47 protein-coding genes, 1 tRNA gene and 1 other RNA gene (1 of these 49 only partly in view) are annotated in these 56988 nt (G+C 71.7%); 27 read left to right on the forward strand and 22 right to left on the reverse strand.

The features are described 5' to 3' along the window. The first annotated feature begins 725 nt into the window (after window positions 1-725). Window positions 726-1487 (forward strand): LuxR C-terminal-related transcriptional regulator, encoded by a 762-nt coding sequence (locus tag AB0J76_RS04725; RefSeq protein ID WP_352318420.1) that lies wholly within the window; start codon window positions 726-728, stop codon window positions 1485-1487. Between the two features lie 74 nt (window positions 1488-1561). On the opposite strand, the gene AB0J76_RS04730 is transcribed toward AB0J76_RS04725, so the two are convergent. Next, window positions 1562-1649 (reverse strand) — tRNA-Ser (locus AB0J76_RS04730). A 106-nt stretch (window positions 1650-1755) separates the two neighbouring features. Between AB0J76_RS04730 and ffs the strand changes: the two genes are divergently transcribed. Both ffs and AB0J76_RS04740 read left to right on the forward strand, forming a co-directional pair. Then, window positions 1756-1851, forward strand: an RNA gene (ffs, locus tag AB0J76_RS04735) — signal recognition particle sRNA small type. 31 nt (window positions 1852-1882) lie between these two features. Next, on the forward strand, window positions 1883-4234 hold the full coding sequence (locus tag AB0J76_RS04740) for a DNA polymerase III subunit gamma and tau (RefSeq protein ID WP_352318419.1): 2352 nt from the start codon (window positions 1883-1885) through the stop codon (window positions 4232-4234). A gap of 25 nt (window positions 4235-4259) precedes the next feature. On the opposite strand, the gene AB0J76_RS04745 is transcribed toward AB0J76_RS04740, so the two are convergent. Beyond that, window positions 4260-5678, reverse strand: a complete 1419-nt coding sequence (locus tag AB0J76_RS04745; protein ID WP_352318417.1) for a GAF domain-containing protein — start codon at window positions 5676-5678, stop codon at window positions 4260-4262. A 332-nt stretch (window positions 5679-6010) separates the two neighbouring features. Between AB0J76_RS04745 and AB0J76_RS04750 the strand changes: the two genes are divergently transcribed. From AB0J76_RS04750 to AB0J76_RS04770, 5 genes are all read left to right on the forward strand, one after another. Further along, window positions 6011-6361, forward strand: a complete 351-nt coding sequence (locus tag AB0J76_RS04750) for a YbaB/EbfC family nucleoid-associated protein (protein WP_125640519.1) — start codon at window positions 6011-6013, stop codon at window positions 6359-6361. Between the two features lie 2 nt (window positions 6362-6363). Beyond that, window positions 6364-6963, forward strand: a complete 600-nt coding sequence (recR, locus tag AB0J76_RS04755; RefSeq protein WP_352318415.1) for a recombination mediator RecR — start codon at window positions 6364-6366, stop codon at window positions 6961-6963. Continuing rightward, complete coding sequence (locus AB0J76_RS04760) at window positions 6956-7486, forward strand: DUF5063 domain-containing protein (RefSeq protein WP_352318413.1); 531 nt, start codon at window positions 6956-6958, stop codon at window positions 7484-7486. Before recR ends, AB0J76_RS04760 begins: the two co-directional genes overlap by 8 nt. Window positions 7487-7573: 87 nt before the next feature. Next, window positions 7574-8848 carry an aspartate kinase gene (locus tag AB0J76_RS04765; RefSeq protein WP_352318411.1) on the forward strand — a complete coding sequence of 425 codons (1275 nt, stop codon included), beginning with the start codon at window positions 7574-7576 and terminating at the stop codon, window positions 8846-8848. Beyond that, window positions 8845-9906 carry an aspartate-semialdehyde dehydrogenase gene (locus tag AB0J76_RS04770; protein WP_352318409.1) on the forward strand — a complete coding sequence of 354 codons (1062 nt, stop codon included), beginning with the start codon at window positions 8845-8847 and terminating at the stop codon, window positions 9904-9906. The genes AB0J76_RS04765 and AB0J76_RS04770 overlap by 4 nt, the downstream gene beginning before the upstream one ends. Window positions 9907-10051: 145 nt before the next feature. Here the strand turns inward: AB0J76_RS04770 and AB0J76_RS04775 are convergent, their stop codons facing one another. Then, window positions 10052-10801 (reverse strand): hypothetical protein, encoded by a 750-nt coding sequence (locus AB0J76_RS04775; protein ID WP_352318407.1) that lies wholly within the window; start codon window positions 10799-10801, stop codon window positions 10052-10054. A gap of 319 nt (window positions 10802-11120) precedes the next feature. Between AB0J76_RS04775 and AB0J76_RS04780 the strand changes: the two genes are divergently transcribed. From AB0J76_RS04780 to AB0J76_RS04795, 4 genes are all read left to right on the forward strand, one after another. Then, on the forward strand, window positions 11121-11789 hold the full coding sequence (locus AB0J76_RS04780) for a TetR family transcriptional regulator (protein WP_352318405.1): 669 nt from the start codon (window positions 11121-11123) through the stop codon (window positions 11787-11789). 79 nt (window positions 11790-11868) lie between these two features. Beyond that, the gene (locus tag AB0J76_RS04785; protein ID WP_352318403.1) at window positions 11869-12834 is read left to right on the forward strand and encodes an LLM class F420-dependent oxidoreductase; all 966 of its coding nucleotides are present in this window, start codon (window positions 11869-11871) and stop codon (window positions 12832-12834) included. After that, window positions 12834-14252 carry an amidase gene (locus AB0J76_RS04790; protein ID WP_352318401.1) on the forward strand — a complete coding sequence of 473 codons (1419 nt, stop codon included), beginning with the start codon at window positions 12834-12836 and terminating at the stop codon, window positions 14250-14252. Before AB0J76_RS04785 ends, AB0J76_RS04790 begins: the two co-directional genes overlap by 1 nt. A gap of 65 nt (window positions 14253-14317) precedes the next feature. Then, window positions 14318-14671: a YkvA family protein gene (locus AB0J76_RS04795; RefSeq protein ID WP_352318399.1), complete on the forward strand. Its 354-nt coding sequence runs from the start codon at window positions 14318-14320 to the stop codon at window positions 14669-14671. On the opposite strand, the gene AB0J76_RS04800 is transcribed toward AB0J76_RS04795, so the two are convergent. From AB0J76_RS04800 to AB0J76_RS04815, 4 genes are all read right to left on the reverse strand, one after another. Further along, window positions 14668-15864, reverse strand: coding sequence for an amidohydrolase family protein (locus tag AB0J76_RS04800; RefSeq protein ID WP_352318397.1), 1197 nt, complete (start codon window positions 15862-15864; stop codon window positions 14668-14670). The two genes, AB0J76_RS04795 and AB0J76_RS04800, sit on opposite strands and share 4 nt — an antisense overlap. 158 nt (window positions 15865-16022) lie before the next feature. Beyond that, on the reverse strand, window positions 16023-16766 hold the full coding sequence (locus tag AB0J76_RS04805) for a tyrosine-protein phosphatase (RefSeq protein ID WP_352318395.1): 744 nt from the start codon (window positions 16764-16766) through the stop codon (window positions 16023-16025). Window positions 16767-16776: 10 nt separating this feature from the next. Next, complete coding sequence (locus tag AB0J76_RS04810; protein ID WP_352318393.1) at window positions 16777-17598, reverse strand: SURF1 family protein; 822 nt, start codon at window positions 17596-17598, stop codon at window positions 16777-16779. Between the two features lie 69 nt (window positions 17599-17667). Further along, complete coding sequence (locus tag AB0J76_RS04815; RefSeq protein ID WP_352318391.1) at window positions 17668-18147, reverse strand: helix-turn-helix domain-containing protein; 480 nt, start codon at window positions 18145-18147, stop codon at window positions 17668-17670. 58 nt (window positions 18148-18205) lie between these two features. On the opposite strand from AB0J76_RS04815, the gene AB0J76_RS04820 reads away from it, so the two are divergent. Genes AB0J76_RS04820 through AB0J76_RS04830 form a run of 3 tightly spaced genes read left to right on the forward strand, consistent with a single transcriptional unit; the run spans window position 18206 to window position 20325 of the window. Continuing rightward, entirely contained in the window at window positions 18206-18718 is a 513-nt protein-coding gene (locus AB0J76_RS04820; protein ID WP_352318389.1) for a GNAT family N-acetyltransferase, read from the forward strand. Then, window positions 18715-19314 (forward strand): TetR/AcrR family transcriptional regulator, encoded by a 600-nt coding sequence (locus AB0J76_RS04825; RefSeq protein ID WP_352318387.1) that lies wholly within the window; start codon window positions 18715-18717, stop codon window positions 19312-19314. Before AB0J76_RS04820 ends, AB0J76_RS04825 begins: the two co-directional genes overlap by 4 nt. A 33-nt stretch (window positions 19315-19347) precedes the next feature. Further along, window positions 19348-20325: an NAD(P)-dependent oxidoreductase gene (locus AB0J76_RS04830; RefSeq protein WP_352318385.1), complete on the forward strand. Its 978-nt coding sequence runs from the start codon at window positions 19348-19350 to the stop codon at window positions 20323-20325. Here the strand turns inward: AB0J76_RS04830 and AB0J76_RS04835 are convergent. Further along, the gene (locus tag AB0J76_RS04835) at window positions 20297-20599 is read right to left on the reverse strand and encodes a hypothetical protein (protein ID WP_352318383.1); all 303 of its coding nucleotides are present in this window, start codon (window positions 20597-20599) and stop codon (window positions 20297-20299) included. The genes AB0J76_RS04830 and AB0J76_RS04835 overlap by 29 nt on opposite strands. 124 nt (window positions 20600-20723) lie before the next feature. On the opposite strand from AB0J76_RS04835, the gene AB0J76_RS04840 reads away from it, so the two are divergent. Further along, window positions 20724-22136 (forward strand): methyltransferase, encoded by a 1413-nt coding sequence (locus AB0J76_RS04840; protein WP_352318381.1) that lies wholly within the window; start codon window positions 20724-20726, stop codon window positions 22134-22136. 256 nt (window positions 22137-22392) lie between these two features. Here the strand turns inward: AB0J76_RS04840 and AB0J76_RS04845 are convergent, their stop codons facing one another. The 3 genes from AB0J76_RS04845 to AB0J76_RS04855 form a co-directional block, all read right to left on the reverse strand. Then, the gene (locus AB0J76_RS04845) at window positions 22393-25398 is read right to left on the reverse strand and encodes a BTAD domain-containing putative transcriptional regulator (RefSeq protein WP_352318379.1); all 3006 of its coding nucleotides are present in this window, start codon (window positions 25396-25398) and stop codon (window positions 22393-22395) included. A 254-nt stretch (window positions 25399-25652) separates the two neighbouring features. Beyond that, window positions 25653-26297 carry a GNAT family protein gene (locus AB0J76_RS04850; protein ID WP_352318377.1) on the reverse strand — a complete coding sequence of 215 codons (645 nt, stop codon included), beginning with the start codon at window positions 26295-26297 and terminating at the stop codon, window positions 25653-25655. A gap of 141 nt (window positions 26298-26438) precedes the next feature. Beyond that, window positions 26439-27725, reverse strand: coding sequence for a pyridoxal phosphate-dependent aminotransferase (locus tag AB0J76_RS04855; protein WP_352318375.1), 1287 nt, complete (start codon window positions 27723-27725; stop codon window positions 26439-26441). Between the two features lie 79 nt (window positions 27726-27804). Between AB0J76_RS04855 and AB0J76_RS04860 the strand changes: the two genes are divergently transcribed. From AB0J76_RS04860 to AB0J76_RS04870, 3 genes are read left to right on the forward strand one after another with little or no spacing between them, the layout of a single operon-like run. Then, window positions 27805-28740 (forward strand): LysR family transcriptional regulator, encoded by a 936-nt coding sequence (locus tag AB0J76_RS04860; RefSeq protein ID WP_352318373.1) that lies wholly within the window; start codon window positions 27805-27807, stop codon window positions 28738-28740. Window positions 28741-28750: 10 nt separating this feature from the next. Continuing rightward, window positions 28751-29422, forward strand: a complete 672-nt coding sequence (locus tag AB0J76_RS04865; RefSeq protein ID WP_352318371.1) for a ribonuclease HII — start codon at window positions 28751-28753, stop codon at window positions 29420-29422. A 17-nt stretch (window positions 29423-29439) separates the two neighbouring features. Further along, window positions 29440-30420 carry an LLM class flavin-dependent oxidoreductase gene (locus AB0J76_RS04870; RefSeq protein WP_352318369.1) on the forward strand — a complete coding sequence of 327 codons (981 nt, stop codon included), beginning with the start codon at window positions 29440-29442 and terminating at the stop codon, window positions 30418-30420. 35 nt (window positions 30421-30455) lie between these two features. On the opposite strand, the gene AB0J76_RS04875 is transcribed toward AB0J76_RS04870, so the two are convergent. The 3 genes from AB0J76_RS04875 to AB0J76_RS04885 all read right to left on the reverse strand — a co-directional run bounded on the left by AB0J76_RS04875 (window position 30456) and on the right by AB0J76_RS04885 (window position 33327). Then, window positions 30456-30842 carry an SCO5389 family protein gene (locus AB0J76_RS04875; RefSeq protein WP_352318367.1) on the reverse strand — a complete coding sequence of 129 codons (387 nt, stop codon included), beginning with the start codon at window positions 30840-30842 and terminating at the stop codon, window positions 30456-30458. A gap of 77 nt (window positions 30843-30919) precedes the next feature. Then, window positions 30920-31849 (reverse strand): ATP-binding protein, encoded by a 930-nt coding sequence (locus AB0J76_RS04880; protein WP_352318365.1) that lies wholly within the window; start codon window positions 31847-31849, stop codon window positions 30920-30922. A 98-nt stretch (window positions 31850-31947) separates the two neighbouring features. After that, complete coding sequence (locus AB0J76_RS04885; RefSeq protein WP_352318364.1) at window positions 31948-33327, reverse strand: LCP family protein; 1380 nt, start codon at window positions 33325-33327, stop codon at window positions 31948-31950. 127 nt (window positions 33328-33454) lie between these two features. Between AB0J76_RS04885 and AB0J76_RS04890 the strand changes: the two genes are divergently transcribed. Together AB0J76_RS04890 and AB0J76_RS04895 are read left to right on the forward strand one after the other, a co-directional pair. Then, window positions 33455-34183, forward strand: a complete 729-nt coding sequence (locus AB0J76_RS04890) for a class I SAM-dependent methyltransferase (protein WP_352318363.1) — start codon at window positions 33455-33457, stop codon at window positions 34181-34183. Between the two features lie 41 nt (window positions 34184-34224). Beyond that, entirely contained in the window at window positions 34225-35655 is a 1431-nt protein-coding gene (locus AB0J76_RS04895; protein WP_352318361.1) for an MFS transporter, read from the forward strand. Here AB0J76_RS04895 and AB0J76_RS04900 read toward each other — a convergent pair. From AB0J76_RS04900 to AB0J76_RS04910, 3 genes are all read right to left on the reverse strand, one after another. After that, window positions 35633-36193, reverse strand: coding sequence for a hypothetical protein (locus tag AB0J76_RS04900; RefSeq protein ID WP_352318359.1), 561 nt, complete (start codon window positions 36191-36193; stop codon window positions 35633-35635). The two genes, AB0J76_RS04895 and AB0J76_RS04900, sit on opposite strands and share 23 nt — an antisense overlap. A 48-nt stretch (window positions 36194-36241) precedes the next feature. Then, a complete protein-coding gene (locus AB0J76_RS04905; RefSeq protein ID WP_352318357.1) occupies window positions 36242-36916 on the reverse strand; it encodes a hypothetical protein in 675 nt (224 codons plus the stop codon). 84 nt (window positions 36917-37000) lie between these two features. Then, window positions 37001-37984 (reverse strand): polyprenyl synthetase family protein, encoded by a 984-nt coding sequence (locus tag AB0J76_RS04910; protein WP_352318356.1) that lies wholly within the window; start codon window positions 37982-37984, stop codon window positions 37001-37003. A 124-nt stretch (window positions 37985-38108) separates the two neighbouring features. Between AB0J76_RS04910 and AB0J76_RS04915 the strand changes: the two genes are divergently transcribed. Beyond that, window positions 38109-39059: a serine hydrolase gene (locus tag AB0J76_RS04915; RefSeq protein ID WP_352318355.1), complete on the forward strand. Its 951-nt coding sequence runs from the start codon at window positions 38109-38111 to the stop codon at window positions 39057-39059. Window positions 39060-39097: 38 nt separating this feature from the next. Here the strand turns inward: AB0J76_RS04915 and AB0J76_RS04920 are convergent, their stop codons facing one another. Next, window positions 39098-40051 (reverse strand): zinc-binding dehydrogenase, encoded by a 954-nt coding sequence (locus AB0J76_RS04920; RefSeq protein ID WP_352318354.1) that lies wholly within the window; start codon window positions 40049-40051, stop codon window positions 39098-39100. Between the two features lie 83 nt (window positions 40052-40134). Between AB0J76_RS04920 and AB0J76_RS04925 the strand changes: the two genes are divergently transcribed. Both AB0J76_RS04925 and AB0J76_RS04930 read left to right on the forward strand, forming a co-directional pair. Continuing rightward, a complete protein-coding gene (locus AB0J76_RS04925; protein ID WP_352318352.1) occupies window positions 40135-40722 on the forward strand; it encodes a helix-turn-helix domain-containing protein in 588 nt (195 codons plus the stop codon). A 119-nt stretch (window positions 40723-40841) separates the two neighbouring features. Beyond that, entirely contained in the window at window positions 40842-45668 is a 4827-nt protein-coding gene (locus AB0J76_RS04930) for a hypothetical protein (RefSeq protein WP_352318350.1), read from the forward strand. Here AB0J76_RS04930 and AB0J76_RS04935 read toward each other — a convergent pair. Further along, window positions 45596-46465 carry a LysR family transcriptional regulator gene (locus tag AB0J76_RS04935; protein ID WP_352318348.1) on the reverse strand — a complete coding sequence of 290 codons (870 nt, stop codon included), beginning with the start codon at window positions 46463-46465 and terminating at the stop codon, window positions 45596-45598. The genes AB0J76_RS04930 and AB0J76_RS04935 overlap by 73 nt on opposite strands. Before the next feature lie 71 nt (window positions 46466-46536). Here AB0J76_RS04935 and AB0J76_RS04940 point away from each other — a divergent pair, with 71 nt between their 5' ends. After that, entirely contained in the window at window positions 46537-47415 is an 879-nt protein-coding gene (locus tag AB0J76_RS04940) for a 4-hydroxy-tetrahydrodipicolinate synthase (RefSeq protein ID WP_352318347.1), read from the forward strand. Here the strand turns inward: AB0J76_RS04940 and AB0J76_RS04945 are convergent. Next, a complete protein-coding gene (locus AB0J76_RS04945; protein WP_352318346.1) occupies window positions 47377-47526 on the reverse strand; it encodes a hypothetical protein in 150 nt (49 codons plus the stop codon). The two genes, AB0J76_RS04940 and AB0J76_RS04945, sit on opposite strands and share 39 nt — an antisense overlap. 199 nt (window positions 47527-47725) lie before the next feature. Here AB0J76_RS04945 and AB0J76_RS04950 point away from each other — a divergent pair, with 199 nt between their 5' ends. Continuing rightward, on the forward strand, window positions 47726-48166 hold the full coding sequence (locus AB0J76_RS04950) for a MarR family transcriptional regulator (protein ID WP_352318344.1): 441 nt from the start codon (window positions 47726-47728) through the stop codon (window positions 48164-48166). 158 nt (window positions 48167-48324) lie between these two features. Continuing rightward, window positions 48325-50028, forward strand: a complete 1704-nt coding sequence (locus tag AB0J76_RS04955; protein ID WP_352318343.1) for an ABC-F family ATP-binding cassette domain-containing protein — start codon at window positions 48325-48327, stop codon at window positions 50026-50028. 152 nt (window positions 50029-50180) lie between these two features. Here the strand turns inward: AB0J76_RS04955 and AB0J76_RS04960 are convergent, their stop codons facing one another. Together AB0J76_RS04960 and AB0J76_RS04965 are read right to left on the reverse strand one after the other, a co-directional pair. Continuing rightward, entirely contained in the window at window positions 50181-55043 is a 4863-nt protein-coding gene (locus AB0J76_RS04960; protein WP_352318341.1) for a DNA repair ATPase, read from the reverse strand. A 1-nt stretch (window position 55044) separates the two neighbouring features. Then, a protein-coding gene (locus AB0J76_RS04965; RefSeq protein WP_352318339.1) for a flotillin family protein crosses the window boundary here: on the reverse strand, window positions 55045-56988 show its 3' portion. The gene runs 153 nt beyond the window's last position; the window shows 1944 of its 2097 coding nt (coding positions 154-2097); its start codon lies off the right edge, out of view; it ends in the stop codon at window positions 55045-55047.

Genomic DNA, 56988 nt, shown 5'->3' on the forward strand with positions numbered 1-56988 from the left:
GCCATCATGGGGTGGTGCAGCAGCGGCATGGCGCACCGGTACCAGCACGTCACCGACGGCATCCGGAGCACAGTTGGCCAAGCAGGTTGATGGTCTTCTCTGGGAGGACGAAGGACTTAAGTAACCACTGGCTCTAGCAAGGCGGCTGCGTCAACAAGCGGGATGCAGCCGCCTTGTGATGAGACGGCTACTCCATGACCGAATGGAGTAGACCTACGACTGCGATGCCTGCTGGCACACCCACTGTCGGAGTCGCCCAAATCGACAGGACGGCCCCAGCAGTGGCGGCAAGGCTGAGGATTAGCACCCATCTCTGTTGCAACCGAGGAGGCTCAGCTTTGGGGCTTGACCGGGGAGCGTCCCGTCGCTCGCTAAGCCAGCCCATATCTGGCCTTAATCCCTAAGACGTCTCGCTGTGCATGCGCGCACAGGCGTCTATCCTGCATGTAGTTCTCCTCCCGAGAGTTCATCAGCGACCTTTGGTTGGGGACAAGAGGCCCAGCGATGCACAGCAGGAGTGGCTGCTCCTGCTTCGCTGGGTCTCTTTCGTGCCGCTCGTCATCAACGCGGAGCGGTTGCTCCGGACAGTACTTACGGATGGGGCGCTACGCAAGCAATTCCCATGAAGTTAGTACTACGTACCTCATGTACTTTCCCCATTCGGGCTCAGTATGCTGGCACTGAGCTCGAAGGACGTCTGTGGAGACCTCGATGGAGGAGAAGCGATGGCTGAAGTAAGTGCCGAGGTGATCGCGGCACAGCGTGTCCGGGAGCTTCGTCAGGCGTTCGGTTGGACCCAGCAGTATGTGGTGGAGCGGCTGCGGGCATTCGATGTTGTCCTCGACCAGTCCTCTGTGGCTCGGATCGAGAATGGCTCACGACTGATCCGTTTGAGCGAAGCCATCGCCTTCGCCCGAGTCTTCGACGTGACCATCGAGCGGCTGGTATCCGTTCGGCCCGACTCCGAATCGCTCTCCTCCCTAGAGCGTCGAATCGACGTTCTAGAGGCCGAGGTGGCAGAAGCTGCACGGGCAGCGGAGGAAGCTGCTGAGAGTGTGAGAGCGCATCGAGCTGCGGCAGAGGAAGCAAGCAAGAGGGAGGTCGAAGCCCGATCTCAACTCTCTCTAGCGCAAGGTGCGTTGAGGGCTCTACAGGTTGAACTACGGGCTGTGCATGCTCTACGGGCCGGCGGTGAAGTGCATCTGGTCGGTGATGCCAAGCAAGGCGAGTTGGTGCACGTTGGCACAGGGCAGCTGTTCGTGCACGACTCTCCCGAGACCATCCTCACTCCGCGTGAAGAGGAGGTGCTGAACCTGATCGCGGATGGCCTGACTTACAGTCGGGTTGCGGCCACGCTGGCTGTGTCAGTTCGAACGGTGGAGACCCACGTAGCGAACATCCGCAAGAAGCTCGGAGTCTCCTCTAGGAGAGAGCTCGAACAGGTCGATTACGCCGTAGCGCACCGGGGTGAGAAGGGGGCGCGCTAGGCGGAGCGATGACCTCAAACGAGACTGGAACGGCGGAAGGGGTGTGCCGTGATCTCGGCACACCCCTTCGGAGCTGGCGGAGGATAGGGGATTTGAACCCCTGATAGGTTGCCCTATACACGCTTTCCAAGCGTGCGCCCTCGGCCACTAGGCGAATCCTCCGCCGACGAGCTTACCGGACTTCCGGCACTGCGGTGACCGCGATTTTTCCAGGACATGCTCAACCCGAACCGTGGAGCGAGCACTGCTGAGGCCGGTTAGACTGTCCAGGGACCCCTCGCGCGGCGTCATCCTGTGAACCTCCCCAGGGCCGGAAGGCAGCAAGGATAAGCGGGCTCTGGCGGGTGTGCGGGGGGTCTCTTCGTTGAGAGCCCCCTCGCAGGCGGGATGGTCGCATGAGCCTTGCGCTTTACCGCAAGTACCGACCCGGGACCTTCGCCGAGGTCAAGGGTCAGGAACACGTCACAGATCCGCTGCGACAGGCGCTGCGTACGGGCCGCATCAACCACGCGTACCTGTTCAGCGGCCCCCGCGGATGTGGCAAGACCTCCAGCGCGCGCATTCTCGCCCGCTCCCTCAACTGCGAGCAGGGCCCGACGCCCGACCCCTGCGGCACCTGCGAGTCGTGTGTGGCGCTCGCCCCGACCGGCCCCGGCCACCTCGACGTCATCGAGATCGACGCGGCCTCCCACGGCGGTGTCGACGACGCGCGTGACCTGCGCGAACGTGCCTTCTTCGCGCCCGTGTCGGCGCGCTACAAGATCTACATCATCGACGAGGCGCACATGGTGACCCGCGAGGGTTTCAACGCGCTGCTCAAGCTCGTCGAGGAGCCTCCGCCACACCTGAAGTTCATCTTCGCGACGACCGAGCCGGAAAAGGTCATCGGCACCATCAAGTCGCGTACGCACCACTACCCGTTCAGGCTGATGCCGCCGGCCACGCTCAAGGCGTTGATGGAGGAGATCCTCACCTCCGAGAGCGTGCCCTTCGAGCCGCCCGCCCTGCCGCTGGTGGTCCGCGCGGGCGCCGGCTCGGCCCGTGACTCGCTCTCCATCCTCGACCAGCTCCTCGCCGGCGCCGAGGACGACGGCATCACCTACGCCAAGGCCGTCTCCCTGCTCGGCTACACCGACGGCGACCTGCTCGACGAGGTCGTCAACGCGTTCGCCGCGCGCGACGGCGGCCAGGTGTTCCAGGCGGTCAACCGGGTGATCGAGGGCGGCCACGACCCGCGCCGCTTCGCCTCCGACCTGCTGGAGCGTTTCCGCGACCTGGTGATCCTGGCCAACGTGCCCGAGGCGGCGTCCAGCGGGCTGCTCGACCGTCCCGCCGACGAGCTGGAGCGGCTGGTGGGGCAGGCGTCCTCGATGGGGCCGGCCGAGCTCACCCGTGCCGCCGAGATCTTCAACGCGGGGCTCACCGAGATGCGCGGCGCCACCTCGCCGCGGCTGCTGCTCGAACTGATGTGCGCGCGCGTCCTGCTGCCGGGCGCCTCGCAGGGCGAGGCGTCCCTGCTCGCCCGGCTCGAACGTCTGGAGCGCGGCGGCACGGTCGCCCAGATGGCCTCCAGGGCGGGCGCGGTGACGATCCCGCGCCCGGCTGCCCCGGGCGGCGGCCACGACGTGCACGTTCCCGTCGCGCCCCCGGCTGTTTCCGTCGGTACGGCGGCGCCGGTCGGCGACGCGGCGGTTCCTGAGCCTGCGACGCCCGTCGCGAGCAACGGTTCCGCCGGTGGTCACGGGCCGGCGGGCGGCGGGGCCGACGACTGGCCCGAGCCCGTACGTCCCGGTTCGGCGGCGGCTCCGGTCTCCGACGCGCCCGCACCCGCTGCTCAGGCGCCCGTCGCCCAGGCTCCCGCGGCGGCAGGCCCGGTCGCGGGCGGGGCGGCCGGCATGCAGCAGCAGTGGCCCGCCGTGCTGGCCGCGCTCAAGCAGCGCAGCATCGTGGTCTGGGCCAACGTCAGTACGAACGCCCAGGTCGTGGGCGTCGAAGGCAACCTGGTCACGCTCGGGTTCAGCCAGGTCGGCGCGATGAAGAACTTCACCGGCGGCGGCAAGGACGCCGTCGTGGCGACGGCGCTCGGCGACGTGCTCGGCGGCACCTGGCGGGTCGAGGCGGTGGTCGGTGGCTCTCCGGCGCCCCAGGCCACCCGCGGCCCCGCACGCCAGCAGCCGCCGTCGGGCGGCCACGGCGCCCCGGCCCCGCAGGCGGCCCCGGCCGCCGGCCAGGCGACGACCAGCCCGCAGGGCGGTACGGGCGTCCACGCGACCTCCCAGGGGCGGTCCGGCTCGCACGGCGGCTCCCAGGACGATCAGGGCTCCCAGGACCCGGGCCAACCTCCGGCCGCCGCGCCCGCGCGTCCGGCCACCGAGTCCGCGCGCCCGACCACCGACGAGTCGTGGCCCGACGCGCCCGACGACCTCAGCCCCGGTTCCCCGCCGAGCCCCGACCCCACCCAGACCGTGACCGCCCGGCAGCCCGCCGCCGCGCCGGTCGGAGCGGGGCTGGCCGCCGCGCGGTCGGCCGCCAAGGCGGCCGCTCAGGCGGGTCCGCGCACCCCGGCGTCGCGCGCGGGTGGCACGGCGGCGTGGCCGAGCGCGATCCCCGGCCGTGACAAGGCCGCCGACGCCGACGACGTCGACCCGCTGAACGACGCCGATGCCGACGTCGACGCCGTCTCCGGCATGGCCCTGCTGCAACGCGAGCTCGGCGCCCAGGTCATCGGCGAGATCGACCACACCTGACCGGAGGCTCCCCTCCGGACGGATGTCACGGGAAGAGGCGGGCGCGGGCGGCGGCCGAGCGGGGGTCCGTCGGCGGAAGGGCCGACAGGCGTTCCAGGATCTGGTAGTCGTCGCGGCCGTTGGGGGTCTGGGCGTAGGTCCACAGGTCGTCGGGCGAGCCGTGGCGCAGGAGGCAGGCGCGTACCTGGGCTTCGAGCTCCTCGCGCTCGCGCCGGATGTCCGGCGACTCCGAGCGCGGCAGGAGCGGCCCGGGGTAGGCGGCGGCCAGCGCTGCGGTGTCGCCCGAGTCGAGGAGCCGGCGAACGTCGAGGAAGTCCGCCTCGACCGGGCACACCAGCCGGTACGGCTTCGCCGCCAGCACCTCCCCGAGCTGACCGCGCAGCCGATGGATCTCGGCCCGGATGGTGACCGGGTTGCCGTCGTCGCCGTAGAGGTGGAACGAGAGCTGGTCGGCCGACAGGCCCTGGGGGTGCAGGGCGAGGAGGGCGAGGATCTCGGCGTGGCGCAGTGAGAGCTGACGCGGGCGTTCGCCCAGGTCGGCCGTCGGGGTGCCCTCGCCGAGGCAGGTCAGGCGCAGGGTGGGCGGCGTCGCGGACGGCGTGTCGCGCAGGAGGTAGCCGTCGCAGAAGGGTTCGAGGAAGGCGACGCTCCCGTCACGCAGGATCATGCGCTGGCCGGACAGGGGAAGCCGGTCGCCGAGCCGGCCCATGGGATCGCCCGAGATGACCCGGCCCGTGGGCGACAGCAGGATGCCGCCCCGGTTGCGCAGCGACTCGTAGCGGCGGCGCAGGCGTTCGTCGCGCTCGTGCATCTGTACGGCGAGCTGCGACTCGGCGAGCTTGGCCGTCGCGCTGACCAGGGCGACCGTCGCCGGATGCAGGGACCGCGCGATGCCGCTGACGTCGACGCAGCCGATGACGTTGCCCGACTCCGGATCGCTGATCGGCGCCGCGCTGCACGACCAGACGTGCAGCACCCGCATCAGGTGTTCCTCGGAGTAGACGTGCACCGGCCGGCCGGTGGCGAGCGCGGTGCCGATGCCGTTGGTGCCGGCCATGTACTCGCCCCAGTGATGGCCGTCGGCCAGGCCCACCTGGTCCGCATTGCGCAGGATGCCGCCTTTGCCCTCACGCCAGAGCACGCGCCCGTCACGGTCTGTCACGATCATGACGTGGTCGGCTTCGTCCGCCAGGCCGGAGAGCGTCTGGGCGAACAGGGGCAGCAGCGGCCGCAGCGGATGAGCCTCGCGGATCTCGACGACGTCGGCGGACTCGCAGACCAAAGGGGCGCTGCGGCCGTCCGGGTCGATCCCCGCCGCGAGCGATCGCCGCCACGAGGCCGTGATCAGGGTGCGGGGCGAATCGGGCGAGCTCTGCCCGGTAGCCGCCGCTTCGTGTGCTCCGCGTAGAAGGCGGGAGTACGCATCGAGATGGCCGTAACTCATCGGTCACTCCAAGTAGTCAACAACGAGCATCCGTCCTGGCGGCGATATGCGCAAGCTGTTCAGGGGGATTGCGTAGGGTGATTGAATGAACGCAACGTGTGTGCAACGTTGGGCGCACTACCGTTCCGAAACACGCGTCGGCGTGGTGCGGCCGCTCCGTCCGACGTGATGGCCGGGTCTCGGACACTGGAGGGGGGCCGAGATCCGGCCATGACAAAGGTCCGTGACGAATGCCTGGAGGGAAACATGGGGAGCCCTCCCAGTACATGACGCCGCCCAAACACCGTAGGCTCGTGGCAGTCAAGAACCGGAGCCACGAGGAGCGCACGACGGTGAACCCAGGGGATGTCAACCTGCAGCAGCTGCTGGAGCAGGCTCAGCTCATGCAGCAGCAGCTTGTGAGCGCCCAGCAGGAGCTCAACGACGCGCAGATCGAGGGCTCGTCGGGCGGCGGCATGGTCACTGCCGTCGTCAACGGCTCAGGTGAGCTGCTCGAACTCAAGATCGACCCGAGCGTGATCGACGCGGCCGACCCGCAGGACACCGCCGACACGATCGCCGACCTGGTGATCGCGGCCGTCCGCGACGCGGTGCGCGCCGCCGCCGACCTGCAGCAGGAGAAGCTCGGCCCGCTCGCCCAAGGTCTGGGCGGCGGCGGACTCGGACAGCTGCCAGGGTTCTAGGCATGTACGAAGGGGTCGTCCAGAACCTGATCGACGAGCTCGGCATGCTGCCCGGCGTCGGTCCGAAGAGCGCGCAGCGCATCGCGTTCCACCTGCTGGCGGCCGATCCGGCCGACGTCAGGCGGCTGGCGCACGCGCTGCTCGAAGTCAAGGACAAGGTGCGCTTCTGCCGGGTGTGCGGCAACGTGGCCTCCGAGGAGGAGTGCCGCATCTGCCGCGACCCGCGGCGCGACACGCACGTCATCTGCGTGGTCGAGGAGTCGAAGGACGTCGTGGCGATCGAGAAGACGCGCGAGTACCGCGGCACGTACCACGTGCTCGGCGGCGCGATCAGCCCGATCGACGGCATCGGCCCCGACGACCTGCGCATCCGCGAGCTCATGACACGCCTGGCCGACGGGCGGGTCACCGAGCTCATCCTCGCCACCGACCCCAACCTCGAAGGCGAGGCGACCGCTACCTACCTCGCCCGTCTGGTCAAGCCGATGGGCATCAAAGTGACACGACTCGCCAGCGGCCTGCCGGTGGGCGGTGACCTCGAGTACGCCGACGAGGTGACCCTGGGCCGTGCTTTCGAAGGACGGAGGCTCCTGGATGTCTGATATGTGGGATGTGCTGGCCGAAGAGATCGCCGCGCACGCGCAGAACTACGTCGACGGCCTGGCCAGGGTCGCCGGCGGTGAGGGCGGCGACGCGATCTGGTCGCTGCTCCTGGTGGAGGTCGCGCAGGTGAGCCTGGCCGGCGCCAAGCTCGGCGCCAACCGCGACGTGATCCTGTCGGGCAACTACGAGCCGCCGATGAGCGAGGACCCCGACATCGACGGCGTGCGCACGGCGCTGGCCGAGCGGCTGGAGGCGGTCGACGACTACGCCGAGGTGTTCGATCCGTACAAGGACACGTCGGTCACGCCGTACCGGCTGTCGGACGACCTGACCGCGGTGGCCGCCGACCTCATCCACGGGCTGCGGCACTTCCACGCGGGCCGTCCGCACGAGGCGTTGTGGTGGTGGCAGTACTCCTACTTCAACACCTGGGGCAACCACGCGGGCGCGGCGATGCGCGCGCTGCAGGCCCTCGCCGCGCACTCGCGGCTCGACGTGGCGGAGGAAGCCACCACAGTGTGATGATCATCCACATAGTGGTATGAACCATCAGGCCCATCAGAGGCCCCCAGTAGACTGGCAGTTCACAGTCCAGACCGGGAGACTCTCGTGGCGCTCGTTGTGCAAAAGTACGGTGGTTCGTCCGTCGCCGACGCGTCCTGCATCAAGCGGGTCGCGCAGCGGATCGTCGCGACGAAAAAAACCGGCAACGACGTGGTCGTGATCGTCTCCGCGATGGGCGACACGACGGATGAGCTGCTCGACCTGGCCGAGCAGGTGTCGCCGCTGCCTCCGGGCCGCGAGCTCGACATGTTGCTGACCTCCGGAGAGCGCATCTCGATGGCCCTGCTGGCCATGGCGATCGCCAATCTCGGCCACGAGGCGCGCTCGTTCACCGGCTCGCAGGCCGGCGTGATCACCGACTCCACCCACGGCAAGGCGCGCATCATCGACGTGACGCCGGGCCGCATCCGTGAGGCGCTCGACCAGGGTCACATCGCGATCGTGGCCGGGTTCCAGGGCGTCTCGCAGGACACCAAGGACATCACCACGCTGGGCCGCGGCGGCTCCGACACCACCGCGGTCGCGCTCGCGGCGGCCCTGGAGGCCGACGTCTGCGAGATCTACACCGACGTCGACGGCATCTTCACGGCCGACCCCCGCATCGTGCCCGTCGCCCGCAAGATCCCCAAGATCTCGTACGACGAGATGATGGAGATGGCGGCCTGCGGCGCGAAGATCCTGCATCTGCGCTGCGTCGAGTACGCTCGGCGGTTCGACCTGCCGATCCACGTACGCAGCTCGTTCAGCACCACGGAAGGCACGTGGGTCGTCTCCGACCCTTACACCGAAGGAACCGAGATGGAGCAGCCGATCATCTCCGGCGTCGCGCACGACCGGAGCGAGGCCAAGATCACTGTTGTCGGGGTCCCCGACAAGGTCGGCGAGGCTGCCTCGATCTTCAAAACGCTGGCCGACGCCGAGATCAACATCGACATGATCGTCCAGAACGTCTCGGCCGCGGCCACGGGCCGCACGGACATCTCCTTCACGCTGCCCACGGCCGACAGCCAGGTGGCGCTGACCGCGCTGAAGAAGATCCAGGGCCGCATCGGCTACGAGTCGCTGCTCTTCGACGACCAGATCGGGAAGGTGTCGCTGATCGGCGCGGGCATGCGCTCGCACCCCGGCGTCACGGCGACGTTCTTCGCGGCCCTCGCCGACGCGGGGGTCAACATCGAGATGATCTCCACCTCGGAGATCCGCATCTCGGTGATCGTCGAGCAGGACGGTGTCGACGCGGCCGTGGCGGCCGCCCACCGTGCCTTCGATCTCGACGCCGACCAGGTCGAAGCAGTGGTGTACGGAGGTAGCGGACGATGAGCAGCAGGCCCAATCTCGCCCTGATCGGCGCCACCGGCGCCGTGGGCACCGTCATGCGGGACATCGTGTCCAGCCGGGAGGACATCTGGGGCGAGATCCGCCTCGTCGCCTCCCCGCGCTCGGCGGGCAAGGTGCTGAGCGTGCGCGGTCAGGACGTCGTGGTCCAGGCGCTCGCGCCCGAGGTCTTCGACGGCATCGACATCGCCATCTTCGACGTGCCCGACGAGGTGTCGGCCGTGTGGGTGCCGATCGCGGCCGAGCGCGGCGCGATCGCGATCGACAAGTCCGGCACGTTCCGCATGGAGCCCGACGTGCCGCTGGTGGTGCCCGAGGTCAACCCGCTCGACGCGCGGCAGCGGCCCAGGAACATCATCTCGACCCCCAACTGCACCACGCTGTCGATGATGGCGGCCATGGGCGCGCTGCACGCCGAGTACGTGCTCAAGGAGCTCGTCGTCGCCTCCTACCAGGCGGTGTCGGGCGCGGGCGTGGCCGGCTCGGCCCGGCTCTACGACGAGGTCGAGGCCCTGGCCGGCGACCGCTCGCTCGGCCAGACGGCCGGCGACGTGCGCAAGGCGCTGGCCGGCAAGCTGCCCGACGAGTCGCCGTTCCCGGCGCCGATCGCCTTCAACGTGGTGCCGTGGGCGGGCTCGTACAAGGACGGCGGCTGGGCGTCCGAGGAGCTCAAGCTGCGCAACGAGTCGCGCAAGATCCTCGGCATCCCCGACCTGAAGGTCTCGGCGACCTGTGTCCGGGTGCCGGTGATCACCACCCACTCGCTGGCCGTGCACGCCCGCTTCGAGCGTGAGATCACGGTCGAGGACGCCCACCGCGTGCTCTCGGCGGCGCCGACGGTGGTGCTGATGGACGACCCGGCCAACGGCGTCTACCCGACGCCGCTCGAAGTGGTCGGCAACGACCCGACCTACGTGGGCCGCGTCCGCCAGGCGATCGACTTCCCGAACACGCTCGACCTGTTCGTCTGCGGCGACAACCTGCGCAAGGGCGCCGCGCTCAACGCGGCTGAGATCGCCGAGCTGGTGGCCTCCGAGCTGTAGCCCGGCCCGACTCCGTGGGGACGCCGTGCCTGTGTGCGGCGTCCTTCGCGTTTCCCGGAGAGTTCTGTCGCCTTCTCCGAGGAGCCGCGTTTCCCGGCGATTCGTGCATTCCCGGCGGGTCACGTTCTCCTGCGGGCGGGGCCTGTCACCGGAAGAGGATGTCCCAGTGGCTGCTCTCGTTGGCGAAGACGGTTCCGGTGGCGGAGCGGTAGAGCGCGGCGCCGTCGCCGCGGACGCCCGCCTTGCGGTGGTGCCGGGTGATGTAGCGGTCGATGCACGCGTTGTGCGTGATGTCGAGCTTGTAGCCGTTTCCGTGGCTGTACTGGCCGGGCGCGTGACCCGCCTCGGTGCCGCCGGTCACCATGACCGGGCAGCCGCTGTCATGCTTGAGGTCGATGATCCGGGCGATCGTGCCGGCCCTAACGGAGTCGAGCGAGGTGCAGTGGTGCATGTGGCGGCTCGTACAGTGGCCCGACGACTTCGTGCGCAGGCCCGAGCTCTTGAGCCAGCGGGCGGCCAGGGCGTGGGTCATGTGCATGGCGGCCTGCCTGGGCAGCACCCGTGCCAGATCAAGCTGAGATCGCTGCTGCGACCTCTGCGGCCGGCTCCGGGGCCTCATCGCCTCCTCGACGCTCGCGGGCCTCGTGACGGCTTCTGGGCGCTCCGCGAGCTCCTGCGTGTCCGGCTGCGCGACGAACGCGTCCTCGGCCTCGGCCCAGGCGTCCTCCGTCTCCTCGGAGTCCTCCTTCGACAGCTGCGACTTGGCGGCCGCGGGGTCCGCCTGGTGCTGCTCGACCTGGTATGTCTCCGCCAGGGCCGCCGCGACGGCGGCCTGCCGGATGTTGGTCCACGGTCCGTCGATCCCCTCCGGGAACCACAGGGACAGGTCGAGCATCCCCCCGGTCTCGTCAGGACGGTTGAACGGTGTTGGCGCCTGAGCCCGCTCTCCACCTGATGGGTGGGAGGCGGCGGAAGCGGCCGACGCCAGCGCGATTATGGTGATCTGAATGCCGAGGAGCGCCACCACGAAGGTGCGCGCTGTTCCACGTATCCACATGTCGATGCCTTTTCGCGGAAAAGAGCCCTTCCGCCTGAAACGACAATCCCACCATTCCCAGGAGATAACTCATGTCTCATAGTCATCTTTGCCCTGTGGCGGCGATCACCGTGCCACTCCATGACCCACCACGCTTTCAAGACGTAAAGTGACGAACGTGTCCGAAGCCCGAAACAGAGGATCGGAGAGCACCCGAGAGGTCATCGTCGAGACGGCCTTGCGACTGTTCCGTGAGCGTGGCTTCGACGCGACGACCATGCGCGCCATCGCCGCCGAGGCAGGGGTGTCAGTGGGCAACGCCTACTACTACTTCGAGAGCAAGGAGGCGCTGATCCAGGCCTACTACGACCGCGCGCAGGCCGAGCACGAGCAGGCCTGCCGGGAGTTCCTGGCCACGGAGAGGTCGTTCGCCGCGCGGCTGAGCGGGGTGTTGCGGGAGTGGGTGCGCGTGTCGGAGCCGTACCACGAGTTCGCGGTGAAGTTCTTCAAGCACGCGGCCGAGCCGACGAACCCGCTGAGCCCGTTCAGCGCGCAGTCGTCGCCGGCGCGGGAGGCGTCCATCGGGATCTACCGCGAGGTGGTCGAGGGGTCGAAGGACCGGATGAACGCCGAGCTGCGGGCGGAGCTGCCCGAGCTGCTGTGGTTGTTGTCGATGGGCATGGTGCTGTTCTGGGTGCACGACACCTCGCCGGGGTGCGTGCGGACGTACCGGCTGATCGAGGTCACGGTGCCGCTGGTGGACCGGTTGGTGGGGCTGTCGCATCTGCCCGGGTTGCAGGGGATCACGAAGGACTTCATCGCGGCGGTGCACGAACTGCGGGCCTAGGGGGCTCCTTGCGGTGACATACCGCTTGGTATGGCCGCTTGGTATGGTCGGCTCACCGTCGCCGAACCGGAGGCCATGAATGACGCCGAACTGGGGCATGACCATCCCCTTCTACGACCGTTCCCTGGCCAGGTCGCAGGAGCTGATCGCGCAGCTGCCGGGCCTCGGCTACACCGACGCCTGGTCGGCCGAGGTCAACGGGAACGACGGCTTCGTCCCGCTGGCGATGGCCACGCAGTGGGCTCCGGGGATGCGGCTCGGGAGCGCGATCGTCCCGGTCTCCACGCGGGGGCCGGGGCTGCTGGCCATGTCCGCGGCCACCCTGGCCGACCTGGCCCCCGGCCGGTTCGTGCTCGGCATCGGCTCCTCCTCGCCGGCGATCGTCGAGCGGTGGAACGCCGTGGAGTTCGCCAAGCCGTACGCCCGCACCCGCGACACGCTGCGCTTCCTGCGGAGGGCGCTGGCGGGGGAGAAGGTCTCCGAGCGGTACGAGACGTTCGAGATCAAGGGCTTCAAGCTGGAACGGGCGCCGAAGACCGCCCCCAGGATCGTGCTGGCCGCCCTGCGGCCCCGGATGTTGCGCCTGGCCGCCGAGGAGGCCGACGGCGCGATCACCAACTGGCTCGCCCCCGAGGACGTGCCCAAGGTGCGCGCCGAGATCGGCCCCGACACCGAGCTCATCGCCCGCCTGTTCGTCTGCGTGAGCGAGGACGCAGACAAGGTGCGCGAGATGGCCAGGTGGATGCTGGCCAGCTACCTGACCGTGCCCGCCTACGCCGCCTTCCACGACTGGCTGGGCCGGGGCGAGGTGCTGCGTCCCATGCACGAGGCGTGGGCGGCCGGCGACCGCCAGGCCGCGCTCAAGGCCATCCCCGACGAGGTGGTCGACGCCCTCGTCGTGCACGGCGACGCCGCCACCTGCCGGGCCAGGATCCGCCAGTACGTCGACAACGGGCTCGACACGCCGGTGCTCGCGCCCATCCCCGGCGGCGAGGTGCCGATCGAGCAGGCCGTGCGCGACCTGGCCCCGGTCCGGGAGGGCTGATGGACGACGTGCTGCGGCTCGACGCCGTCGGCCAGGCCCGGGCGGTCAGGGACGGGCAGGTGTCGGCCCGCGAGCTGACCGAGGCCGCCATCGCCGCCGTCGAGGCCCACGACGGCGAGCTCAACGCCGTCGTCCACCGGCGGTTCGAGCGGGCGCTGGCCGAGATCGACGACCTCCCGGCGGACGCGCCCTTCCGCGGCGTGCCGATCCTGCTGAAGGACCTGGGCTGGCGGCAGGCCGGCGAGCCGTACGCCGCGGGCTCGCGGGTGCGCGACGACCTGGACGCCGCCGAGGACGGCCATGGCGTGGTCCGCCTGCGCCGGGCCGGTTTCGTGCTGCTGGGCCGGACGAACACCCCCGAGTTCGGCAGCACGATCACGACCGAGCCGGTGGCGTACGGCCCCACCCGCAACCCCTACGACCCGGCGTATTCGGCGGGCGGGTCGAGCGGCGGGTCGGCGGCGGCGGTGGCCGCGGGCATGGTCGCGCTGGCCACGGCGAGCGACGGCGGCGGCTCGATCCGCGTCCCGGCCTCGCTGTGCGGCCTGGTGGGGCTCAAGCCGACGCGCGGCCGGCTGAGCCACGGCCCGTCCATGGGCGAGGGCTGGAGCGGCTTCTCCTGCCCCGGCTTCGTGAGCAGGACCGTGCGCGACACGGCGGCCGCGCTCGACGCGGTCTCCGGCTACGAGCCGGGAGACCCCTACGACGCCCCCGCGCTGCCCGGCCCCCTGACCGCCGAACTGCACGCCGACCCGGGACGGCTGCGCATCGGCTTCCTGACCGCCCACCCGAGGCCGGACGTGCCCGCCGATCCCGACCTGGCCGAGGCCGTCACCCGGGCGGCGGCGCTGCTGGAGAGCCTCGGTCACGACGTGACCCCGGGCGGCCCGGCGGCGCTCGCCGAGCCGGAGTTCGCCCGGCATTTCGCCGCCATCGTCGCCAACAACCTCGCCGCGCACGTCGTGAGCCTGGGCGCGGCCCGCGGCAGGCCGGTGGAGCTGCACGAGCTCGAACCGCGCAACGCCGCCATGGTCGCCGCCGCCCGCGCCAACAGCGCGGCCGATCACATCCTGGCCACCCAGTGGGTGGACGGCTTCCGCCGCCGCATGGCCTCCTGGTGGGCCGGGGGCAACGACCTGCTGCTGATGCCGTCGTCGGGGGCGGCGCCGTTCCCGCTCCGCTGGATCCCGCCCGCCGACCTGAGCACCGCCTTCGGCAGGACCGCGCAGGTGGTGGCCTACACCTCGCCGATCAACGCGACCGGCCAGCCCGCCGTCTCGCTGCCGCTGCACAGGAACGCGGCGGGCATGCCGGTCGGCGTGCAGCTCGTGGCGGCGGCCGGACGCGAGGATCTGCTGATCCGGATGGCCGCGCAGATCGAGCAGGTCAGGCCGTTCGAGCACGCCGCCATGCGCTGATCGTCAGGAACCCCTCACCCGGCTGACGCGTTATGTCGTGAGAAGCCGGGGGTAGGAGGATCGTCATGATGGCGAAGGCAGCACGGGCAGCGGCGGCGTGGCGGACGTACCGCGAGGTGACCAAGCCTGGCACGCCGGGGATGATGACCAGGGTGCGGGCGATCCCGCGCATGATCGGCGCGGTCACCCGCGGCCGCTACGACGGCATGGGCAAGGGCAAGCTCGCCCTGATGGCGCTCGGCGTGGTCTACATCCTGTCGCCGGTCGACGTCATCCCCGACTTCCTGGTGCTCATCGGGGTGGCCGACGACTTCGGCGTGTTCCTCTGGCTGATCGCCTCGTTGCTCGGCGAGAGCGGTCGCTACGTCGAGCACGAGCGCAAGATCATCCAGGCCAGGCTGGTCGAGGACGAGCGTTAGATCTCCTCCATCCGCAACCAGGCGCGCGAGGGCAGCGGGTGCCCGAACAGGCGGGCGGCGTTGCCGTAGGCGACCCTGGCGATGTCGGCGGGCGGCAGCGCGCCGAGGTTCGCGGCCACGGCCTTCTGGGTGTCGGGCCACGTCGAGTCGGAGTGCGGGTAACCGCTCTCCTGGAGCACATGGTCGAGGCCGACGGCGAGGCGCACGCCGGACAGCGCGTGGTCGTCGAGCGTGCCGAAGAAGAAGTTGCGGCGCAGCACCTCGCTGGGCTTGAGTCCGCCGTCCCAGGCGGCCTCGCCGGCGACCGGGTGGTCGAGCGCGTAGTCGGCGCGCTCGGCCAGCATCGGCAGCCAGCCGACCCCGCCCTCGACGATGAGGATGCGCAGCCCGGGGAAACGCAGCGGCAGGCCCGACCAGAGCCAGTCGGCGCAGGCGAACATGGCGCTGGTGGGCATCAGCGTGGTGATCGCCTCGATGGGCGTGTCGGGCGAGGGCACGGGCGACCAGGAGGAGTCGCCGGTGTGCAGGGCCACGACCGTGCCGGTCTCCTCGCAGGCGGCGAAGAACGGGTCCCAGTGGCCGGTGTGGATCGACGGCAGCCTGAGCCTGGTCGGGAACTCGGGGAAGACCACGGCCTTGAAGCCGCGGGCGGCGTTGGCCCTGATCTCCTTGGCGGCGACGTCGGGATCGGGCAGCCAGGGCAGCTGCAGGCCGATGATCCGCTCGGGGTAGGTGCCGGCCCAGACGTCGATGTGCCAGTCGTTCCACGCCTTGACCAGGGCGAGGCCGAGCTCCTGGTCGCGGGTGCGGGCGAACGGCATGCCCGCCTGGCCGGCCAGCATGCCGGGGAAGCACAGCGCGGCCCAGATGCCGGCGACGTCCATGTCCTGGACGCGGGCCTCGATGTCGTGGCAGCCGGGACGCATCTGCTCGAACCTGACCGGATCCAGGGTCCACTGCTCGCGCGGCAGCCCGGCGCCCACGTCGATGCCCGCGCACGGGTACGTGGCACCGCCGTAGCGCCAGACCTGGTGACCGGCGTCCGTCTCCACGACCTTGGGCGCGACGTCGGCGTATTTCTCCGGGAGCCTGTCCTCGAAGAGGTCAGGAGGCTCGATCAGGTGATCGTCGGCAGAGATGATCACATAGTCGCGCCGCCGGGGGTCAGGGTCGGGGAGCAGCGGCGTAGTCACGCAGGTAACCGTACGACGGCGGCATAACGTCGAACAAGCTGCGACGTATCCGTTGGGTATCCATGCATTCGAACCCGGGACCGCCTGGAGGGGGATGGGGGCGATCCCGGGCTTGTGGGGTCCTTGAGGATGCTGCCCCTTGCGGACCCCGGCGGCTTCTACCCGCGGGAGATCGAATCAGTCAGGAGATTTTCGCGAAGTTCGGCGATGGTGGCCCGGTCGACCTGGAGCACGCCCGTGACGTAGCCCTCGACGGAGCCGTGCCGGTCGATCAGGTCGTCCAGGAACAGGCGCATGGCCCGGGCGGGGGCGCGGCCGAACCCCGGCCACAGCGGGGTGTCCGGGTGCCTCGTGCGCTGGTCGGCGATGAAGCGCTCGGTCGCCAGGCCGGTCAGGGCGTAGTCGGCGACGATGTCGTCCTCGGCGACGCCGACGAGCGAGAGGATCAGCGCGGTCAGCAGGCCGGTGCGGTCCTTGCCCACCGCGCAGTGGATGACGACCGGCGCGTTTTCCGCGACGGCGACCGTCTCCACGGCGGCGCGCAGGTTCTCCACGCCGTCCTCGGTCACCTCCAGGTACCGGTCGGCGAGGTAGCGCTCGACGCCGATCTCCTCGGTGAACCGGGCGATGTCCCAGGGGCGGCCCTCGATCGGCAGGTTGCGGTAGCGCAGCCCCTCGGTCTCCGGCACCCGGCCGGCCCGCTCGACCTCGGCGGGATGCCGCAGGTCGATCACGGTGCGCACGCGCAGCGCGTGGAAGGCCCGCAGGTCGTCGCCGGCCAGCCAGCCCAGGGAGTCGGCCCGGTAGAGCCGCTGCCATCGGACGGTGCGCCCGTCCTCGGTGGCATATCCACCTACGTCACGAAAATTGCGGAGATTGGCGAACTCAATGTGGCGGATCACCCTTCACACCTTAATTGGCGGCGGTTTCCGCCTCCTGGGCCGCCACGGACTCACCGGCGGGCTTCCCCGACTTCTGCTCGGCCACCTCGCGCCGGATCAGCAGGATCCAGCCGCCGATCGCGATGCCGATGAACAGCCACCACTGGACCCCGTAGGCCAGGTTGAGGCCGCCGCCGGAGCCGACGTCGGGGGCGGGCACCAGAGCGGGCGCGGCGGCGGCCTGCGGCTGCTGCCCGGTGAGCTCGACATAGCCGCCCACCAGCCGGTACGGCATCCGCTGCCCGATCTTGGTCGCGTCGATCAGCAGCACCTGGCCGTCCGGCAGCCCGGACCGCTCGCGGATGCCGGTGGAGTCTTCGGTCTCGCTCTGACGTAGCCGCCCGGTGACAGTTACCTGTCCGGTGGGCGGGGCGGGGACCTCGGGAGCCGTGTCGGCGCTGGCGGCGGCCGGGATCCAGCCGCGGTTGACGATCACGGCGGTGCCGTCGCCGGTGACCAGCGGGGTCAGGACGTAGAAGCCGTTACGGCCCTCCTGCGGCCGGCGGCGGACGAGCAGGCCGTGGGCGGCGTCGTACGTGCCGGACGCGACGACCGTGCGGAACCGGTCGCCCTCGCCGACCGGCCGGCCGGGAGCCGCGAGCCGGTCGAGCGGGACGGCGGCGGCCTCGATGTTGGCCGTCACCCTGTCCTTGTTGTCGGACCGCTCCTCGAAACGCCCGAACTGCCACCTGCCCAGGAACACGAAGGCGGGGATGACCAGCAGCACCACGACGTGGAGCGCCAGCCATCGGGGCGTCAGCAGGAACCGGTACACGCCTTCAAGGTTAGGCACCGGGTCGGGTGCTCCCTCACGCGGCTCGCCCGCTCAGGGGGCGGGTGCTCCCTCACGCGGCTCGCCCGCTCAGACGGTGCGCAGCCCGGGGCCCGGGCCGGGGACCGGCGTGACCTCGCGCGGCCCGGCCACCTCGTGGCCCTCGGCGCAGCGGAAGCGCAGCTCGATGGGGGCGCCGCAGTCGCGGTGGGTGAGCAGCACCGGCGGGCCCTCCTCGTCGGCCAGGTATTTGTCACCCCAGTGCATGAGCGCGACGAGCAGCGGATAGAGGTCGCGGCCCTTGTCGGTCAGCCGGTATTCGTCGCGCTGGCGCTGGCCGGGTTCGCGGTAGGGCACCTTGCGCAGCAGGCCCTCGTCGACCAGCCGGGCCAGGCGCGCGCTGAGCACCTGGCGGGGGGCGCCGGTGACCGCCTGCATGTCGGCGAACCTGCGCACGCCGCTGAACGCCTCGCGCAGCACCAGGAAGGTCCACTTCTCCCCGACGATGTCCAGGGTGCGCTCGATCGAGCAGTTGTCCACCCGGAAGCCCAATCGGAACGGCACGCTCATCTTCGTATTATATCTGAGTTCGATTGACAGACTCAGCCCTGAGGGGCAGGCTGGGTCTATGCACGGAACCCAGATCCGCCCGGTCCGCCCGGACGACGAGGAACGGATCAGACGCTTCCTGACGGGGTTGTCGCTGCACACCCAGACGCTGCGGTTCTTCACCGCCCTGACCGTCCCGGCCGCCCACCTCGTACGCGCCCTGCTGACCCTGGACGAACGCCGCGACGCGCTCGTCGTCACCGCCGGGGACGAGATCGTCGGGCACGCCATGAGCTACCGCGGCGGCTGCGCCGACGTCGAGGTGGCCGTCGTGGTGGCCGACCGCTGGCAGGGGAACGGGCTCGGCCCGCGGCTCGTCGACACCTTGCTGCTCAGGGCCGCCGTGCGGGGGGCGCGTACGGTCGGGATGGACGTGATGGGCGAGAACCGGCGGGTGCTCAGGCTAGTCCGCAGGCTGTGGCCGGACGCCGAGATGAAGGTCGCGTCGGGGACGGTCGAGGTGACCGCTATGATCGATCTGGCCGGAGTATTTGCGGAACAAGGTTCTGGTAGCACACCATTGACAGTGTGAAGAGTGTCAAGAACGGACGCGACGGCCGCACCCGCATCATCGAGGGCGCCCTCCGCCGCTTCAGCCAGGACGGTGTCTCGGCCACCACGCTGGCCAGTCTGCGCGAGGAGAGCGGTGTAAGCGTCGGCAGCTTCTACCACCACTTCGCCAGCAAGGAACACGTCTACGGCGTCCTGTACGCCGAGATCCTCGACGCCTACCAGCAGGAGTTCCTCGCCGAGCTGGTCCGGCACGACGACGCCCGCGCCGGCATCGAGGCCGTGGTCGCCTTCCACATGCGCTGGGCCGGCGAGCACCCCGAGCGGGCCAGGATCCTGGTCAGCGAGCGCCCGCCGCGCAAGCACGAGCCGGGCGGCGCCGAGGTGGCCGAGGCCAGGCGCGCGTTCTTCCGCCAGGTCTCCGACTGGTGGAAGCCGCACATGAAGAACGGGCAGCTCCAGCCCGTCCACGCCACCATGTGCTACGTCCTGTGGCTCGGGCCGGCGCAGGAGATGTGCCGCCTGTGGTTCGCCGGGGCGCACACCCCGACCGAGGAAGAGATCAAGGGCCTGGGCGAGGCGGCCTGGCAGAGTCTCCGCCAGCGCGGGGAGCAATGATCTGAGCACCGTCTGTGGTGTTATTGTCCAAATGTGAGAAGACCTCGGGCGCTCGTGCTGCCCGACCTGCCGGAGAGCGCGCTCGCCCGTCTGGGCGAGGTCGCCGACGTGGCCGAGGCTCCTCCCCGGCCGAGCGTCGGCTTCACCGACGAGCAGCTCGCCGACCTGGTCATCGAGACCGGCGCGAACGTGCTCATCACCGACGGCGATCAGGTTCGCACCTCGGTGCTCGGACTCCAGATCGACATCGTGGCCAGCCTGGGCGCCCCCACGGGGGTCGACCTGCGCCTGGCCGCCGAGCGCGGGGTCACCGTCCTGCACGCCCCCGACCGCGACCCCGAGGCGGTGGCCGAGCTGACGCTCGCGCTGCTGTTCGCGGTCAGCAGGAACATCGTCACCGCCGACCGTGAGGTGCGCAGGGGCCGTGCCCATCGCGGCAGGGTGCCCCCCGCCCAGCGCCACCGCGGCAGACGGCTCACCGGACGCACGTTCGGCATCGTCGGCCTGGGCCGGGTGGGCCGGGCCATGCGCTGGCGCTGCCAGGGGCTGGGCATGCGGGTGGTCACCTGCGACCCGTACGTCCCCGAGGCCACGCACACACTGCCCGCGCTGCTGGCGGAGGCCGACGTGGTGTCGCTGCACGTGCCGCTGACCCCGGACACGAGGGGCCTGTTCGGCTACAGCGAGTTCGGCGCGATGCGCCAGGGCGCGATCTACCTCAACACCTCGCGCGGCGCCCTGCACGACCTGACCGCCCTGGTGGACGCGCTGCGCCAGGGCCAGGTGGGCGGCGCCGGGCTCGACCACTTCGAGGGCGAATGGCTCGATCCGGCCCACCCGCTGACCAGGCTGCCGAACGTGGTGCTCACGCCCAGGCTCGGCGAGGCCACCGGGGAGAGCCTGGAGGAGCTGGCGGAGGCGCTGGTGGAGGACATCGCGCGACTGCTGCGGGGCGAGCCGCCCGCGTACGCGTGCGCGCCGGTCAGGCCGGTTGCCGGATCCGCGTCCTGACCTGCCAGCGGGAGCGGTCGAGGGAGATGTCCAGCCGCAGGTCGCCGCGCTGCCTGCGCAGGCCGGGCACGCGCAGCCGGTCGTGCACGTCGAACCTGCCGCGCGAGGGGTAGCCGAACCCCAGTTCGCCGGGCAGCACGCGCAGGTCGTCGCGGTTGCCGCAGCGCGGGCAGGTCCACGAGACCAGGTCCAGGCCCCGGTTGTAGTCGGAGCAGGCGTTGAAGTACTCGTCGGGCCCGAATCGCGACTCGCAGGCCAAGCAGGGGATCAGCATGGGGGCGCGCTCCTCGGTACGGCGTCTTGCACCCCTAGAGATACCGCCACCCACTTGTCCATGGCTTGCAGAACACTTGGGCGCGTAAGTAACAGTATGAGCACTGTCGGTGGCTGGTGAAAGGATGGTGTCCGTGGAACGACTGCGCCATCACCTCCTCGAAACCGGCTACACGATCGACGGCGTCCGCGACCGGCTCGGCGCCATGGCGGCCTCGGCCCTGGCGCGGGAGGAGCTCGTCCCGGCCCTGCGGGCGACCGCCGACGGCGACCCCTTGGGCACCCTGATCAGGCTCTGGTGGCTCGGCGTGCCGGTGCCGGCCAGATCCGTGCCGGCCGCCGTCCTGGAGTCGGGGCTGGTGTCGGCCGACGGCGACCTGATCAGGGCGACCGTGCACCTGCAGCCGTGGGAGACCGGTGGCTACGTGGTCTCCGACCGCAAGGTCAGGCCCGGCGACCCGGCGCTGCGGGCCGACCACGTCGTGGGGGCCGGGGGCGCCTCGGCCAACCTGGCCCAGCTCGTCAGCCGCCGGCCCGTCACGCGCGCGCTCGACCTCGGCACAGGCTGCGGCGTCCAGGTGCTCCACCTCGACGGGCGGGCCGAGCAGGTGGTGGCCACCGACCTCAACCCGCGCGCCGTGGAGCTGGCCCGGCTGAGCTGGCAGCTGTCCGGCGTGAGCGGCGTCGACGCGCGGGTGGGGTCGATGTTCGAGCCGGTCGAGGGCGAGCTGTTCGACCTGGTCGTCAGCAACCCGCCGTTCGTCATCGCCCCCGGGGCCGAGCGCACGCTGACCTACCGCGAGTCCGGCGGCGAGGCCGACGACTTCTGCCGCGACCTGGTCCGGCGCACCCCGCGCCACCTCGCGCCCGGCGGGCAGGCCCACTTCCTGGCCAACTGGCTGCACGTCGAGGGCGAAGACTGGCACGACCGGGTCGGCGGCTGGCTGCGCGAGACCGGCTGCGACGCCTGGGTCGTCCAGCGTGACGTGCAGGACCCGGCCGAATACGTCGAGCTGTGGCTCAAGGACGCGGCCGAGCAGGGCACCAAGGGCTACACCGACCACTACGACCGGTGGCTGGCCTGGTTCGACGAGCGCAAGGTCGAGGGCATCGGCTTCGGCTGGATCACCATGCGCAACTCCGGCACCCTCGACCCGGTCGTGCGCGTGGAGCACCTGCCCCACCAGGTGGCCCTGCCGGTCGGCGACTACGTCGACGACGTGCTCGACTCCATCGCCGCCGCCCACCGCGCCGCCGACCTCGACGCGGCGCTGCTGCGCACGGCCGAAGGCGTGCTGGACGAACGCGTCGGCCTGCCCGGCGCGGAGGACCCGATCCGCATCGTGCTGCGCCAGACGCAGGGGCTGCGGCGCAGCAGGGAGGTCGGCACCGTCGAGGCCGCCCTGGCCGGCGTGTGCGACGGCGAGCTGGCGCTCGGGCCGCTGCTCAACGTGATCGCCGAGCTGGTCGGCGACGGCGAGATCCCCAACGCCGACGCGGTCCGGCCGCTCATCGCCGAGGGTTATTTCCTGCTTTGATTCACCGTTGATCCGACGTTGACCGCGCCGGTGGAGGCTTCTGACCGAGACGCGGGCCTGGGGGGTTCGAAGGTCCGCGTCGAGTCCCGGCCGGTCGTCCGTGTGAGGCGGCTAGCCGTCACGCGAAGCATCCGGATGACCGGGCCCCCTGGCGACGCGTGGCGGTCAGGATGACCGGCCGGGCTGCCATCGGCATTGACTAAGGACAGCCTTGATCAACCATGTGTGGATGACACGTCTGGACGACGAGCTGTACTCAGGACTCGACGACGGACCGTTCGACGGCGACGCTGTCCAGCAGGAGCTTCAGGTCGCCGGCCTCGGGGGCGCCGAGCCGGGTGAAGACGTCGTAGGCCTGCCTGAGGCAGTCGAGGCTCCGGGCGGAGCTGCCCAGTCCGCGTAGCGCCCGGCCGAGCACGGTGAGCGAGAGCGCCTCTCCGTAGGGATGGCCGATCTCGCGCGAGACCAGGAGCGCCTGCTCGGCGTGGCGTACGGCGTCGGGGTAGCGCCCGGCGGCGATGAACGTCTCGGCCAGCCGGGAGCACACGCGCTGCTCCCAGACCCGCTGCTTGCTGGAGCGGAAGAAGGCCAGGCACTCGGCGTGGTGGTGCACCGCCTCGGTGAGCCGGCCGACCCGGCTGAGCACGATGCCCAGGTGGTAGCGGGCGCGGGCGGTGCCGGCGCCGCTGCCTATCTCGGTGAAGATGGCCAGGCCCTTCTCCGCCGCGGCGATGGCGTCGTCGGCGTGGCCGAGGCCCAGGTGGTCGCGGGCCGAGTAGCTGAGCACCAGGGCCTCGCCGGCGGGGACGCCGTTCTCGCGGTAGTAGCGGGAGGCGGCGTCGAACAGGGTGAGAGCCTCGGTGTGGCGGCGTTGCCGGCCCACGACGACGGCCAGCGCGTTGAGCACCTCGCCGGTGACGATCTTCTCGCCGCGGGCGTCGGAGAGCTCGTACACGCGGCGGAAGTGGGCCTCGGACTCCGAGAGCTGGTTGCCGGCGAACAGCACCCGGCCCAGCACGTACCGGGAGCGCAGCTCGCTCGCCTCGTCGTCCAGGCCCAGCGCGGCGGCGAGCACCGCGCGGGTGCCCTGGTCGAACTCGCGGGTGTGGGTACCGGCCTCCAGCAGCGGTTCCATGGCCACCAGCATGTCGGCGGCGGGCAGGAGCTGCTCTCCGGCCGTGGACGTGGTCGCGGCCTGGTTGATGGCCGCGAACAGCGAGTCGCCCTCGGAGATCAGCCAGGCCACGGCCTCGTCGACGGTGGTGAAGGTGAGCCCGCTGCCGACCACCGCCAGGTTGTCGGGGATCATGCTGCCCTCGTAGGCCAGCCGGTGGGCCGACCGGGACGAGGCCAGGTAGAAGCCGAGCAGCCGGCGCAGCGCCAGCGTCTTGTCCTGCGGGCGCTCGGTCTTGTCCAGGACGCGCCTGGCGAACAGCCTGAGCAGGTCGTGGAAGCGGTAGCGGCCGGGCGCGGTGGCCTCCAGGAGGCTCATGTCGACCAGCGACTCCAGCAGCTCCTCGGCCTCGTACACGTTCATCGCCAGGACGGCCGCGGCGGCCCCGATCGAGATGTCGGGGCCCTTCGGCAGGGACAGCAGGCGGAACGCGCGGGCCTGGGCCGGTTCGAGCTGGCCGTAACCGAGCGCGAAGGTGGCCTCGACCGCCAGGTTGCCCACGCGCAGCTCGTCGAGGCGGCGCTGCTCGTCGGCCAGCCTGGGCACCAGCGAGGCGACCGTCCAGGAGGGGCGGGCGGCCAGGCGGGCGGCCACGATCCGGACGGCCAGCGGCAGGAAACCGCAGGCGGCGACCACGTCCATGGCGGCGCCGTGCTCGGCGGCCACCCGCTCGGGCCCGGCGACGGAGGCGAACAGCGACAGCGCCTCGTCCGGCTCCATGACGTCGAGGTCGATCAGCCGGGCCGCGGGCAGGTCGGCCAGCTTGGCCCGGCTGGTGACGATCGTCGCGCAGCCCGGCGAGCCCGGCAGCAGCGGGCTGACCTGGTCGGCGTCGCGGGCGTTGTCCAGCAGCACGAGGATGCGCCGGTCGGACAGCAGCGAGCGGTAGAGCGCCGACCGTTCGGCCAGGCCGTCGGGGATGACGTCGGGCGGGATGCCGAGCGCGCGCAGGAAGCCGCCGAGCGCCGACTCCGGAGCGGTCACCTCGTCGCTGTGACCGCGCAGGTCGGCGTAGAGCTGGCCGTCGGGGAACAGGTCGTCGGCCGCGTGCGCCACGTGGACGGCCAGCGTGGTCTTGCCGACGCCGCCGATGCCGCACAACGCCACCACCGGCACGCCCTCGGCCGACGACTGCGCGGACAGCAGGGTGTGGACGCGGACGGCCACCTCCTTGCGCCCGGTGAAGTCGCCGACGGCGGCCGGGAGCTGCGCCGGACGGGGCAGATCGAGCGCGGGCGGCTCCTCCTCGGCCGCGGGCTCGCCGGCGGCCTGCTCGGCCGGGACGGCGGGCGGCGGCACGAGGGTGAGCGCCGGGTCGGCGGCCAGGATGCGCTGGTGGAGCGCGGTCAGCTCGCTGCCGGGCTCGATGCCGAGCTCGTCGATCAGCGCCTGGCGGGTCTCGGTGAACACGTTGAGGGCGTCGCCCTGCCGTCCGCAGCGGTAGTAGGCGAGCATGAGCTGGGCGCGCAGGCGTTCGCGCAGGGGGTGCTCGGCGGTGAGCGCGATCAGCTCGGACACGACGGCGGCGTGCCCGCCCAGCTCCAGGTCGAGGTCCATGAGCGTCTCGATGACGCTGACGCGGCGTTCGGCCAGACGGTCGCGCTGGTGCTCGGCGTACGGGCCGACGGCGCCGGCCAGCGGCTCGCCCTCGAACAGGGTCAGCGCGGCCCGCATGCCCTCGGCGGCGGCGGAGAGCCGGCCGGCCTTGCGGGCGGCCTCGGCCTCGGCGATGCCGCGTTCGAAGCGGGTCAGGTCGAGGGCGTCGTCGGGCAGGCGGAGCGCGTAGCCCCGGCCGATGGAGGTCAGCAGCTCCGGACGGGAGCGGGCGGGCCTGTCGGGTTCGAGCACCGTGCGCAGGCGGGAGACGTAGGTGCGCAGCGCGCCCAGGGCGCGGGGCGGCGCGTCCTCGCCCCAGACGGCGTCGATCATCTCGGCGGGGGTGACCGCGCGGCCCTCCCGCAGGAGCAGCATGCCGAGGATCGAACGTTGCAGCGGGGTGCCCAGGTCGAGTTCCTGCCCCTCGCGCCACGCGCGGACGGGACCGAGCACGGCGAACCGCAGCCCGCCCTCAACGCTCTGACCAGCCATGCCGTCTGTCTCCCGGGCAATGGAACGATTTGTGTCCAAATGATAGATCCAGTACCGCTTACCACCTAGAACTGGGCTGATCGCCGGAACGAACCGTTGATCCGCCTTTGATCAGGTGTTGACCGTGCCTCCGCATGCTGATGGCAGGCCGTACATGGCGCACCGACACGGGGGCGTGTCATGTAGAGCCGATGGGGACGCAGAAAAATACAGGCCCCGCCCGGAAAGTATGGGCGGGGCCGTTGCCGATGTTCCTACGCTGCCTCTACCAGTCCGAGCCGCATGGCCAGCCGTTCTCGGACGAGCGGCCATTCGGAGTTCAGGATCGAGTAGAAGGCCGTATCTCGGACCGTGTTGTCGGCGCCTCGGCTATCCGCTCGCCGCACCCCGTCGAAGTGTGCGCCGAGGGCCTCGATGGCGGCCCGGGATCGGACGTTCCTGACATCTGCCTTGAGTGTGATGCGGTGGACGTTCCAGGTCTCGAAGGCGAGTGAGAGCATGAGGAACTTGCTCTCCCGGTTGACGCCGGTGCCCTGGGCGCAGGCGCCCAGCCAGGTGTAACCGATGTCCGCCACGGACGGGATGTCGCCCACCGCACCCCGTGTACCCGGAGGCCAGGGCATGGGGCCCTGCCAGTACTCCAGGTGCATGAGACGGGTGGCACCGACCACGCGGTCGGTGTTCAGCCACCGGATGGCGAAGGGCAGCGTGCGGCCCTCCGCCTGCTCAGCCATGGCGGCCTCCACATAGGAGACCATCTCGTCCCGGCCGTCCGGGACGCGAGTGAAGGCGTAAGTGGAGCGGTCTTCACTCGCCGCGGCGACGAGATCGTCGATCACCGCGTGGCTGAGAGGTTCCAGGCGCACGGAGCGCCCGGACAAGGTGACAAGAGCGGGCATGAGCACATGATGAGGCTCGCGCGGCGCGCGCGTAACCAGGCTCTCGAAGCCATCTTTCCCGGGTTTCTGGATGTGCGGTGTTTCCGCAGGTCAGAGGGCTGATTTGGTGGATGGTAAACCAGCTCTTGGGGAAAGATTCGCCTAACCGTGACATGGTGCCGGCACCAGCGCCGGGTGACGTTCACCCACGACGCCGTGACGGACCAGAGCGAGCTCCTTCAGGCCCATGGACAGATGGTTCAGATTCGCTGCGATCCATGGCAGTTGAAGGGGATCTGCGCTGTTCAGCGCGGTCAGTCGTTCTTCGGGTGAGTCGCCGTAGAGCAGGCTCACCGCCACGCGCACCCGGGCGGCCGACGGGTCGTCGCCGAAGGCGTGTCCGGGAAGGACGCCGATGCCGTGCTCGTCCAGCAGGATCCGGGTGATCTCCGCGGAGCCGCCGAGCCTGAGGTGGCTCAGGTCGGGATAGAGGTAGAAGCCTCCCTGAGGTCGCGGCACCGAGGCGCCGATCTCCGTGAACCGCTCGTGGACGGCCCGCGCCACGATGCCGTGCAACCTCCGGCTGCCGGCGACCCGGTCGGTCAGCTCACGCGGCTCGTCGAAGGCGTAGGACGCGGCCTCCTGGACGGGCGCGGCCGGCGCCGACCAGATCTCGCTGGCCACCGCCAGCAGCCGGGTGCGCAGCGCGTGCGCGCCCTCGGGCAGCCGGGCCACGCCGATCCGCCATCCGCCGAGCGCCAGGCTCTTGCTCAGCCCGGTGGTGATGATCGTGCGCTCGGGCGCGAGGTCGGCAGGCGAGGTGTAGCCGGCCGACTCGTCGTGGACCAGGTCGCGGTAGATCTCGTCGGAGATCACGATCAGGTCCAGCTCGCGCGCCACGGCCGCCAGGCGGGCGACGGTCTGCGGCGTGGCCAGCCGGCCGGTCGGGTTGTCGGGCAGCGTGACCAGCAGGGAGCTGACCGTCCTGCCCGCCGACCGGGCCCGGCGGACCGCCGCGACGACCAGGTCGGGGTCGGGCACCCCGCCCTCTCCTGGCGGTGCGGGCACCAGGATGGGACGGGAGCCCACCAGATCGGCCTGCGCGGCGTAGCTGACCCAGCTGGGCATGGGCAGGACGATGTCGCCGCCGATCGCCAGGAGCAGGCCGTACAGCAGCGACTTGCTGCCAGGTCCGCAGACGACCAGCTCGGGGTCGGTCAGGAGCCCCCGTCGTGCCCAGTAGCCCGCCGCCGCGGCCCGCAGCCCGGACGCGCCCGCGACCGGCCCGTAGCCGTTGCGCTCGGAAGCGGCGGCCAGCCTGTCGCGCAGCGCCGGGTGGACGGGCAGACCGGCCTCACCGAAGGCCAGGTGCAGCACGCGTTCCCCGGCGCGCCGTCTTCGTTCGATGTCTTCGTTCGCCGCCAAGGTGGCGGACAAGGTCACGGTCATGTTTGTCACGTTCCCAGGGTGGTTGTATGAAGGCATCAGTACAAGCGAGGCTTTTTGTGGGTAGGTGTAAGGAAGTCTGATGCTCGAATTCCGGCGTCTGGCGCTGATCTGTGAGTTCGCTCGCCGGGGCAGCATCGCGGCCGCCGCCGAGTCGCTGGGCTACAGCCCCTCGGCCGTCTCCCAGCAGCTCGCGGCGCTGGAACGGGAGACTGGCACCGCGCTGATCGACAGAACCGCGCGCAGCGCGGAGCTGACCGACGCCGGACGCCGGCTCGTCCAGCACGCAGAACGCATCCTGTCAATGGTCGAGGAGGCCGAGTCCGACCTCTCCGCCCATGCGGGCACCCCCTCGGGGCGCGTCGTCGTCACCGCCTTCCCCACAGCGGCCGTGGCATTCGCGCCCGCGCTGGCGCGTTCGTTGCGCCGCCACACCGAGCTGACGCTCCGCCTGGGCCAGAGCAGGTCGGGGCGGGGCATGCGGGAGGTCCAGTCGGGCGAGGTGGACATCGCCCTCGTCGACGACTGGTACGGGTCGGTCCGGGAGAGCGAGAGCCTGCGGGCCTTCCCCCTGCTGCGCGACCCCATCGTGCTCGTCGTGCCGCGCAGGCACCGGCTGGCCGACCCCGGCGTGCCGCTCGACCTGCGCGAGCTGCGCGACGAGCCGTGGATGGCCACCCCCGACGGCGAGCCCTCGCGCCTGGCCGTGGACCGGCTGTTCGTGGACGTCGGCGGCACCCGGCCGACGCCCTGGGAGTTCGAGGGGCTGGGGACGATCCTCTCCCTCGTCGCCAAGGGCATCGGCATCGCCGCGGTGCCCGCGCTCGCGCTGGCCGCCGGGGTGCGCGGCCTGGCGGTCAGGGAGTTCCCCGGCAACCCGGTCGGCCGCGACGTGATCGCGGTCGCCCGCAGGTCCAGCGTGCACCGGCCGTCGGTGTCGGTGACGTTGCGGGCGATCCACGTGGCCGCCCGGTACATCGCCGGCGATCTGGAGCCGGTGACCCCGGCCGAGCGGTAGCGTCTCGCCCATGGCGCCGACGTACGAGATCGAGCAGCTCCTGCTGTCCATGCCGAGCACCCGCACGGTCGCGGGCGTCGACGAGGTCGGCAGGGGCGCGTGGGCGGGGCCGGTGACGGTCTGCGCCGTCGTGACGGATCTGTCCGAGCCGCCGCCCGGCCTGACCGACTCCAAGCAGGTCTCGGCCGCCAAGCGCGGCCCGCTGGCCGGCGAGCTGACCGCGTGGGCGGCCGGCATCGGGTTCGGCGAGGCGAGCCACGCCGAGATCGACGCGCTCGGCATGACCGAGGCGCTGCGCAGGGCCGCCCGCCGGGCGCTCGAAGCCCTGCCGGTGCGCCCCGACGCCGTGATCCTCGACGGCAAGCACGACTACATCGGCGCTCCCTGGCCGGTCCGCCTGGAGATCAAGGGCGACGCGGCCAGCGTCTCGGTCGCGGCGGCCTCGGTCCTGGCCAAGGTCCGGCGGGACGCCTACATGGGCACGATCGGGCATGAGGAGTACGGCTTCGCGGAGAACGCCGGATACCCCTCGCCCGCGCACCAGGACGCCCTGGCCCGGCTCGGCCCCACACCGCACCACCGGCTCTCCTGGTCCTACCTGGACGACCTGCCGCAATGGCGGCATCTGAAGCAGGTCAGGGATCCGCTCGTGGGTGAAGGGCAGGCCGCGCTGTTCGGCTGAGCCGTAGGATCGGGGGAGTGCGGATCGGGATCTTCGTCATCGCGGCCTGCTTTCCCGGCCAGGATCCAGGGCAGGTCCTGCGGAACTCGGTGGAGCTGATCGAGGCCGCCGAGGCGGCCGGGTTCCACGACGCCTGGATCGCCGAGCACCACTTCATGTCCTACGGCGTGTGCCCGTCGGCGGTCACGCTGGCCGCCGTGGCGGCGGGGCGTACCAGCCGGATCGGGCTCGGCACGGCGGTCAGCGTGTTGTCGTCCCAGCATCCTGTGGCGCTGGCCGAGCAGGCGGCGATGCTCCACCACCTGTCGGGCGGGCGGTTCACGCCCGGCGTCGGCAGGGGCGGCCCGTGGGTCGACCTGGAGGTGTTCGGCACCGGGCTCGACCGGTTCGAGCGGGGCTTCGCCGAGTCGCTGGACCTGCTGGTCGAGGCCCTGTCCGCGGGGTCGGTGGCGGCCGAGGGGGAGTTCTTCCGGTTCAGGGAGGTCGCCCTGGTGCCGCGGGCCCGGCTGCGGCCCGTGGTGGCGTGCACGTCGGGCTCGACGGTGGCGCTGGCGGCCGAGCGCGGGCTGCCGATGCTGCTCGGCATGCACATCGGCGACCACGACAAGGCCCTGCTGGTCGCCGAGCACGTCGCGCGCGGCGGGAGCCCCGTGGGGCACCTGGCGGCCGGGGTGGCGCACGTGGCCGACTCGACGGAGGCGGCCGTCCGGGAGCTCAAGGAGTCGATGCCCGCGTGGCTGGGCCCCGGGCTGGCCGGATACCTGCCGGTGGACGGCCGGCCGCGCCCCTCGCGGGACGTCGCCGCCTACGTCGACCTGCTGACGCGCATCCATCCGGTCGGCTCGCCGGCCCACTGCGCCGAGGTGCTGCTGCGCACGGCCGAGAGCACCGGGATCGAGCACGTCATCCTGACCGTGGAGGGCATCGGCGACCACCGGCGGGCCCTGGAGGACGTGCGCCGCATCGGCGCCGAGGTCCTCCCCCTGTTGACGGGCTGAGGGGCGAGCCGGGACGGCCCGGCTCGCCCGTGGGTTCAGCAGTCGACCAGCTCCGGTTTCTGGTTGAGGATCTGGGCCCGTGGGGTGACGAACTCGTCGAGGGCCTTGGTGGCCGACGGGTCGAAGACGGCGACCCGGTGGCAGTTCTGGAAGGCCAGCCGTACGCCGAAGTGGCGTTCGAGCGCGCCGCGCATCGCGTCGCTCGCCAGACACCGCAGGAGCTGGCCGCGTGCCTCCTCGGACGGCGGTGGCACCTGGTTGTCGGCGAACTCGGCTCCGCTCTGCGCGCGCTCGGCGACCAGATCGCTGATCAGCGACCACGCGTAGGGGAGTGAGTCGCGGACGCAGGCGACGAACGCGGCGTCGTCCACGTCTCCGGCTCGGGCCTGGTCCAGCAGATCGTTCGGGACGGTCAGCGACATGCTGTCTCCTCTCGAAGGGGATCGAATCTGACGTTATGTGGGGGAAGTGGGTAGCTCCAGAGGCCTGGAGGTGCGTTTTAGGGGCCGTAGACGAAGTCAGGATCGATCTGCTCGGCCAGGTCGGCTCCCGTTCGGGCGTTGGCCCACGCGCGGGCGTTGCGCAGGTGGAACTCGGCGGTCTGGCGGCCGAAGCGCGGCCAGTCCTTCTCCTGCGCGTCGAGGGTCTTGCGCAGGACGGCCAGCGCCTCGGTGTTGGCCGGCTCCAGGTCGTCGAGCGTGAAGTGGCGGCCCTGCTCCATGGCGCGCACCGCCGAGGAGTGCTCCATCCAGGTCAGCAGGTCGTCGCCCACGTGCGCGCGGAGGAACTCCACGTCGGACGGGCCGTGGACCTTGTTGCCGACCACGGCGAGCGCGACGTCGTACTTGGCGGCGTGGTCGCGGTACTGCTGGTAGACGCTCACGCCCTGCCTGGTCGGCTCGGCGACGAGGAAGGTCAGGTCGAACCGGGTGAACAGCCCGGAGGCGAAGGAGTCGGAGCCGGCGGTCATGTCGACCACGACGTATTCGCCCTGGCCGTCGACCAGGTGGTTGAGCAGCAGCTCCACCGCGCCGACCTTCGAGTGGTAGCAGGCCACGCCGAGGTCGTCGTCGTCGAACGGGCCGGTGGCCAGCAGGCGCAGGCCATGGGGGGTGGTCACGGCGTAGTCGAGCGCGGCCAGGTCGTCGAAGCTCAGCAGGCGCGAGCCGCGGCCCGGCGGGGTGGTCTTGACCATGGTCTCGGCCGAGGCGATGCGCGGGTTGTCGCCGCGCAGCAGGTCTTTGATCTCGGTGAGGTGGGCCCCGAGCGGCTCGGGCTGGGCGTCGAGGCCGAGCACCAGGGCCAGGTGCTGGTTGATGTCGGCGTCCATGACGACCACCGGGTCGCCCTGGGCCGCCACGTGCCGCGCGAACAGCGCCGAGATCGTCGTCTTCCCGCTGCCGCCCTTGCCGACGAATGCCACTCTCACGTGCGCTCCTGAAATGACGATGAAAATCGTTTCCGTTGGGCTCGCGCACCATCATGCCACACTCCGTGCTCGGGAGATGGCTGTCGGGAAAGTGAGAGTCAACCGCAGGCGGCGTCCAGGTTGACCGGGGTCTCCGGGTCCTGGGTCGGGGCGGCGGAGTGGTGCGCGCTCGCCGACCGGTTGGCCGGGCGCTCGTCCAGGGCCTCGGAGACCTTGCGCCTGATCAGGTACCAGTCGGGCGTGACGGTGCTGATCAGCGGCGGCACGAAGCTGAGGCTCCGGATCCTGGTGTCCTTCACCTTGTCCGACAGCTCGATCAGGGCGGGCAGCAGGTCCTGGGGCACGTCGCTGGAGATGGCCCGCTTGGTGGCCGCGGCCAGCTTCTCGAAGCTCTTGAGCACGGTCATCGGATCGGCCTGCTTGGCCACCGCGTTGAGCAGGCACTTCTGGCGGCCCATGCGGACGTAGTCGTCGCTGTCGGTGCGGGAGCGGCCGTACCAGAGGGCCTCCTCGCCGGACAGCTTGCGGGTGCCGGCGGGCAGCAGGCCCTCGCGGTACCTGCCGTACACGATGGGGTCCTTGACGGTGACCCGGACGCCGCCCATCGCGTCGACGATCTCGGCGAAGCCCTTCATGTCGACCATGGCGTAGTAGGTGACCGGGATGCCGAGGATGTCGCTGACCGTGCGCTTGAGCAGCGACGGGCCGCGCTTGCCCTTGCCCGCGCCGGGGACCATCTCCGGGTGGTCCTCGGCGTACTGGAAGATCTCGTTGAGCAGACCGGGGGTGCTGGGGCCGTCGCCGGTGAAGCCGAAGGGGAAGCGGCTCCTGGCCGGGCCGTGCGGGAGCTGGACCCGCTGCAGGTTGCGCGGCAGGCCGAACAGGGTGGTGGCGCCGGTCTCGGTGTCCACGCTGGCCACGGTCATGCTGTCGGTGCGCACGCCGGGGCGGCCGGGGGCGGCGTCCGCGCCGATCAGCAGGAAGTTGACGCGCTTCGCGCCGTTCCACGGGTCCTGGGCGACGACGGGGGCGCTGCCGGTGGTGGTGGCGAAGACGTGGCTGACGACGTCGCGGGACAGGTAGGCCATGCGGGTGGCGTACGCGGTGGGGGCCAGGACGAGCGCGCAGAGGGCGGCCGCGAGCGTGGTGGTCAGGAAACGTCCGGCCGTGTCGGAGGAGTCGGGACGGACGAGCAGGAACGACCGGATGATCACGGCGGTCCACGCCAGCGCGATCCCGACCAGCGCCACGGTGAGCACCGTGAGCCAGCCGGGCTGGACCGCCAGCGACAACAGACGGGTGCTGAACGCCGTGAACACCGTCAGGACGCCGGCGAGCATCAGCACGTAGGCCGCCATGAGGGCGATGCCCATCCGGTGACGGTGGGTGGCCAGGTGCGCCACCCCCCACAGCGCGGCCGACGCCACCGTCAGCGCGATGCTCGCTCCTAGGCCGAATTCGCGTTGTTTCCCTGTCATGCCTGGTCAAACCCCCAATGCCAGCCCATCCAAGTCACCATAGTTATTGCGTTGCGGGCTATTTGAGGGTGAAGGGGAAGTGTTTGCTCAATTCCCGGTCAAGACCCTCTTGAGATATAACGTGAACGTGAGCACTCGACACGGTAGCTACGGATTTGACGCACCGTGGGCCCTCGGCGGACTGCTCTTCGGGGCGATCGTCCTGCTGGCTCTCGCGGCGGTCTCCTTCGTGCTGGACATCCCCGCCGCCGGGATCGCCTTCGCCTTCGGCGGGCTCTACACGCTGGCCAGCGCGGCCAGCTACCTCTACACCACGCGCCGGGGCAAGTTCGCCGTCTGGGCCGAGCTGCTGGAGCCGCTCGAAGGCGGTGAGCGGGTGCTCGACCTCGGCTGCGGGCGCGGCGCGGTGCTGCTGGCCGCCGCCGCCCGGCTCACCTCCGGACGGGCCGCCGGCGTCGACCTGTGGAGCTCGAAGGACCAGTCGGGCAACGCCGCGGCCGTCACCCTGGCCAACGCCGCGGCCGAAGGCGTCGCCGACCGGATCGACCTGGTCACGGGCGACATGCGCGACCTGCCGTTCGAGGACGGCGCGTTCGACGTCGTCGTGTCGAGCCTGGCGATCCACAACATCCCCGCCGCCGAAGGCCGCCGGCAGGCCATCGGGGAGGCCCATCGGGTGCTGCGGCCCGGCGGGCTCATGCTGATCGCCGACTTCCGGTACGCGCCCGACTACGAGGACGCCCTGCGCGACCTGGGCGTGATCGACATCCGCCGGCGCGACCTGGGCGCCCGCCTGTGGTACGGCGGCCCCTGGTTCGGCACCACCCTGGTCGAGGCCAGAAAACCTGCCTTGTAGGGAACGTTTGCCGTCCGTTTACCGGGTACCCAAGTGCCCTTATGAGCGACGTGGATACCGGCACGGTAACTACCAAGGTGCCCGCACGGCTGGACCGCCTGCCGTGGTCCCGCTGGCACTGGATGATCGTCATCGGTCTCGGCACGGTATGGGTGCTCGACGGGTTGGAGGTCACCATCGTCGGCAACCTGTCCGGGCAGCTGGCCAAGCCCGGCAGCGGCCTGGACATCACCCAGGCGCAGGTCGCCGGCCTCGCCGCGGCCCTCTACGTGGCCGGGGCCTGCGTGGGGGCGCTGTTCTTCGGCTGGCTGACCGACAGGTTCGGCAGGAAGAAGCTGTTCCTGCTGACGCTCGTGGTCTACCTCGCGGCGACGCTGATGACCGCCCTGTCCTTCGACGCCTGGTGGTTCTTCCTGTTCCGCTTCATGACCGGTTTCGGCATCGGCGGCGAGTACGCGGCCATCAACTCGGCCATCGACGAGCTGATCCCGAGCCACCACCGGGGACGCATCGACATCATCATCAACGGCAGCTACTGGCTCGGCGCGGCGGGCGGCGCCCTGCTGACCGTGCCGCTGCTGAACGACCTGCCGGTCAACATCGGCTGGCGGGTGGCGTTCGGGCTGGGCGTGGTGCTCGGCCTGGCCATCCTGCTGGTACGCAGGAACGTCCCGGAGAGCCCCCGCTGGCTGTTCATCCACGGACGCGACCGCGAGGCCGAGCAGATCGTGGACGACATCGAACGACAGATCGGCCGGGACCTGCCCGAGCCGCAGGAGTCGATGACCATCCACCAGCGCAGGTCGATCGGCTTCCTGAAGATCGCGCACACGATGGTCGCGCTCTACCCCAAGCGCACGGTGCTCGGGTTGTCGCTCTTCATCGGCCAGGCGTTCCTCTACAACGCGATCACCTTCGGCTACGCCCAGATCCTGACCACGTTCTTCAAGATCGACTCGCACACGGGCTACTACTTCGCGATCATCGCGGTCGGCAACTTCCTCGGCCCGCTGCTGCTCGGCAGGCTCTTCGACACCGTCGGCCGGGTTCCCATGATCTCGGCCACCTACATCGGCTCCGGGGTGCTGCTGCTCGGCACCGCCTGGCTGTTCAACCAGGGCGCGCTGACCGCGATGACGCTGACCCTCTGCTGGTCGGTGGTGCTCTTCGTGGCCTCGGCGGGGGCCAGCGCGGCGTACCTGACGGTGAGCGAGATCTTCCCCATGGAGACCAGGGCGATGGCCATCGCGTTCTTCTTCGCCATCGGCACGGCCGCCGGCGGCATCGCCGGCCCGCTCGTGTTCGCCTCGCTGGTGGAGAGCGGCGCGCCGGGCGACACGGCGCTGGCGTTCTCGATCGGCGCGATCGTGATGATCGTCGCGGGGCTGGTCGAGCTGGCCTTCGGGGTCAAGGCCGAGCGCAAGGGGCTGGAGGAGATCGCCGCGCCGCTCACCGCCGCGCGGGCCGCATGACGCGCAGCACCTGGGTGCTGTCGGCCAGGTACAGGTGCGGCACGTCCACGAACACCCGCATCGGCCCGCGGTCCAGGTCCAGGTCGCGGGCCATGGACGCGTGCACCTCGGCGAGCGGCAGGTAGTTGAGGTAGCTGGTGAAGGCGTTCTGTGAGCGGAAGGTCGCGGTCATGGCGAGCGCGCCGTCCCGGATCCGGAACGCCACGCCGATCAGGCAGGGCACCGCGTCGTACGGCTCGCCGGGGATGGTCAGCGAGATCCACGCGCTCTTGCTGTACGGCTTGACCCGCAGCAGGTCGGCCGCCCAGGCGAGCTGCCCCCTGATCCGGGCGCCGTAGCTGTACTTGAACGGCGGCACGATCGTGTCCTCGCTGAACTTCCTGCTGTAGAGGGCCAGCCGCTCGGCGTCGCCGTACCGCGCGATGATCGGGTCGTCGCCCCGCACCTCGGCGATCTCGAACAGCACGGACGGGGCCTCGATCACGGGGCCGCGGTCGTCGTCGGCGAGTGTGCCCGCCGTCCAGACATGTCGCATCATCCACATCCACGCCTCCCCACATGACGCCCATAACGCAGGGCCGGGCATTCAGGTCTCCTGATCCGGGTACTCGTAGGGGTCGCGCGGGCGCCGGCGCCGCCTGGTCACGTTGCAGCGCACGTAGTAGACGGCGTAGTGGACCAGCGTGACCAGGAGGATGCCGAAGGCGAGCAGGAGCAGGTTGGGCGCCTGCCCGCACAGGCCGGTCAGGCCCACCGTCAGGTAGGTCGAGTTCGCCAGCGCCAGGGTCGTCACGTTGATCCCGGGCCAGGCCAGCGGCGCGTACGTCTCCGGGAAGCGGGGGTCGATCGGCAGGTTCGGGCTCCAGCCGAGCCGGTCCTTGAGCCTGGTGGCGTACAGCAGGCGGAAGTTGTTGATCGCGCGGGCCGTCCTGGCGTGCGCGCGGACCGCCTCGATCAGCCGCAGGAACGGCAGCACGCTGAGCACCCCGAACGCCGTGACCAGGGCGAACAGGTACCACGGCACGCGCTGCCAGTCCGTGAGACTTTGCGGGTCCACCACCTTGGCGCTGGTCAGGGCGATGGCCGCCAGGAACGGCCCGGACAACAGGCTCATGGCGAGCCTGGTCATCTTCAGCCGTTCTTCCTTCGCGGCCAGGTGGACCGCGTAGATGCCGGTGAAGTCCACGGCGGCGAGCTGGAGGAAGTGACTGGACTCAAGCCCGTCGTCCCGGATCATCATGCGAGGGGGGATCTTTCGCATGTGCGCTCCTGTAGTGCGTGACTCCAGTATTAGCGCGATTCGCCGGGTTGTGGAGGCGATTTCTACCAATTGTTCCAACAAATCTCAACTGACGCTCGTCAACTGCGACGACACCCCCGCGACGTGGTCGATGTAGGCCGTCGGGAGGCCGTACAGCAGGGCCGCGATCTCGCTGTCGTGGATCACCGGGAGGGCGGCCAGCGCGTCCGAGGCCAGGCCGCGGCAGAACTCCAGCGTGTTGGCCACCAGGTCGCCCGCGCGCAGCCGGCGCAGCGCCTCGTCCACCTGCTCGTCGCTCATGTCGCGGCCGAGCAGGTCGCCGAGGTCGGTGCCGGACAGGAGCAGCGGCAGGCTGTAGACGCCCTGCCGCAGGTCGTTGCCGGCCGGCTTGCCGAGCTGGGCGCTGGAGGCGGTCAGGTCGAGCAGGTCGTCCAGCACCTGGAAGATCAGCCCGAACTTCTCGCCGTACGCCGCCACGCGCGCCCGGTCCTCGGTCGAAGCCCGCGCGCAGACGGCCGCCGCCAGGCAGCCGGCCCGGAACAGCGCGGCGGTCTTGCCGGTGATCGAACGCAGCGCGCTCTCCCTGGTCCTGGCCGGGTTGAACAGGTCGCTCGTCTCCAGGTACTGGCCCTCGGCCAGCTCCACCACGGTGGCCGCGAGCACCTCGGCGACCGGCCTGGACACTGCGGTGATGGCCGCCAGCCCCGCCCTGGCCAGCATGAAGTCGCCGATCACCAGGGCCTTGCCGTCGCCCAGCTCGGCATTGAGCGTACGGATGCCGCGCCGCTCGGTCGCCCGGTCCATGAGGTCGTCGTGCACGAGTGAGCCGGCGTGGATCAGCTCGACGCACGCGGCGGCCGTGACCACCCGGCGGTCGGGGGCCTTGCCGAGGGCGAGCGAGGTCGCCAGCGTCAGCGCCGGACGCAACCGCTTGCCGCCGGCGCTGACGATCCGACCGGCGCCCGCGTTGATCCCCGGCAGCGCCGACGAGCCGCTGAGCCGCCTGATCCTGGCCTCCACCTTGCGCAGACCTTGGGCGACGGCCGGGCTGTTCACGAGTTGCTCCATGGGGCCAAGCCTGCTCCCGCGTCGCTGTGCCGCTCCTGAGAGACGCTGAGGACGCTCTCAGCCCTTGACCCTGACATCGTGTGAGCGGGTACGAAAGGATGTCCCCCGGGCCTAGGAGGACATCATGGGAATGGCGGAGCGGGTCGAGGCGGTCCTGAAGGCCGGCACGGCGCCCAATCTGCACGCGGTCGTGGTCATGCGCGGCGGCGAGGTCGTCGTCGAGCACTACGGCGCGGGCGTCGACCAGCGGATCACCGAGGAGCCCCGGCACGTCGTGTTCGACCGCGACACGCCGCACGACGTGCGGTCGGTCACCAAGAGCGTGGTCGCGCTGCTGTACGGCGTGGCCCTGCGCGACGGGCTGGTGCCGCCGCCGGACGCGAGGCTGGTGGAGCAGTTCCCCGAATATCCGGATCTGGTGGCTGATCCGGCCCGGGCGCACCTCACCGTCGCGCACGCGCTCACCATGACGCTCGGGATCGACTGGAACGAGGACCTGCCGTACACGAGCCCGGCCAACAGCGAGATCGCGATGGAGCTCGCCCCTGACCGGTACCGGTTCGTCCTGGAACGCCCGGTGGTCGAGGAGGCCGGGAAGCGGTGGCGGTACTGCGGCGGCGCCTCGGCCCTGCTCGGCGGGCTCATCGCGCGGGGCGCCGGCGAACCGCTGGCGGAGTACGCCGCCAAGGCGCTGTTCGAGCCGCTCGGCATCACCAGAACCGAGTGGGTCAAGGGCACGGACGGCGTGGCGATGGCCGCGGCCGGGCTGCGGCTGCGGCCCCTCGACCTGGCCGCGCTCGGCCGGCTGGTGCTCGGCGGCGGGCTGGGCATCGTCCCCGAGCAGTGGGTGCGCGAGATGACGCGGCCGCGCGTCGTCATCGACGGCGACTTCCGCTACGGCTACCAGTGGTACGTCAGCACCGGCGACCGGCCGTGGACCGAGGCGATCGGGAACGGCGGCCAGCGGCTGCTCGTGCTGCCCGGCGAGGAACTGGTCGTCGCGGTGACGGCCGGCGACTACAACGCCGAGCAGGTCAGCGCCACGGCCGTGCTGGACGCCGTCCTGGACCGCTGAGCCGCTCACGGCACCAGCAGGACGCGGCCCGTGACCGCTCACGGCACCAGCAGGACGCGGCCCGTGACCGCGCGCGACTCCAGGAGCCGGTGGGCCTTCGCCGCCTCGGCCAGCGGCAGGGTCTCGTGGACGACTGGGCGGCTGCGTCCCGAGCCGAGCCGGGCCAGCATCTCGGGATAGTGCGTGCCGAACACCTGGCCGGCCCAGCCGGGGCCGCTGCAGCCGACGACGGTCACGCCGCGTTCCATCAGGTCGGCGGCCGTGACGGCGGCGGGCTCGCCGCTCAGCATGCCGTAGAACAACATCCGTCCGGTGCCGGGCACGAGCCGGTCGAGCACCCGCCGGGCCGACGCGCCGCCGATCGACTCGAAGGCCACGTCGACGTCCGGCAGCGCGTCCGGCCAGCCGGGGTCGCCGTGGTCCAGGACCTGGTCGGCGCCCAGGTCGAGGGCCCGCTGCCGCTTGGCGGGCGAGCCCGCGGTGGCGATCACCCGGGCCGCCCCGAACTCCTTGGCGTGCGCCACGACGTAGCCGCCGACCGCGCTGGCGCCCGCCTCGACCAGCACGGTCTCCCCGCCGCCGAGCCCCGCCCGGTGCAGCAGGGTGAGGGCGATCGCGCCGGGCGCGGCCCCGGCCAGGGCCTCCAGGGGCGGCACGTCCTCGGGGACGGGGCAGGTCAGGGCGGCGGGCATGGCCACGTACTCCGCGTAGGCGCCGAGGCCGCCGGTCACCCCCACGCGCACGGTGCCGAGCAGGCCGTCGTCCACGCCCTCGCCGAGCTCGACGACCTCGCCGACCGCCTCCGCGCCGGGCACGACGGGCAGCGGCAGCGGGAACGGCAGCGCGCCGGAGCGGATCTGCGTCTCGGCGTAGCTGACGCCGATCGCCCGCGCGCGGAGGAGGACCTGGCCGGCCTCGGGGCGCGGGCGGGGCAGGTCCACCGGCCGCAGGGTCTCGGGGCCGCCGATGGCGTCGAGCTGGATGGCACGCATGGTTGTCCCGTCTCTATGTGAACCGTTGGTCCAGTTAATATATGGACCGCTGGTCAAGTTTGTCGATGGGCAACAATGACCGGATGGAACGTCAAGAGCGGGCCGACGCCGCGCGCAACAGGCGGGCGATCCTGCGGGCGGCGGAGGAACTGCTTCGCCGCCACCCGCCCGAGCAGGTCTCCGTCGAGCGCGTGGCGGTGGCCGCCGGCGTGGGCAAGGGGACGGTGTTCCACCGGTTCGGCAGCCGTACGGGGCTGATGCGGGAGCTGATGAGCGAGCGGGCCCGCGAGCTGGACAAGGCGGTGGCCGAGGGCCCGCCGCCGCTCGGCCCCGGAGCGCCGCCCGTCGAGCGGCTGGTCGCCTTCCTGGGCGCGGTGGCCGAGCTGGCGGCGCGCAACGGCAACCTGGTGGCGGCGCACGAGCACGCGGTCGCGACCAGCAGATCCGAGCCCCGGGAGACCAACCCGATCTACACCGGCTGGCACCGGCACGTCACCGCGCTGATCACCGAGGGCCGCCCCGACGTGGACGCGGACGAGATCGCGCACCTGCTGCTCGGGTCCCTGCACATGGAGCCGATCGCGAGCCGGTTGCGGGCGGGGGACAGCGCGCGGCTCGCCCGCAGCTTCGCCGCCCTGGCCGAGGGCCTGCTCGGCAGGCCCGCCCGCTAGGCGCCCCGGCCGCCGCCCGACCGGCACAGAGCTGTCGGACGGCCTGGCGTGCAACACTTCGCGCACCTTCGCGATAACCCCGTGAGAGGCGAGAACGCGAACGGGGGTGACGAGGGTCCATGCCGGGGCGTCGAGCCAGCCGGAGGGCCGCCGCCCTGGCCGTTGCCGCGGTGGGGATGGCCGCGCTGTCCGCCCTGCTGACGAACTTCGCCACCGCCGGCCCCCCGCCGGAGCCGTTCGCCTCCCGCCCCTGGCTGACCTACGTGGCGCTGGCGGCCGTCACCGTGATCAGCGCGACGCTGGCGGTCCGCCTGCTGGCGACCGGGGAGCGGTCCCCGGCCGAGGACGGTGACCCGCCGGCGTCGAAGGCCCGTGCCCGCGCGTTGGACGACGTGCGCCGCGAGGCGTCGGAACGCCTGGAGCTCGGACTCCCGCCCCTGCGCCTGCGTTTCCGCGAGGCCCCGGAGCTGGTGCTCGCACCGGTGGAGGACGCCGGGCACCGGGCGCTTCGGCCACGGCCGGAGGCGGAGGTCGTCTCGGTGTTCGACGACCTTCGCGGGTCGATGCTGCTGGTCGGCGCGCCGGGAGCGGGCAAGACCACGGAGCTGCACCGCCTGGCGCTGGCCCTTGCCGAGCGGGCCGAGCGGGCCGAGCCCGAGGACCGGGAGCCGGTTCCGATCGTGCTGGCCCTGGCCAGCCATTCCGGGCTGCGCGGCGACGTCTGGCCCCGCCGCCGGCTGCCGGCCGTGCCGTGGTCGCGATGGCTGCGGCGGCTCTCCGGCTGGTCCCGGGGGTGGCGGCTGCGGAGGGAGGAGCGCAACAGCCGGCAGCGGCCCGCCGAACCGCCGGCGCTGACGGTGGAGGACCTGAAGGAGTGGATCGCGCGGGCCGCGCGGGCCCGCTACAAGATCCCGGCCGGCGTCACCAAGCGCTGGCTGGCCGACGGCGCTCTGGTGCTGCTGCTCGACGGCCTGGACGAGATCCCTCCCGAGGAACGGGAGGTGATGGTGCGACTGGTCAACGAACTGCACGCGGGTGATGCCGCTCCACCCGTGGTCGTGACCTGCCGCAGCGGCGAGTACGAGGGCCTGGACACGCGCCTGCGCCTGGAGGGCGCCGTCCGCATCGAAGCGCTGACCATCGAGGAGGTGCGTGCCTACGCGGAGGCGGGCGACGAGCGCTTCGAAGCGCTGCGTGCGTTGTTGCGGCGGGACAGCGACCTCGGCGCGCTGGTGACCACGCCCCTGTGGTTGCAGATCGCCGCCGACGCGAGCACCGGCGGCTCCGCCGCCGGACTGCCGGGCCGCGCGCTGCCCGGCGAGCTCCTGGCCCTGTACGAGCAGGCCATGATCGCCTCACGTCCGTCGCCGCGCATGCCGCCGGCCAGGGCGCGCCGCTCACTGCGCCGGCTCGCGGCCGTGGACGGGGAGGACGATCTGCGCACGGTGTACCGCTGGATCGTCCCGTCCCCCGAGGCGAGGGCTCTGACGCTGCTGCACGGTCTGCCCTGGGCGGGAGCGGCCCTGGCGGCGGTCGGCCTGGCACTGCCGCTGGCACGGCACCTGGGCAGCGCCGTGGGCGGCGTGGCCTACTTCGCCGCGATCGCCGTGCTGGTGGGCGCGTCCCGGGAGGTCTTCGCCGGGCTGCCGTACGCGCCCGGCTCACCGTCGGCGGGGATGCGGCACCTGATCGCGGTGCACGCGGCCGGCGCGGCGCTGGGGGTCACCTCGGGCGGCGTGCTGTGGCTGGCATCGTGGGGGTTGACCGAGCTGGCACGCCCGCTGCCCGCGCCCGTCCACTGGTTGTTGATGCTGTCGGCCCTGCTGGCGGCGGCGGGGTGGAAGGTGGTCGCCTCACCCACGCCGGCGGGCAGGGCCGTGGCGGGCGTCATCCTGGCGAGCCTGGTGACGGCGTGCTTCCTGCTGCCCGCCCCGCCCATGTCCTATGTGGAGATCTACGCGGTCCTGCTGGTGGCGTTCCTGGCCATGATGGTCCTCGTCGCCGCGGTCATCCTGCTCGTCCCGCCGGCCGGTGCGGGGGAGAGGGACGGCCCTGGGCGCGCCGCCGATCCTTTCCCCGAGGCGGTGACCAGCCGGAGCATCCTGCAGAACGCGGTGACCAAGCGGGTCGCGGTGCTGACCGCGGCGGCGGGCGCGGCGCTGATCCTGACGACGGATGCCGGCGACTTCGACGGAGAGACCGCACTGTGGTCGCTCGCGATCCTGGCGCTGGCCGCCTCCTGGCTCGCTCCGATCGCGATGACCGAGCCGAGGCCCTTGCTCAGAGCCCTGCATCACCTGATCATGCGGATCGCGTTGCCGCTCGGCGGCTGGCTGCCGTGGCGACTGATGCCGGTCCTGCGCTTCGGCGCCGAGCGCGACCTGCTGGTCGGCACGCTGGGCCAGTACCGGTTCCGCCATCCGCTGATCAAGGAGCATTTCGCCGGCGCGCTCGATCGGCGGGCCGCCGAGGACGCGGCCGGCTACCCGGCCGATCACGCGCTGCTGGCCGCCCGGGTCCGCGACCTCCTGGCGGGGCGGGAGCGGCTAGGGATGCTCGTGACGCCGCGCTCACCGGGGCGGAGGCCCGGCGAGCTGATCCCCGTGGGCGACCTGCCGACCCGGCTGGAGGCGCAGACGCTGCTGGTCGGGCCGCCCGATGGCGGCGGCCGGATCGTCCTGGCCGAACTGGCCGCCGCCCTCCTGCACCCCGCCGACGCCGCGCCCCCGGACGCCGCGGTGCCGGGCGGGTTGCCCGTCCTGGTGGATGTCGGCTCCTGGAGGCCGACGCCGGAATGGAGGCGGGGCGAGAGGGCGGGCAATCCGCTGGTGGCCTGGCTGGCGGCGCGCATCGCCGCCGACCACCGGATCCCGCGCGACATGGCCGGCCGGTGGCTGCGCGCCGGACGCCCGGCCCTGCTCATCGACGGCCTGGCCACGTTGTCCGAGCGACGCCGCAAGGCGCTGCTGGCCCTCCTCGCCGACCTGTGCGAGCGGTACGAGCTGAGCTACGCCGCCCTGTCGGCCACGGTCGTCAGGGGGCCGGCGGCGTTCGCCATCCTGCCGCTGCCCGGCCCGGTCCGTGCCGCCCACCTCACGCCGGAGCTGCTTGCCGTCGCCGCCCGCGACACCGGCGTGTGGGAGCTGCTGATCCGGCCGGACTGGCTGCTGCCGATTGCCCGGGGCGCAGGCCGGCATCCGGCGCGCTACGGCTTCCTGGCCGGTTTCGTGGCCCAGGGCCTGGCCCGCCGTCCCGGTGACGATCCCGTGCGGACGCTGCGCTCCTTGTCCCTGGCCGCCCGCGCGCCCTTCCTGTCGATCGCGCTGTCGCCGGTCAGAGCCGACCTGGTCCGGCGTCTTTGCCTGCCGGTCGTGTACGTCGCCGCGGTGCTCACCGGGCTGGGGCTGCCCCTGGCACACCGCTACGGATGGCCGGCGGCGGCCACCTGGACGCCCCTGGCGGCGCTGGCCGCCTGGCTGACGACCGCCTCCATGCTCCGGCCGCGGTCGCGCTGTCCGATCGGCACGGCGGGCCGGTGGCGGCGGATCGTGTACGGCCTGTGCGGCGTGCCGCTGGGAGTGGCGGTGGGCCTGCTGGTGGCGCCTTTGGCGCAGGGACTGGGGGTCGCGATCCCGGCCGTGACCGGGTTCCTCACGGGCGAACCCGATGTCGTCGCGCCCCTCCTGAACGTCTTCCGCACGGCCTTCGCGGCCCTCGGCTGGACGACCGCGGAGATCTCCGCCTGGACCGGCCCGGATCTTCGCGTGCTGGTCATGCTGCTGTACTGGGTCTTGGTCCAGGACTACGCCGACCTCTTCCCCGGCCGACGGAAGGATCTCGGCGCCCAACTGGCGGTGCGCCTGCTGCTGCTGGGCGCGGCCTTCCTGGTGTTCGACGGGACGTCTCCGGCGCAGCTCACGGGCACATTTTGGTGGGGTGTGGCGTTCGGCGCGTTCATGGTGCTGCCCGCTCTGTGGCTCAGGCTGGCCGAGGGCGAGCAGTCCGGAGCGTCGGACCGGCCGCGGGTGAACCGGTCCGTGCTCGCGGCGCTCCTCACGATCCCCCTGCTCGCCGGGGCCGTCGAGCTGGGGCTGCTGCCTGCCGTGCCCGGTCATGTGCGCCTGCTGCTCCTGGGCGTCCCGGTCGGCGGAGTCGTGGCGCCGGTGCTGATGGCCCCGGTCATCCTTGTCGGCGACATGATGACGGGGGGTCTACCGTGGGTGCTGTGGTTCCGGTCCAACCGGTTCGTGGCCGCGATGCACGCGGAAGGGCTGGACCTGAGCAATCCGCCGATCCACGCGTTCGTGCGGCGCATCGATCCGGACGAGGGGCTGCCGCCGCCGGACGGGCACGACACCGCCGTTCGGGAGCAGCTGATCGCGAGTGTGCGGGCCGGACTGCGGCAGGCGCCCGCCGATCCCGGCCTGGTACGGCGCTTCGACGCCGCCGGCGGCGCCCTCACCCTCACCGGCACGCGGCACGACGGGCACCAGGCGCTGTACGCGCTCGGCGCCGAGCTGCTACGGCGTGCCGAAGCCGAGCCCACCGCCCCCGTACCCGTCCTGCTGGCGCCGCGCGCCTTCCCGCACAGCGGCCCCGCGCGCCGCCGGGTCACGTCCTGGGTCGCGGGACAGTTGGCCCGCGAGCACGGCATGGACGTGGAGACCGCGATCCGGTGGCTGGGCGAGAAGCGGCTCGCGCTCCTGATCGACCTGGGCCCGTGGACGCCGATCCGCCTGCGGCGCCGGCTGCGGCTGGTCACCGAATGCGTCACGGCGCTCGACCTGCCGTACGCGCTGACCGCGGAGGCGGCCCCGCGCCGGCGACTCGGCTCACGCGAGCGGGGCCTTCGGAGGGCCCGCGGGCGGGACGGTCAGAGGGGGAGGGTGGTGGCGGCGGTGTGGAAGGCGGCGACGGCCGCGCGGACCGCCGGATGGTCGCCGTAGCCGCGGCGGAAGGCCGCGCGCGTGCGGCGGCTCAGGGGCAGGCGGGTCAGCGGGACGCCGTCCGGCGGGGTGAGCGCCGCCAGCCGGGGCACGAGCGCGACGCCCTGACCCGCGGCGGCGAAGGCGAGCACGGTGTCGAAGTCGTCGATGTGGTGCCGGACCCGGGGTTCGAACCCGGCCGCCTGGCAGGCCCTGATCGCCATGGTGTGGCAGAGCGTGCCCGGCTTGCCCATGATCCACGGGTCGTCGCGGGCGTCGAGGACGCGGGCCCGGACGGTCAGGTACATCGGCTCGGTGAACAGCGGCTCGGTCTCGATGGAGGCGTCGGTGACCGGGGGCACGAAGTCGTACTCGTGCACGAGGGCGACGTCGAGCTCGCCCGCCCGCAGCGCCGCCGAGACGTCGGCGGGGTCGATCTCGGCCACCATCGGCTCCAGCCCCGGACAGTCCGCGGCCAGGAGGGCGAGCGCGGGCGGCAGCAGTACGCGGGTGGCCGTCGGGAACGCGCCGATCCGCAGCGGGCCCGACGGCCCGCCCCGGGCGGCGGCGAGCGCGGCCGAGGCGCGTTCGAGCTGTTCCAGGACGGCCTGCGCGTGCTCGACCAGCAGCAGCCCGGCCGGGGTGAGCGTGACCGTGCGCCCGGTACGTTCCAGCAGCGGCACGCCCGCCTCCCGTTCGAGGGCGCTGAGCTGCTGCGAGACCGCCGAGGGGGTGAACGTGACCGCCTCGGCCACGGCGGTGATCGTGCCGCGTCTGGCCAGCTCGCGGAGCAGGTGGAGCTTGCGTGGGTCGAGCATAAGTTCATCTTAAGCTTGAACGAAGAAATCCGAACTGGACCTAACAGGTCGGCGGGCGGCAGGCTCGAAGCATGCTGAGAGGAATCCACGTACCGCTGGTCACGCCGTTCACGTCGTTGGGGGAGGTGGCCGCCGACGCGGTCGAGAAGCTCGCCCGGCAGATGCTCGACGAGGGCGCGGCCGGGCTGGTGGCGCTGGGCACGACGGCCGAGGTGGCCGCCCTCGACCCCGGCGAGCGGGCCCTGGTGGTCGAGACCTGCGCGCGCGTGTGCGCCGAGCGCCGGGCACTGCTCACCGTCGGCGTGACCGGGAACGACACCCGCACGACCGCCGCCGCGCTGCGCGAACTGCCCGCCGGGGTGGACGCGGCCCTGGTGACCGTGCCGTACTTCCTGCGGCCCGGCGAGCGCGGCGTGATCGCGCACTTCAAGGCGCTGGCCGAGGCGTCACCCGTGCCGCTGGTGATCTACCACATTCCCTACCGGACCGGGCAGGCCGTGGGTGCCGCGACGCTGCGGGCCATCGGGGAGCACCCGAACATCGCGGGCGTCAAGTACGCCGCCGGCGGCATCGACCAGGACACGGTGGACCTGCTCGCGGACCTGCCCGACGGCTTCGAGGTGCTGGGCGGCGACGACGCGTTCGTCTCGCCGCTGCTCGCGCTCGGCGCCACCGGCGGCATCCTGGCCTCGGCGCACGTGCTGACCAGGAGCTTCGTCGAGCTGGTCGACGCCTGGCTGGCCGGGGACGTGGCCACCGCGCGCCCGCTCGGGCACCGGCTGGCCCAGGTCTCCCGCGCGCTCTTCGCCGAGCCCAACCCGACCGTGATCAAGGGCGTCCTGCACGCCAGGGGCCTGATCCCGACGCCGGACGTGCGGCTGCCGCTGCTGCCCGCCTCCGCCGCCGCGGTGTCACAGGCCGACCTGGTGGCGGTACATCCAGGCCAGTGACTCCTGGCTCGCGCTCCGCTTCAGGAACATCGGCAGCATCAGGTCGCGGAGGACCCGGCCGACCGGGCCCGCGGCCTTGCTGTTGCTGATCGTCCTGGAGTAGGCCACCACCCGCTCGACCCTGGGCCGCCGCTCGGCCTCGAACCGCTCGAACGCCGCCGGCCGCCTGAAGGGCCATCGCCGTGACGGGACCGCCGATGCCGCAGCCTATGAACAGAGCCTTCATGCTGGTATCCTTTCGTTCGGCCGAACGAAATATATGAGCACGGGTGGCGGGATGTCCAGGGATACTTCGGAGCATCGAAAGAAATTGTTGGACGAACTGGTCGAGGCGGGCCGGGAGAGCAGCAACGCCGCGGTCATGTACCACAGCGCCATGGGCGAGCGGCTGGGCCTGGGGATGACCGAGGAGAAGACGCTCGACCTGCTCCAGCGCCTCGGGCCGCTGACCGCCGGGGAGCTGTCCCAGCACACGGGCCTCGCCCCGGCCTCCGTCAGCGGGCTGATCGACCGGCTGGAGGCCAAATGGCTGGTCCGCCGGGTGCGCGACACCAAGGACCGGCGCCGGGTCATCGTCGAGATCAACTGGGAGCGGCTGGCCGGCTTCGGCGAGCTGTTCGAGCCGTTCGTGGCCGCGATGTCCGGCCTGTACGACCGCTACACCGACGACGAGCTGGCCCTGATCGTCGACTTCCTCCGGCGGTCCACGGCCCTGCAACGGGAGGCCACCGCGTCGCTGCGCACCGAATAAGGGGCTGTACACAATCCCGTTTCTGGGCTACGGTGTCCGGCGCTATGGGTTACTGCTTCCTGTGATTCTCACGCCCGAGGCGCGCACGCGTTGAGCCGACCGCTCCGCCGCGCCTCGTACCGGTCATATCCGCGTTGAGACAAGGAGGTGGAGCCTCTATGCGTACCGCTGCCCAATTGGCGCTGAACGAGATCACCAAGCGTTACGACACCCGCGTCGTCCTGGACCGGGTGTCGCTCACCGTCCGGCCCGGCGAGAAGGCCGGGGTGATCGGCGACAACGGCTCGGGCAAGTCCACGCTGCTCAGGCTCATGGCGGGCGTCGAACGTCCGGACAACGGCGAGCTGACCGTGACCGCGCCCGGCGGCGTGGGGCACCTGCCGCAGTCGCTGGAGCTGCCGGCGCACGCCACCGTGGCCGACGTCGTCGATCTGGCCCTGGCCGAGCTGCGCGAGATCGAGGCGCGCATGCGCGCGCTCGCCGGCACCGACCTGGACGCCTACGCCGCCGCCGTCGCCGAGTTCGAGGCGCGCGGCGGCTACGAGGCCGACACCCGGGTGGACGTCGCGCTGCACGGCCTGGGCCTGCCCGGCCTGGACCGGAGCCGCCCGGTCGCGACGATGTCGGGCGGCGAGCGGTCCAGGCTCGCCCTGGCCGCGACGCTGGCCGCCGCCCCGGAGCTGCTGCTGCTCGACGAGCCGACCAACGACCTGGACGACCAGGCCGTCGCCTGGCTCGAACAGCACCTGCGCGAGCACCGCGGCACGGTCGTCGCGATCAGCCACGACCGCGCGTTCCTCGACCGGGTCACCACGGTGATCCTGGAGGTCTCCGACGGGCGGGTGCGCCGCTACGGCGACGGCTACTCGGGCTACCTCGCGGCCAAGGCCGCCGAACGGGCCGCGCACGTGCGGGCCCACGAGGAGTGGCGGTCCGAGCTGGCCCGGCACGCCGGGCTGGTGGCGGCCAACGCGGGGCGGCTGGCGGCCATCCCGCGCGCGATGGTGCAGGCCGGGATGGGCACCGGCGCATGGCGGGCGCGGTCGCGTACGCACGGCGCCGCCGGGCGCGTCCGGCAGTCGCGCGCGCGGATGCGGTGGCTCGAAGAGCACCCGGTCCCGCCGCCCCCCGTGCCACTCCGCTTCACCGCCGCCATCACCGCCCCGCCCCCCGCCGACGTGCACCTGCCGGAACATCCCGACGTGGTCGTCCCGGCCGATGTGCGTCTGCCGGAACGCCTCCAGGGCGGGGCCGATGCGGGCGGGGTGGGGCCGCGGTCCATGGTGGTCGTGCTCGACGGGGTGCGGGTGGCGGGGCGGTTGCGGATCGACGGGCTCGCCGTACGGCGGGGGGAGCGGCTGCTCGTCACCGGGCCGAACGGCGCGGGCAAGACCACGCTCATGCGGGTGCTGGCCGGCGAGCTGCGTCCCGACGCGGGGACCGTACGCCGGACCGGACGGGCCGGCCTGCTGCGCCAGGAGGAACGGGCGGCCCGGCTGGACCGCACCGTCCTCGCGGCCTTCGCCGAGGGGCGGCCGGGCAGCCCGGACGAGCACGCCGACCGGCTGCTCGGCCTGGGCCTGTTCCGTCCGGACGACCTGCGGCGGCGGCTGGCCGACCTCTCGTACGGGCAGCGCCGCCGGGTCGAGCTGGCCCGCCTGGTCACCGACCCGGTGGACCTGCTGCTCCTCGACGAGCCGACCAACCACCTGTCGCCGATGCTGGTGGAGCAGCTCGAGGAGGCGCTGGCTCACTACGAGGGCGCGCTGGTGGTCGTCACCCACGACCGCCGCCTGCGCGCCGCCTTCACCGGCACCCACCTGGAGCTCACCCCGGCCCCGCCCAGCGACCGGACCCGCTGACGTTCGGGCCCGCTCCGCTCAGGGAACGGGCCCGTGACGTCCGGACCCGCTCCGCTCAGGGAACGGGCCCGTGACGTCCGGACCCGCTGCACTCAGGGCCTCCTGACGGCCGGGGCCGCTGGGCTCAGGGACCGGGCCGTTGACGGTCGCGGTCAGCGGTCCGACTCCCTGATGGCCGTGCCCACCTCGCTCACCCGGTCGGCGAGGAGGCCGAGGGCGCCCACGGCCCTGGTCATCGGGTCGTCGCCGGATCCGCCGAGCGCCCTGGCCCTGAGGTAGGCCGCCTTGATCTCCGCCCAGCGTGCCGCCTGGGCGGGGGTCAGGCGGCCGCGCAGCTCGGCCAGCTTGAGCAGGTTGGCCTCGGCGTCCTGGGTGAGGGTCTGCGCCTCGCCCAGGTAGTGGTCGTCGATCACCGCCTCCAGCTCCTCGTCGTTCATGGCGGGCACGATGCGCTCGGCCAGCTTGTTCATGTTCCGGTACGACCCCTGCAACCGGTACGGCGGCTCGGTCCTGGACGCCTCCGCCTGGGACGCCGACGCGATGTAGGCCGCGTTGTTGGCCAGCACCACCTCCTGCGCCCGCACCAGCTTGCCCAGCACGCCGAGGACCTGCTCCAGCTCGGCTTTGCCGTACGGGTGCCGCAGCTGGTCAGGGCGGACGGCCGGGTCGCCCTTGGCCAGGCGTACCAGGAGCTCGACGTCGGCCCGGTCGCGGCCCGACAGGGGGGCGAGCACCGGGTTGGAGGTCAGCGCGTTGTCCACGTAGCTCAGCGCGAACAGCTCGTCCTTGCCGGAGAGCACGTCGCCCAGGTTCCACACGTCGGCGCGGTTGGCCAGCATGTCCGGGATGCGGAAGCGCTGCCCGGACTCGGTGTACGGGTTGCCCGCCATGCACACCGCGAAGCGCTTCCCGCGCAGGTCGTACGTGCGGGTCCGGCCGTTCCAGACGCCCTCGATGCGGCGCTGGGCGTCGCACAGCGAGATGAACTTCTGCAGGAGCTCCGGCGAGGTGTGCTGGATGTCGTCCAGGTAGAGCAGGGTGTTGTTGCCGCTCTCCAGCGCGAAGGAGATCTTCTCGACCTCCTGCCTGGCCGTGGCGTCGGGGGCGTCGGCCGGGTCGAGCGAGGTGACGCCGTGGCCGAGCGCCGGGCCGTTCACCTTGACGAAGACCAGGCCGAGGCGGCTGGCGACGTACTCCATCAGCGTGGTCTTGCCGTAGCCGGGCGGTGAGATGAGCAGCAGCAGGCCCATCTGGTCGGTGCGCTTGCCCGCGCCCGCCGCGCCGAGCTGCTTGGCCAGGTTGTCGCCGATCAGCGGCAGGTAGACCTCGTCCAGCAGCCGGTTGCGGACGAACGCGCTCATGACCTTGGGCCGGTACTCCTCCAGGCGCAGCCGGCGGCGTTCCTGCTCGATCAGCTCGTTGCGGCGGCGCTGGTAGGCCCGGTAGGCCGGGACCCGGTCCTGCCTGAAGGCGCGCGCCCTGGTCAGCAGCTCGTCGAGCCTGACCCGCAGCCTGCGGTCCTGCACGCGCGGATGCGCGCCGAGCAGCCCCTCGACGGTCTCCTCGACGGCGGCGCCGGAGTCGTGGCGGGGCAGGTCGCACAGGAGCACGGCGACCGCCTCGGCCACCTCGGGGCCCTCGCGGTAGGCGCCGATCCAGGCATGGGCGAGCTGCAGCCGCTCGGGCAGGGGCAGCGCGGCCAGCTCCTCCTCGAACTCGCGCGTCCTGGCCGGGCCGAGCGCCTGCCTGAAGCCGTCGAGGAGGTCGCGCGCCGCCTTGCCGGTCACGAAGCCGGACGGCGTCGCGCCCAGCTCCTCGACCAGGTACTCACCGGCCAGCGCGGCCGTGCTCTGCCCGGTGCCCCGGCCGGTGTCCTGCCCGGTGTCCTGCCCGGTGTTCCGGCCGGTGTCCCGGCCGATGTCCTGGGCGGGGGAGAAGGCGGCGATCCGGGCGCCGAGTTCGGCGGCCAGCGCCTCCAGGGCGGGCGTCCGGCCGAAGACCGCGCGGGCGCGGACCAGGGAGGCGGCCCTGGTGGCCAATGTTTTACGTGAAACCTCGTCCGTGCCGAAGGCCCAGAAGAGCTGCGCGGCCGCGCGGGCCTCGGGCGGGTAGCGCAGCAGGCCGGCGCCCTCGCGCAGGCGGACCAGGCTCTCCAGGACGAGGATCGCGTCGTGGTCGTGCACGCCGCGCTCGTAGCCCTCGTCGTAGCGCTGCTCGGCAGCCTGGCGTACCAGGTCGGCCAGGGCAGCGCCGGGCTCCGCGGAGTCCAGGAGCGAGGCGGCCAGGTGCTCGGCCCGGTACATCTCCGGCGTCTCCGACACCAGCAGCTGATCCCAGAACGGCCGCGTGTCGGCGAAGGACGCCGGCACGGGCGCGCGGTAGTCGGTGCCGGTGATCGCGAAGTGCATCTCGCCGTCGTGCGGGACCAGCGTCAGGTCGATCGGCTGGGTGTTGACGGCGAACAGGTGACGGCCGAGGCGCAGCGTCTCGCCGCCGTCGGTGAACAGGTCCAGCCGGTCCCGCAGGGCGCGGCCGGCCTCCTGCTGGGCCGCCTTGACCCGGCCGTCCAGCTCCTCGGCCCGTACGGCGTCGCCCAGGGAACGCAGCTCGGCCGCCGCCGTACGGACCCTGCCGACCATCGGATCGGTGGCGAAGTACGTGTTGACCTCGTCCATCGAGCCCAGCGACGCCAGCCGCCTGGTCACGCTGCCCAGGATGCGCTCGGCCGAGGCGAAGACCCGGTCGGCCCGCCGGGCCAGGCCGTCGAGCTGGGTCTGCTTCCTGGCCGAGAACGCCTCGTAGACCTCGTCCCGCTTGCCCGCGAGCTGGGCGGCGAAGTCGTCGAACTCGCCGAACCGCGCCTCCAGGTTCTCCACCTGGAGCATCAGGCGGCCGAGCTGCTCGTCGCACTTGTCCGGCGTGTCGGCCATCGCCAGCGCGCCCGAGACGGCCTGCCCGAACAGGGCGAACTCGGCGGCGAAGGCCGCGCGGCCCTCCGAGCCGAGCAGCTCGCGCCGCCGCCCGTCGAGGACGGCCCGCGCCCGGTTCACCCCGGCCAGCACCTCGGCGATCCGGCCCAGGATCGACGTGCGGACCGTGGCGTCGGCGATCTCCAGCGAGCCGACGACCTCCGTCACCACCTCCAGGCCCTCCGCCTGCTCGGCCAGCCGGTCGGCGACCGGCGCGGCCTCGGCCACGGTCGCGATCGCGGCGGCGTCGGCGGCCAGCCGCTCGACCGCCACGTGGTAGGCGGTGAACGCCTCCGCGCCCTCCAGGAAGGCGACCGCGCGCCTGCCGGTCGCGGCCAGCTCCGCGGTCACGGCGGCGGACAGCTCGTCCAGGCGGGCGAGGTCCAGGTAGCGGACGTCGCGCAAAGTCACCAGGCGGCCCTGCTGCCGGCGCAGGCCGGCCAGCGTGGTGACCCAGGCGTCGGCGCCGGCGGGGGTGTCGGCGGCGGCCGCGCGTACCAGATGGGTGGTCTCCTCGGCGGCCGCGGCCAGGGTGTCGGCGGCCTGGCGGGTGAGCTGCTCGACGTTCTCGTACTCGTCGAGCACCTGCTCGGCGGTGGCGCGCACGTCGGCGAGCGGCGCGGCGAGCCCGTGCTCGCCGAGCCAGTGGTAGGAGTCGGCGGCGCGGGTGCAGGCGGCGATCAGGGCCTCGAACGTGGCCTCCGAGGCCGCCATCTCCTCGACCATGCGAGCCACGGACAGGCAGTCGGAGATGCCGCGCACCAGCTCGGCGTTGCCGATGCGCTCCAGGGGCCCGGTCCCGGCGGGCTGGGCGGCGGCGTAGGTGTCGGACACGTACGGCGTCTGCCACACCTGCATCGGGTGGACCCGGGTCGGCTCCTCGGAGAGGGCGCGGAAGACCACCATCGTGCCGTCGTCGAACAGGGAGTACCCGTGGCAGACGATGGGGTTGGCCACCTCCTTCCTGATCACGTTGTACGGCAGCAGCAGCGAGCGGCCGTCGCCGCGGGCGTGGAAGACGTACAGGACGTCCTCGCCGTTGGGCGAGCGCACGACCCGCTCGAACTCCAGGTCCGTCACGTCCGTGTCGAAGGTCTTGCTGATGCCGGTGGCCAGGTAGTAGCCGCCCGGGAAGATCAGCCCCTGGTCCTCGGGCAGCCGCTGGCAGGACTGGCCGATGCCGTCGAGCCTGGTCACCGCCTTGGTACGGGTGTTGAACACCAGATGCCGCCAGTCCGGCTCCTTGTACGGCCTGATCCGCATGAGGACGAGCGGCCCGACCCTGGCGTACTCGACGTCGGCGTCGGCCAGCGACTGGAGGCGTTCGGCGACCGGCTCGGAGTAGACGCCGGCGCCGGTCTCGGTGTTGTTCTCGACCTTGATGGTGAGGTCGCCGCCGATCGTCTCGACGAAGACCTCGCCCTCGATGGAGATGTGCGGATGGCGGCCGAGCACGTGGTCGTCGCGGGTGGTCGGCGTCCACTCGAAGTCGTGGGACGGGGGGAAGACGTGGTCCCGCTCACCCCTGTTATCCAGATATTTCGGGACACCGCCGTTGCTGACCGCCCACCTGAGCACCCGCGTGTCCGCCGGGCCCGTCCGGAACACCGCCAGCAGCTTGCCCTCGACCCGGCGCAGCTGCTGGAGCCTGGTCTCCTTGTAGTACCGGTACAGCTCGGCGAAGTCCTTCCTGAACGCCGGCTCCTCCAGCGTCTCCAGCTTCCCGGTCTCGAACGTGAACGCGTCCCCGTCCCTGGTGAAGCGGTGCACGGCGAACACGTCGGCCACGGTCGTCTCGGGCTTGAGCCCGATGAAGACGTTGTAGCCGAACAACATCACCTCGCCCAGCGAGACGATGTCCCTCGGGACGCAGTTGTTCTCGGTCCTGATCCGCTCGGTGCCGAGCAGGCGCAGCTCCGCGCCGCCGAAGACGCGCAGCCGCTGCCCGTTGACCTCCTCCGCCGCCACCGCGAGGGCCTTGGCCTGCGCCTGGAGACGGTTCCGGAGAACCTCGTAGGTCCCGGCCTCCAGCTCGGTGGTGCTCACGTCAGCCCTTCGCCGCCGCCAGCGCGGCCACGGGGGAGTCGGCCACGCCCAGCCGGCGCGCGGTCTCCAGCAGCTCGCCGAGCGCCGACGACTGGGGGCCGCCGTCCTGGATGAGCCGCATGAGCAGGGCCGAGACGGTCAGGTTCTTGATGTCCTCGGTGCGCACCCCGCCGACCACGCTCGCGATGTCCGCCGCCAGGCTGGCCGTCCCGTTGAGGTACGGCGCCGCGAGGGCCCCGGCCACGGTCGAGTGGCCGACGAAGCCGTCCACCGCCTTGCCCGTGGTGATCGAGCCGACCACCTTGTCGAAGAACATCGTGTCGCCGCCGACGATGTCGATGTTGGCCTTGGCCAGCCCCGCCGCCAGCACGCTGGCCTGCGACTCGGCCACCTGGCGGGTGACGTCGATGTGCTTGAGCCTGATCTCCTTGTCGGCCTCCAGGCGCAGGCGGTACTCCTCGTGGCCCCGGCTGGCCTCGTCCAGGGCGGCCATCGCGGCGGCCTTCTGGGTCAGGCCCTCGGCCTCGGCCTTGAGCTTCTCGCCGATCGCGGTGGCGCCGGCCAGCGCCATGGCCTGCTCGCCCTCGGCCTGCGCCTTGAGCCGGTCGCCCTCGATCAGCGCCATGGCCCGCGCGCCCTCGGCCTCGGCCCGCAGCTTCTCGCCCAGGGACAGGGCCTCGGCGCGGCCGACCTTCTCGATGGCGTCCGCGTCGCGCTCCTTGACCTGCACCTGCGCCAGCCCGGCCGCGGCGGACTCGGCCTGCACGCCCTCCGCGAGCCGGATCTTGGCCCGCGCCTCCAGCTCGGCGGCCTGCTGCCGGGCCTCGGCCAGCACCAGCTCCTCGCGGGCCCTGAACTTCGAGGCCGCCTCCGCGGCCTCGGCCGCCTTGATGTCCTTGACCAGGTTCTCCTGCGCCTCGGCCTCGGCCGCGATGATCACCTGCTGACGGGTGCGCTCGGCCTCCTCGACCACCCGCAGCCGCTTGATGCTCTCCTCCTGCTCGGCCACCGTCTTGTCGACCGCGATGCGCTCCCTGATGACCTCGGCGATCGACCGCTTCTCGGTCTCGACCTCCTTGTCCTTGGCGATGCGCGACAGCTCGGTCTCCCGCTCGCGGGCGATGACCTCCAGCAGGCGGTCCTTCTCGATGCGCTCGCTCTCGATCGCGATCACCCGCTCGCGGTTCTTCTCGGCGACCGCCACCTCGCGGGCCTGGTTCTCGCGCTGCACGCCGATCTGCTCGTCGGTCTTGATGCCGGCCGTCTGCGCGCGCAGCCGCTCCTCGGCCTGCACGCGGGCGATCTCCGCCTCCTCGCGGGCCTTGACGGTCTCGATCTCGCGGCGCTGCTTGAGCTCGGCGTCGGCCTGGCGGCGCTGGAGCTCCAGGATGGCCTCGCGGGCGTCCACGTTCTGGCGGGTGATCTCCTTCTCCTCGGCCCGCTGGAACTCGTTGGTCCGTACGTGCTCCAGCGCGGTCAGCTCGGTGATCTTCCTGATGCCCTGGGCGTCCAGGATGTTGCTGGAGTCGAGCTGGGTGAGCGCGGTCTGCTCCAGGTAGTCGATGGCGGCGTCTTCGAGGCTGTAGCCGTTCAGGTCGGTGCCGATGAGCCGGATGATCTCGTCGCGGAACTCGTCCCGCTTGGTGTAGAGGTCGACGAAGTCGAGCTGCTTGCCGGCCGTCTTCAGCGCCTCGGAGAACTTGGCGCTGAACAGCTCCTGGAGGGTGTTCTCGTCGCTGGCCCGCGCGGTGCCGATGGCCTGGGCGACCTTGATGACGTCCTCGGCGGTCTTGTTCACCCGGACGAAGAACGTGATCTTGATGTCCGCCCTGATGTTGTCCCGGCAGATCAGCCCCTCACGGCCGGTACGGGTGATCTCGATGGTCTTCACCGAGATGTCCATGGTCTCGGCCTTGTGGACGACCGGCAGCACGATGGCGCCGGT

The organism is Nonomuraea sp. NPDC049624 (assembly GCF_040675255.1).
Lineage (GTDB): Bacteria > Actinomycetota > Actinomycetes > Streptosporangiales > Streptosporangiaceae > Nonomuraea.

Bases quoted from the DNA above. Each gene is read 5' to 3' on its own strand.
- AB0J76_RS04725 (WP_352318420.1), top strand. From the start codon at position 726: ATGGCTGAAGTAAGTGCCGAGGTGATCGCGGCACAGCGTGTCCGGGAG.
- AB0J76_RS04740 (WP_352318419.1), top strand. From the start codon at position 1,883: ATGAGCCTTGCGCTTTACCGCAAGTACCGACCCGGGACCTTCGCCGAG.
- AB0J76_RS04745 (WP_352318417.1), bottom strand. From the start codon at position 5,678: ATGAGTTACGGCCATCTCGATGCGTACTCCCGCCTTCTACGCGGAGCA.
- recR (WP_352318415.1), top strand. From the start codon at position 6,364: ATGTACGAAGGGGTCGTCCAGAACCTGATCGACGAGCTCGGCATGCTG.
- AB0J76_RS04760 (WP_352318413.1), top strand. From the start codon at position 6,956: ATGTCTGATATGTGGGATGTGCTGGCCGAAGAGATCGCCGCGCACGCG.
- AB0J76_RS04770 (WP_352318409.1), top strand. From the start codon at position 8,845: ATGAGCAGCAGGCCCAATCTCGCCCTGATCGGCGCCACCGGCGCCGTG.
- AB0J76_RS04775 (WP_352318407.1), bottom strand. From the start codon at position 10,801: ATGCTCGACCTGTCCCTGTGGTTCCCGGAGGGGATCGACGGACCGTGG.
- AB0J76_RS04785 (WP_352318403.1), top strand. From the start codon at position 11,869: ATGACGCCGAACTGGGGCATGACCATCCCCTTCTACGACCGTTCCCTG.
- AB0J76_RS04790 (WP_352318401.1), top strand. From the start codon at position 12,834: ATGGACGACGTGCTGCGGCTCGACGCCGTCGGCCAGGCCCGGGCGGTC.
- AB0J76_RS04795 (WP_352318399.1), top strand. From the start codon at position 14,318: ATGATGGCGAAGGCAGCACGGGCAGCGGCGGCGTGGCGGACGTACCGC.
- AB0J76_RS04815 (WP_352318391.1), bottom strand. From the start codon at position 18,147: ATGAGCGTGCCGTTCCGATTGGGCTTCCGGGTGGACAACTGCTCGATC.
- AB0J76_RS04820 (WP_352318389.1), top strand. From the start codon at position 18,206: ATGCACGGAACCCAGATCCGCCCGGTCCGCCCGGACGACGAGGAACGG.
- AB0J76_RS04835 (WP_352318383.1), bottom strand. From the start codon at position 20,599: ATGCTGATCCCCTGCTTGGCCTGCGAGTCGCGATTCGGGCCCGACGAG.
- AB0J76_RS04840 (WP_352318381.1), top strand. From the start codon at position 20,724: ATGGTGTCCGTGGAACGACTGCGCCATCACCTCCTCGAAACCGGCTAC.
- AB0J76_RS04845 (WP_352318379.1), bottom strand. From the start codon at position 25,398: ATGGCTGGTCAGAGCGTTGAGGGCGGGCTGCGGTTCGCCGTGCTCGGT.
- AB0J76_RS04850 (WP_352318377.1), bottom strand. From the start codon at position 26,297: ATGCCCGCTCTTGTCACCTTGTCCGGGCGCTCCGTGCGCCTGGAACCT.
- AB0J76_RS04855 (WP_352318375.1), bottom strand. From the start codon at position 27,725: ATGACCGTGACCTTGTCCGCCACCTTGGCGGCGAACGAAGACATCGAA.
- AB0J76_RS04860 (WP_352318373.1), top strand. From the start codon at position 27,805: ATGCTCGAATTCCGGCGTCTGGCGCTGATCTGTGAGTTCGCTCGCCGG.
- AB0J76_RS04865 (WP_352318371.1), top strand. From the start codon at position 28,751: ATGGCGCCGACGTACGAGATCGAGCAGCTCCTGCTGTCCATGCCGAGC.
- AB0J76_RS04875 (WP_352318367.1), bottom strand. From the start codon at position 30,842: ATGTCGCTGACCGTCCCGAACGATCTGCTGGACCAGGCCCGAGCCGGA.
- AB0J76_RS04885 (WP_352318364.1), bottom strand. From the start codon at position 33,327: ATGACAGGGAAACAACGCGAATTCGGCCTAGGAGCGAGCATCGCGCTG.
- AB0J76_RS04895 (WP_352318361.1), top strand. From the start codon at position 34,225: ATGAGCGACGTGGATACCGGCACGGTAACTACCAAGGTGCCCGCACGG.
- AB0J76_RS04900 (WP_352318359.1), bottom strand. From the start codon at position 36,193: ATGATGCGACATGTCTGGACGGCGGGCACACTCGCCGACGACGACCGC.
- AB0J76_RS04905 (WP_352318357.1), bottom strand. From the start codon at position 36,916: ATGCGAAAGATCCCCCCTCGCATGATGATCCGGGACGACGGGCTTGAG.
- AB0J76_RS04910 (WP_352318356.1), bottom strand. From the start codon at position 37,984: ATGGAGCAACTCGTGAACAGCCCGGCCGTCGCCCAAGGTCTGCGCAAG.
- AB0J76_RS04915 (WP_352318355.1), top strand. From the start codon at position 38,109: ATGGGAATGGCGGAGCGGGTCGAGGCGGTCCTGAAGGCCGGCACGGCG.
- AB0J76_RS04920 (WP_352318354.1), bottom strand. From the start codon at position 40,051: ATGCGTGCCATCCAGCTCGACGCCATCGGCGGCCCCGAGACCCTGCGG.
- AB0J76_RS04925 (WP_352318352.1), top strand. From the start codon at position 40,135: ATGGAACGTCAAGAGCGGGCCGACGCCGCGCGCAACAGGCGGGCGATC.
- AB0J76_RS04930 (WP_352318350.1), top strand. From the start codon at position 40,842: ATGCCGGGGCGTCGAGCCAGCCGGAGGGCCGCCGCCCTGGCCGTTGCC.
- AB0J76_RS04935 (WP_352318348.1), bottom strand. From the start codon at position 46,465: ATGCTCGACCCACGCAAGCTCCACCTGCTCCGCGAGCTGGCCAGACGC.
- AB0J76_RS04940 (WP_352318347.1), top strand. From the start codon at position 46,537: ATGCTGAGAGGAATCCACGTACCGCTGGTCACGCCGTTCACGTCGTTG.
- AB0J76_RS04955 (WP_352318343.1), top strand. From the start codon at position 48,325: ATGCGTACCGCTGCCCAATTGGCGCTGAACGAGATCACCAAGCGTTAC.